This is a genomic window from Tsukamurella strandjordii, assembly GCF_039525985.1.
GTDB classification, from domain to species: domain Bacteria; phylum Actinomycetota; class Actinomycetes; order Mycobacteriales; family Mycobacteriaceae; genus Tsukamurella; species Tsukamurella strandjordii.
This window is the reverse complement of sequence record NZ_BAAAII010000017.1, coordinates 1-55,936: the sequence shown is the minus strand read 5'-3', so window position 1 is coordinate 55,936 and position 55,936 is coordinate 1. Positions and strand designations below refer to the sequence as shown.

The following is a 55,936-nucleotide window of genomic DNA, read 5'->3' as shown; positions in this document are numbered from 1 at the left end:
CCGGACGCCGGACCCGGACGCTGAGCACCGGACGGTGCCGCGATACCGCTGGTGACGGCCGCCACGAGCGCGCGGCGGAATTCTCGTGGAGAATAGATGGTCTGATTCTTTGCCGCCGCCTCCCTGCGAGGTCCGCATCCGAGGAGCACCGTGACGACGAACCCCGTCTCCAGCGTCGACTTGTTGGCCGAGGAGCAGGCGCACCTGGACCGCGTGTACGCGCGGATCGACGCGATGCGGGACACGGCGCAGCGCCGCCGCACCGACAACCTGCAGGAGGTGGGCGAGAACCCGCAGGAGATCTCGGAGCGGGATTCGTACCACCAGCTCTACAGCGATGACATCGCCAAGTACGACTCGGCGGAGAACAACCTGTACTTCGGCCGGCTCGACATGGTCGAGACCGACAACCCCGCCGACGGGGTGCGGCGCATCGGCCGCATCGGGGTCCTCGACGACGACGAGGACCTGTCCACCCTGCTGCTCGATTGGCGCGCTCCCCTGGCCCGGCCCTTCTACCTCGCCACCCCGGCGCAGCCGGAGGGCGTACGGGTGCGCCGGCACGTGCGCACCCGGGGCCGCGAGCTGCGGGGCGTGGTGGACGAGCGCCTCACCCTCACCGGGGACGACGGTGCCGGCGAGAGCCTGGGCTCGAACGTCGCGGGCGAGTCCGCTCTGGTGGAGGCGCTGAACCGGGCCCGCACCGGACAGATGACCGACATCGTGGAGACGATCCAGCGCGAACAGGACACCATCATCCGGTCGGAGCACCGCGGTGTGCTGGTGGTGCAGGGTGGCCCGGGCACGGGCAAGACGGCGGTGGCGCTGCACCGCGCCGCGTACCTGCTGTACACGTACCGGCAGAACCTGTCCCGGACGGGCGTGCTCATCGTCGGGCCCAACGAGACCTTCCTCAACTACATCAGCCAGGTGCTCCCCAGCCTCGGCGAGACGGGCGTGCTGCTGAGCACGATCGGCGACCTGTACCCCGGCGTGATCGCCACACTCGACGATTCGGCCGCCGCGGCGCGCCTCAAGGGCTCGACCGACATGGTCGAGGTGATGAAGCAGGCCGTGCGCGGCTGGCAGACGGTGCCCGACGAGCCGATCGTGCTGAAGTTCGACGGTTACCCGCTGACCCTGGACAGGAAGATCGCCACCAAGGCACGGGGCCGGGCGCGCTCGTCGCGGCGACCGCACAACACGGCGCGGGCGATCTTCCGGCAGTCCGCGTTGGACGCGCTCGCGGCGCAGCACGCCGCGACGATCGGCTCGTCGGTGGTCGACAACACGATGCTGCTCTCGCGCACCGACATCTCGGACATCCGCGACGAGCTCGCGCAGGACCCGGAGGTGCTGGGCGCGCTGGACTCGCTGTGGCCGGCGCTCACCCCGCAGCGGGTGCTGGTGGAGTTGTGGCGCGACGCGGATCGGCTCGCGGAGGCGGCGCCGGATCTCACGGACGCGGAGCGGGAGGTGCTGTTCCGGGAGGCCGTGACGGGCGCGAACGGCGCCCCCGCGTTCTCCCCGGCGGATGCGCCGCTGCTCGACGAGATCGCGGAGTTCCTGGGCGACGACGACACCGATGCCGACGAGGCGGAGCGGCGGTGGCGGCAACGCCTGGAGGAGGCGCAGGAGGCGCTGGACATCCTGACCGGCTCGGCCCCACAGGATCTGGACGATGAGTTCGACGCCGAGATCCTGATGGCTTACGACCTGATCGATGCCGAGCAGCTGGCGGAGCGGCAGACGGTGCGCGAGTTCAACACCACCGCCGATCGCGCCCGGGACGACCGGACCTGGACCTTCGGCCACGTGATCGTCGATGAGGCGCAGGAGCTCTCGGCGATGGCCTGGCGGATGCTGATGCGGCGCAGCCCGAATCGGTGGATGACGCTGGTGGGTGATACCGCGCAGACCGGCGACGCCGCGGGGTCGATCAGCTGGAACGCCGCGCTCGATCCGTATGTGCCGGGCCGGTTCCAGCTCTCGGAGCTCACGGTGAACTACCGCACGCCGAAGGAGATCATGGATCTCGCCGCGGACGTGCTGGCGGCGATCGACCCGAGTCTCGCGCCGCCGACCTCGGTGCGGTCGGGTGCGGAGCCGCCGCGGCTGGTGCGGTTCGACGGTGACCGTGCGGCCCTCGTCGAGGCGGTCCGGTCCGCGCTGCCCGACGATCCGGATCGGCTGACCGCGGTGCTCGCGCCGCAGGAGCTGGTGGCACCGCTGCGCCGGCTGACCTCGAAGTCGGTGCGGGTGATGGGGGTCCGCGATTCGAAGGGCCTGGAGTTCGACCACGTGATCGTGGTGGAGCCCGGACTGATCGTGGGTGAGCCCGCGGAGGTGGAGTTCGATCGCGGCCTGCGGGACCTGTATGTGGCACTGACGCGAGCGACCCAGACGTTGACCGTGGTCACGTCCGGGTCGCTGCCGCGCTCGCTCCGCGCGTTGGAGTCCGCCTAGCGGCGGAGATCGCCTACGTGGTGTGGACGATGAGGATGTCCACCGAGGTCTTGCGGGCGGCGTCGGAGGGCACCGATCCCAGCAGGCGGCCGGTGAGCGAGTTCATGCCCTTGTTGCCGACCACCAGGAGCGAGGGCTCCGGCTGCGACTTCACCAGATCGAGGAGCGCCTCCACGGGCTGGCCCTTGATGGCGCGCTTCTCGACGTTCTTGGCTCCGGCCTGCAGCGCGCGCCCCTCGGCGGTGCGCAGCATGTCGTTGACCGGGTTGGCACCCTGCAGCTGGTACGCCTCGTCCCGCAGGACGTCGGCGGCGGCCGGGTCCGCGGCCTCGCTCGGGAGGTACGCGCACGCGATCACCAGCTTGACGTTGTCGCCGGCGATCGACGCGGCGCGGTCGACCGCGCGCAGCGACGACTCCGAACCGTCGGTGCCGACCACCACGGTGCTGTAGCCACTCATCGAGTCCCTCATTTCTCTAGGGCGTGCTTCCTGCCGTTTCTCGGCATAACTTCCTCGACACAATAGCCGTATATCGACCGGGAACAGGCGGGTTGCGGCACGGAACACACACCGGGTGTGATCGCAAAGCGGATCACTTCAGCCCGGCGGCGTCCATTCCTCGAAGTTCCTTCTTGAGATCGGCGATCTCGTCACGGATCCGCCCCGCGAGTTCGAATTGCAGTTCGCGTGCCGCGTTCATCATCTGATCGGTGAGTTCCGAGATGAGGTCGGCCAATTCGGCCCGCGGCATCGACTTCACGTCTTCGCCCTCGTACATGCCGGCGCTCACGGCGGACGCCGATCGAAGCTCGCCCTGGGCGCGACGCCCGCGGCTGGCGTTGCGGCCGGACCCGCCGATGGCGGCCTCGGTGTCGTCGGCCTCCGTGTACACCTGATCGAGGATGTCGGCGATCTTCTTGCGCAGCGGCTGCGGATCGACGCCCATCTTCGTGTTGTAGGCGATCTGCTTCTCGCGACGGCGATCAGTCTCCTCGATGGCGTTGCGCATCGAATCGGTGATCTTGTCGGCGTACATGTGCACCTCGCCCGAGACGTTACGGGCGGCACGACCGATGGTCTGGATGAGCGAGGTGGTGGATCGGAGGAAGCCCTCCTTATCGGCGTCGAGGATGGCGACCAGCGACACCTCGGGCAGGTCGAGGCCCTCGCGGAGCAGGTTGATGCCCACCAGCACGTCGTATTCGCCGAGCCGCAGCTGCCGCAGCAGTTCCACGCGGCGCAGGGTGTCGATGTCGCTGTGCAGGTAGCGCACGCGGATGCCGGCCTCGAGCAGGTAGTCGGTGAGATCCTCCGCCATCTTCTTGGTGAGGGTGGTCACCAGGACGCGTTCGTCCTTCTCAGTGCGTTCGCGGATCTCGTGCATGAGGTCGTCGATCTGGCCCTTGGTGGGCTTGATCACCACCTGCGGATCGACCAGGCCGGTGGGCCGGATCACCTGCTCGACGAATTCGCCGCCGGCCTGGCCCAATTCGTAGGAGCCGGGTGTGGCGGACAGGTACACCGTCTGCCCCACGCGCTCGGTGAACTCCTCCCAGGTGAGGGGGCGGTTGTCCACCGCCGACGGGAGGCGGAATCCGAAGTCCACCAGGTTCCGCTTGCGCGACTGGTCGCCCTCGAACATGGCACCGATCTGGGGCACGGTCACGTGCGACTCGTCGATCACCAGGAGGAAGTCCTCCGGGAAGTAGTCGAGCAGGGTGGCGGGCGCGGAACCGGCTTCGCGGCCGTCGATGTGCCGGCTGTAGTTCTCGATGCCGGAGCAGAAGCCCACCTGCCGCATCATCTCCACGTCGTACTGGGTGCGCATCCGCAGCCGTTGGGCCTCGAGCAGCTTCCCCTGCCGCTCGAACTCCGCCAACCGTTCCTCGAGTTCGGCCTCGATGCCCTCGATCGCCCGGCCCATCCGCTCGGGTCCGGCCACGTAGTGGGTGGCCGGGAAGATCCGCAGGTTCTCGACCTGCCGCACCACATCGCCGGTGAGCGGGTGCAGGTAGTAGAGCGCCTCCACCTCATCGCCGAAGAACTCGATGCGGATGGCGAGTTCCTCGTACGAGGGGATGATCTCGACGGTATCGCCCCGCACGCGGAAGCTGCCCCGGGTGAAGGCCATGTCGTTGCGGGTGTACTGCACGTCCACCAGCAGCCGTAGCAGCGCGTCCCGATCGACCTCCATCCCCACGTCGAGCTGCACCGACCGATCGAGGTAGCTCTGCGGGGTGCCGAGGCCGTAGATGCACGAGACGGAGGCCACCACCACCACATCGCGACGGGACAGCAGCGACGAAGTGGCCGAGTGCCGCAGCCGCTCCACATCGTCGTTGATCGAGCTGTCCTTCTCGATGTACGTATCGGTCTGCGCGATGTACGCCTCGGGCTGGTAGTAGTCGTAGTACGAGACGAAGTACTCGACGGCGTTGTGCGGCAACATGGCCCGCAGCTCGTTGGCGAGCTGCGCGGCCAGGGTCTTGTTCGGCGCCATGATCAGCGTGGGCCGCTGGACCTTCTCGATCAACCAGGCCGTGGTGGCCGATTTACCGGTACCGGTGGCACCGAGCAGCACCACGTCCCGTTCGCCGCGGCCCAGCCGCTGTTCCAAGTTGGCGATGGCCGTCGGCTGATCGCCCGCGGGCTCGTACTCGCTGACCACCTGGAACTCCGCCGAAGCGCGTTCGACCTCGCCGATCGGGCGGTGCTCGGAGTGCGCCACCACCGGTTGTTCTGCCGCGAATGCCATGGGTCCAGCGTAAGCCGACCCACCGACAAGTTTCCTAGTCGCGTCGGGCCACGATCACGTCCCGGGTGATCACCCGGTCCACGCGGTGCTGCAGGTCGTCGTAGCCGGGTCCGCCCTGCACCGTCAGTCCGGCTCCGGTGAGGGCCGCCGCCACCTGCTCGCGGGGTGCCACGCGCACGTTCCAGGCCAGGCCGAGGGCGCCACCGCGCCGCAGGGTGGCGACCCAGCCGGGCAGGGCCGCATCGAGGAGTTCGAGCGGATTGCGCACCAGGCCACGGGGCCCGCGGCTGCCGTGCTGCACGCCGTACGGCAGGTCGCCCACCAGCACGTCGATCGTTCCGGGGCGCACCAGTTCGGGGGTGCGCAGCGTATCGGCGGCGTAGAAGGTGAGCGCCTGCTTCTCCCCCGCCAGGTAGTCGGCCTTCTCGGCGGCGAAGCTCGCTTCGTACTTCTTCGCGATCACGGTCTTCTCGCGCCGCACCGGGGTGGTCGCAGCGGTGTGCTTGTACCGGTGGTCCTTGAGCCAGGTGGTGAAGAACGAGGTGTACAGCTCGAAGTCCTTGGTGTCCACGTCCACGCCCACGGCGTCGAGCCCGTACATCACGGCCTGGCTCAGCGTGGTGCCCCGACCGCACACCGGGTCCAGGACGCGCAGGGTCCCGTCCAACAGGCCCGCCGGTCGCGCCGTCGAGGCGGCGGACACGTTGAGCACCAGCCGCGTGAACTGCTCGTTGGTCTTGCCCTGGTACTTGAGGATGGTCAGCAGGTCGGTGGGGTACTTCTCGGGCGAGGGCACCGCGATGGGGCGCAATAGGTCACCGTCACGTTCGAACAGGGCGTAAAAGGCGGAAGCGAGCCCCACGAAGGCCAGGTCCTGTGCCGTGAGCGGTTCGGCGTCGAAGGCGAGGTACTCGACCCCGGCAACGGTCTCGGTCTCGACGGCGCCCACCGAGCCCGCCATCGCGGCACGGCTGAGCACGGTGAGCTCGGCCCGCACCATCGCGGCCGTCGACTCCGCATAGACACGGTTCGCTGCGGGCGCGGGCAGAAGCAGGTAACGAGGCACGGCGGGCATCGTATCGTGAGCAGCATGGACGCCCACGAATCCTTCGAGCTGTCCGTCGACGGCGCCGCCGCCAACGCCGTGGTGGCGCACGGCTGGATCGACCTCGACATCGTCGATGCCGCCGAGGACGCCCTTCCCGCGCTGATCGGCGAGGTCCGAGCGCGGGCCACGGGTCTCGACGGTGCGCTGGTCCGCACGTCCGACGATGCGCTCGCGGCGATGCTCCGGCGCAACGGCTTCCGGCCCTCGGGTGCGATCCCGGGGCGGCCCCGCGGTGCCACGGAGACCACGCTGGTGCTGCGGCTGAGCGGCGATGCGACCACGGACGACGGCGGCGTCCACCCGCCCAAGCGGGAGACCTTCGATCCGGCGGCGATGACGAACACCGACCCGAAGGGCATCGTCCGCGCCGTCGACGAATACCGCGAGGAGCCCTTCGGCCTGTACCTCCACCGGCAGTCCGATCACCCGAAGTTCCACGCGATCGAGTCGTGGCTACTCCCTGATCTCGACCTGAGGGCGTCGATCTTCCATTTCACTCCCGGACACGAACGCGACCAACGCGTGTACCTGGACGTGGCCGGAGTGCGGCGCGACGGCGGGCTCTGGCACACCGAGGACTGGTACCTCGACATCCTGGAGCACCCCGGTGCCCTCGCCGAGCTGATCGATGTGGACGAGCTGGTGGCCGCAGCCACCGCCGAGCTGATCAGCCCGCAGGTCGCCGAGCGGGCGCTGCTCGCCGCGACCCGCGCCGTGGCCGGGATCGCGGCGCACGGGTACAGCGCGGACGCCTGGCTCGCCGTGGAGGGCGCCCCGATCAGCTGGCGGTAGTCGCGCTCACGCGGTGCCGATCCCGGGTATCCGGGACTCGATCCCGTCGAGCAGCACCTCCAGGCTCAGCTCGAAGCCGGCGTCGGGATCGCCGGGCGCGCTGTAATACTCGCCCACGGTGGTCCCCACCCGTCCCGCGAGCGGGAACCGGTCGGCAGGCAGGACCGCCGCCAGCTCGGGTCCGACCACGTCCCACCACTGCGCGTCGGTCATCGGTCGTGCCGCGGCTCCGCGCGCGCCGGAGCTCCGGGCGGCGCCCGCCGCGAAGCTCTCCAGCAGCACGATCAGCCAGTCGCGTTCGATGTCGTCGATCGGCAGGTCCTCCACGAGCGAGAGCTGCGCCTCGTACTGCGTGAGCCGGCCCGGCCCGAGCACATCGCGCCACGACGGGGCGTCGAGCAGCCACGGGTGCGCGAGGTACTCACCGCGTCGCGCCCGGACGGCGTCGGCGAGGGAGTCACGGATCGTGGGGCGGCGTACCGGCGGATCCTGGGTCGCGGCGATCGCGTCGACCATCAGAGCGACGAGCACGTCACGGGTGGGCACATAGGTGTACAGGCTCATCGGCCCGACGCCGAGACGCCCGCCGAGAGCGCGCATGGTGACGGCGGACAGGCCTTCCGCGTCGGCCAGCTCGATCGCGGCGCGAACCACCTCGTCGACCGTGAACCGCTGCTTGGGACCGCGCCGAGGCGTCCCGGGTCCGGTCGTCTCGCCCCGCCACAGCAGTCTGACCAGCGTGCGAGCCTCGTCCTCCGGAGTCACGTGCACCCTTTCTCCGTACTGTGTACACTCATTCGTGTTACTCCGTACAACGTACATCATTAGGATAGAAGGACCTCCCCTGAGCCTCGAAGTCACCTATCTGCCCGACCTCCATCAGTTCGCGATCTGGTCCTCACACCACCTCGACGACCCCCTGCGCCGCACACCCATCACCCTGGCCGTACCCGCCGACGGCGCCCTCGGCGTCCGTGAGGTCCGCTGCGATCTCGTCGACGTCACCGCACTGCCCGAGGCGGAGCGCCCCTCCGCCTCGCACGCCGCGTGGGCGGCGCGCACCGTCGACCCCGGTGCCGATGCTCCGCTCCCCCTCGCCGCACACGCCGAACCCGATCCGACGGGCACCGCGCTCACCTCCGCGGACTATGCCCAGCTCGCCTTCACCGACGCGTCGGAGACCACCGCCTCGCTGTCCGCGACGATCGAGGCGACCGTCCGGCCCTACCAGTCGGCCGGCGTCGCCTGGCTGGCCCGCACGGTGCGCGATCACGGCGGCGCCCTGCTCGGCGACGAGATGGGGCTCGGGAAGACGCTGCAGGCGATCGCGGCACTCACCCGGCTCGGCGCGGGGCCGCACCTCGTGGTGTGCCCCACCAGCCTGGTCACCAACTGGCGCCGGGAGATCACTCGATTCGCACCGGATCTGCTCGATCAAGTCACGATCGTCTCGTACGCCCGCCTGCGGCTGTCCACCGCCAAATTAGCTGAGACGTCGTGGAACGCAGTGGTGTTCGACGAGGCGCACACCCTCAAGAACCCGCGCACTCAGGTATCGCGCGCGGCACGTGGAATCGATGCGCGCGCCCGGATCGCGCTAACCGGCACGCCGATCGAGAACTCCGTCGACGACCTGTGGGCGATCCTGCGCGTCGTGACGCCCACGATGTTCCCGGTCAAGGCGGTCTTCCGGCGGCGGTTCACGAAGGCCGCCGAGGCCGGTGACGACGGTGCGCTGCGCCGCCTCCGCGCGGCGGTGGCGCCGGTTCTGCTGGCGCGCACCAAGGAACGCGCCGCTGGCGCGCTCCCTCCCAAGATCGACAACCCTGTGTTCTGCGACCTCAGCGAGGAGCAGGCCCGACTGTACGACGCGGCCCTCAGGCGGGCCGTCGACGAGGGATTCGGCACGGGTCTCGAGCGCCACGGACGGCTGCTCGCCCTCCTCACCACGCTCAAGCAGATCTGCAACCATCCCGATCTGGTGTCCGGAGCGGCCACTCCGGCACCAGAACGACACCCGGCGCCGCCCGAACGCGGCCGCTCCGGAAAGCTCGACGTGGCGCTGGACATCCTGGAGGCGAATATCGCGGGACACCGTCCCACGCTGATGTTCACCCAGTACCGGCAGACCGGCGAGCTCCTGGCGCGCGCGGCGTCGTCACTGGTCGATGAGCCGGTCCCGTTCTTCCACGGCGGCCTCTCGATCGGCGAGCGGTCGGCGATCGCCGATCGATTCCAGTCCGGCTCGGGACCGGTCATTCTGGTGATGAGCCTCAAGGCCGGCGGCACCGGTCTCACGTTGACCAGGGCATGCGATGTGGTGCACTTCGACAGGTGGTGGAACCCGGCGGTCGAGGCCCAGGCGACGGACCGCGTTCACCGAATCGGCCAGGACCGGCCGGTCACCGTCACCACCCTCACCACCGCGATGACGCTGGAGGAACACATCGACGAGATGCACCGGCGCAAAGCGCTGCTCGGCGTGCACGCCAACGGGGAATCGATCATCTCCGGGCTCGCGGCTCTCGACGACTCCGGCCTGCTCGATGTGCTGCGACGCCACCGGGAGAATGCATGACAACACCGGCATTCGGCTTCACCGCATGGGGATCGGACCTGGTGCGGATCGCCGAGCCCGTCCGCGCGAGTTCCCCCAACACGCTCGCCCCGGGGGCTCGGCGGATCGCGCGCGCGGGGTGCGTCGCCCTCCAGGTCGAGGACGGCCGGGTGACCGCGCACATCCATCGCGGCGCGTCGGCGTCGGTAGCGCACCTGGAGTTCACGGCCGCGGCGCCCGCCGTCGTCGCCGCATTGCGCGAGGCGATGGGACCGCGCGCCGAGCCTGACGATGCGGCGCACGCCGCCGTCGTCGCCCGGGGACTGCGGCCGGCACCGGTCCTCGCCGCCGCGGATTGCAGCTGCCGGGCCCGCACCACGATGTGCGTCCACGTGCTCGCAGCGCTCTATGCACTGGCCGAACGCGTCGACCACGAGCCGACCACCGTGCTGGCGATTCTGGGATTCACCACGCCCCGGTCGGCTTCGGGCTCCGCCGGAGCCGATCGGCCGGTCGCGCGCTGGACCCCGCTCGCGGCAGTGGATGTCCGGGACTACTTCGCGGCGAGCACCTAGCCCACGCCCTGGGTAACGGCCTCGGTGACGGTCACGGTGACCGCGCGGCCGGGGTCGGCCCCGCGGTAGCGGCCCGGATCGACCTGCGCGAATCCAGCATCGCCGAGGCGGGCGATCACAGCCTCCTCGGTGACGCCGTCGGCGAGCTCCACCTGCGCGTGCGAGCCCTCCGCGGTCACGGACCTGGCGTCGCCGGCCAATGCCACCCACAGCCGCCCGGCGAGGCGCTCGCCGTAATCGGGATCGTCGAGCTCTGGAGCGTCCTCCGCCGGACGATGCATGTTGACGTTCGCCGCGAAGGGCACGATCCGCTTGACCCACAGTTCGCGGACGGCCGCGCGGGTCTCGTCCTCGGTGCCCGTGTTCTCCAGCCAGACGTCGGCGACGGCGCGGCGTTGCTCGTCGGTGGCCTGCGCGGCGATCCGGGCGCGGGCGTCCTCCTCGGCCATGCCGCGCGATCCGACGAGCCGCCGCACCCGCTCCTCGGCGTCCACCCAGACGATGATCACCAGGTGGAACATGGGCGCGGCGTGGTTCTCCACGAGTAACGGGATGTCCTGCACGATCACGGCATCCGGTCCGGCCTCGGCGATCAGCTCCTGCGAGCGGGCACCCACCAGCGGGTGGGTGATGGCGTTGAGCCGGGCCCGGGATTCGTCGTCGGAGAACGCGATCGCGGCGAGTGCCGGGCGGTTCAGGCTGCCGTCCTCGGCGAGGATCTGCTCACCGAACGCCTCGACCAGGGCGGCGAGCCCGGGCGTACCGGGCTCGACCACCTCGCGGGCGATCCGGTCACCGTCCACGATCACCGCACCGAGGGACGCCAATTCCTTGGCCACCGTCGACTTGCCCGCACCGATTCCGCCCGTGAGCCCGATCCGCAACATGGACTCAGCCTAAATCACCCCTGCGCAGCGCCGGGCACTCCCGAGATCTCGTCGACCACGTGCGCCGTCGTACCGCGGCGCACCTCCTTGCCGGTGGGGATGTCGATCGCCACGATGGACCTGGTGGCGGGCTCGGTGACGTAGGCGGTGGAACCGAGCACGAAGACGGCGGGGCGGGGCTGCTGCCAGTCGGCGTCCTCGGTCCAGGGGGCGGTCACCTTCACCTCGCGGCTCACGGCGCCGGTCTCGGGATCGAGGATGCGGAGCACGCCGTCGGTGCCGAGTACGAGTGCCTCACCGAATTGACCGCGGGCCAGCGACCGGAAGCTGTAGGAGGCCGGTAGGTCCACCAGGCGCAGCGAGCCGGTGGCGGTGTCCAGCAGGCTCACCCGGGTGGGGCGCTCCGGCTTCGCGTCCTTGTCCACCTTGTAGTCGCCGAGAACCACTCGGTGCGCCTCCGTGGCGGCGACGTTGCCGATCCGCGCGTATCCCGGAGTGGGTGAAGCGATCTTGGTGATCGCGGCCTCGCGGACCGCGAGGATGCCGTCCTGGCACCCGAAGACGACCACGCCATCCGCGGCGGCACCTTCGCCGTGCACCCCCGGGCACTGGTCGTTCTGCGCGATCACGGTGCGCGCCTTGTCGAGTACGACGACGCCGGTGCGGGTCTTCTCGTCGCCGACGGTCACCAGTAGCGATCCGTCGGCCCGTTCCACCGCGACGCCGTGGTGCGGCTTCGGCGCGGTGTAGGTGGCGCGGGGCGCGGCGGGGTCGCCCACCTGCGCCGAGGGGATCGAGGTGGCGGTTCCCGCACCGTCGGAGAAGAGCACCGTGCGGCCGTCGTGGCGCACCACGTGGCCGGGCTCCGGGGCGTCGATGCGGATATCGGTCCGACGGGGCGCGGCGGAGTAGAAGTGCTGGTGGTCGCCGTGCGGGACGGACCAGGAACCGAGGTCGAGGAGGGTGAAACCCTGCTTCTCCGAGAGGAAGACGTGCCGGCCGTCGCCCGCGGGGTTCACCCGCAGGTAGCCGTCACCGCGGATGTCGCCGAGGGTCTCGAAGCTGGCGGCGTCGAGCACTTGGACGCCCCCGTCGTAGGTGTACGCGAGGCGCGCGGCGGGGCGACGCTCCTCCGTGGCTCCGGACGGGGCATCGGCATCGGAGGAGGCCGACGGTGCGGCCGAGGGGGTTTCGCCCGAGGAGCAGGCCGCGAGCAGCGCGGTGGTGAGCACGATCGGGGCCAGAAGTGTGCGGTTCATGGCGGCAATGGTCACGACTGATGAAAATGATTGTCAAATAGCGGTGCGGCGATGTACGCATGGAACGAAGGCCGCTCTGGAACAATCGCTGCATGCCGCTCGTCGCCGGGATCGACTCCTCCACCCAATCGTGCAAGGTCGTGGTCTGCGACGCCGAGTCCGGGGAGGAGCTCCGCCGGGGCAGTGCACCGCACCCGGACGGAACCGAGGTGGCGCCCGGGGCGTGGTGGGACGCCTTCCTCGTCGCGGCGCGCGCGGCGGGCGGGCTCGACGATGTCGCCGCGGTCTCGGTGGGGGCGCAACAACACGGCATGGTGTGCCTCGCCGGCGACGGCGCGGTGGTGCGGGATGCCCTGCTGTGGAACGACACCCGCTCGGCCGGGGCCGCGGCTGAGCTGATCGCCGATCTCGGCGGCGCGGATCGGTGGGCCGACGCGGTGGGCGTGGTGCCGGTGGCCGCGATCACCGCTGCGAAGCTGCGCTGGCTCGCCGATGCGGAGCCCGCACATGCGGACGCCACGGATGCGGTGTGCCTACCGCACGACTGGATGACGCATCGGCTCTCCGGCGACGCGAAGGCCCTGGTGACCGACCGCTCCGATGCCTCGGGAACGGGCTACTTCAGCGCCGCCACGGGCGAATACCGCACGGACCTCCTCGAACTCGCGTTCCGGGGCCGCCGCCCCCGGCTCCCTCGGGTGCTGGACCCGGCGGAGTCGATCCCGGCGGGCACCGGGGGTCCGCTCCGCGCGGGCACACTGCTCGGCGCGGGCGCGGGTGATAACGCGGGCGCCGCCCTCGGACTGGATGCCCGCCCGGGCGACTGCATCGTCTCGCTGGGGACATCCGGGGTGGTGAGTGCGGTGACGAGCTCCGCGCCGCGCGATCCTTCCGGGATCGTGGCGGGGTTCGCCGACGCCACGGGGCATCAGCTGCCGTTGGTGTGCACGCTCAACGGCGCGCCGGTGCTCGCCGCCACGGCGCGCATGCTCGACGTGGATTTCGACGATTTCGCCCGGCTCGCGCTCGCGGCGCCGCCCGGCGCGGAGGGGCTGGTCACGATCCCGTTCTTCGCGGGTGAGCGCTCCCCCAACCTGCCGAACGCCACCGGCGCCTTCCACGGTGTCACCGCGCGGAACCTCACGCCGCAGAACATGGCCCGCGCAGCGGTCGAGGGGCTGCTCTGCTCACTGGTCTACTGCCTGGATGCGATCGCCGCCCAGGGCACGCGGATCGAGCGGATCGTGGTGGTGGGCGGCGGCGGCAAATCGCCCGCGGTCCGCGCGATCGCGCCCGCGGTCTTCGGCCGCGATGTGGATTTCCTCGCCGATGGTGAGTACGTGGCCCGCGGCGCCGCCCGCCAGGCGGCATGGACCCTCACCCCCGGTGATCGACCACCGGCGTGGGCTCGGCCCGCCGCGCGGACGAGCGCGGCCGCGCCCACACCGGAGGTCTACGAGCGGTACCGGCAGGCCGTGGGGATGGTGCTGGACCGGCCCTGAGGGTTAGCGCGCCACCAGGTCCCGGAGCGCGGCCCGGGTGCCGTGTTCGCGGATGGCGTCGAGCGCGGCGACATAGGGCTCGGTGAATCCGGGGCGGTCCGCGAGATCACCGAACAGCTCGGTGTTCTCGACGAAGGCGAGCCGTTCGGTGCGGGAACGGACGGCCCGCTCGGCGAGTCCGCCCGCCAACCGATCGGAGATGTCGAGCGGCGCACCGTCGTCGGAGCGACCCTCGCTGCACCGCGTCCACGCGGCGACGACGGCTGCGGCGAGCGGCGCCTGCGCACCGGCGTCGAGCCGGGCGGCAATCACCGGGACCAGCCATTTGGGGATCCGGTCGGAGGCGTCCTGGCAGAGCCGGGCGACCGTATCCGCGATGGCCGGATTGGAGAACCGGTCCAGCAGCGTGTCGATGTACTCGTCGAGGTCGATCCCGGGGACCTCGCGCAGAGTGGGCCGCCCCTCCTCCTGCATGTAGCGCCGGAGCAGTTCACGGATGTCGGGGTCGACGGCGGCGTCGTGCACGTACTCGTAGCCGAGCAGGCGCGCGAAGTGCCCGAGCGCCTGATGCCCGGCGTTGAGCAGGCGCAGCTTCATCAGCTCGTAGGGCGCGACATCGTCCACCACCTGCACGCCGACGCGCTCGAGTGCGGGCCGGCCACTGGCGAAGGAGTCCTCCAGCACCCACTGGGTGAAGGGTTCGGCCACCACCGGCCACCGGTCGTCCACCCCGGACCGCTGCGCCACCTCGGCGCGCAGGTCCGGCGGGGTGGCGGGGGTGATCCGGTCGACCATGGAGTTCGGGAAGGCCACCTCGGCGTCCATCCACTGTGCCAGTTCGGGATCGGCGAGCCTGGCGAAGGCGAGGAAGGTGCGGCGGGCCACGTGCCCGTTGCCCTCGATGTTGTCGCACGACATCACGGTGAACGCCGGGAGCTGGCGGTCGCGGCGGCGGCGCAGCGCCTCGGCCACGTAGCCGAAGACGGTGCGCGGCACGGCTCCCGGCGCTAGATCAGCGGCCACGTCGGGGTTCTCGGCGTCGAACTCGCCGGTGGACGCGGAGAAGTTGTAGCCGCCCTCGGTCACCGTGAGCGAGACGATGCGCACGTGCGGCGATGCGAGGGTCTCGATCACGGCCTCGGGATCGTCCGGCGCATAGAGGTAGTGGACGATCGAGCCGATCACGGAGGTCTCGACGGTGCCGTCGGGGTGCTTGAGCGTCAGTGTGTAGAGCCCGTCCTGTGGGGCGAGGGCGTCGCGCATCGCCGCGTCGGCGGGACGCAGGCCCACGCCGCAGATGCCCCAGGCGGCGGCATCGGGGTCGAGTGCGAGCAGCCGGTCCAGGTACATCGCCTGGTGTGCGCGATGGAATCCGCCGACGCCGAAGTGCACGATTCCGGTGCGGATGCCGCCGCGGTGATACGCGGGTACTGCCGCCCCCGCGATCTCGGGCAGCGTCGTGTCGTTCAGTGCGATCCCGCTCATGCGGTGGCCTCCCTGGGCAGGTCGGTGGCGGTGCGGCCGGGGTACACGACGGCCTTGATGGTGCCGGGGGTGCGGTCGGCGTTGAGCGCTGCCTCGGCCTCGTCGAGCGGGAAGCGCGCGGTGACCATCGCATCGAGGTCGACGGCTCCACCCGCGGCCAGTGCGATGGCCGTGGGCCAGGTGTTCGCGTAGCGGAAGACGCCGGTGAGGATCAGCTCGCGAGCCTGGATCAGGGACACGGGCAGGTCCAACCGGTCGGCGCCCATGCCCACCAGCACGATCCGGCCGCCCGGCCGGACGGCGGGGATTCCTGCGTCGATGGCGGCGGGCGCGCCGGAGGCATCGATGAAGGCGTCGAAGCCCGTCCCCGCATCGTCGCCGGGTGTGAGGGCGGTGGTCGCGCCGAACGAGGTCGCCGCGCCGCGCCGCGCCGGATCGGGGTCGCTCACCACGATCCGGGCCGCGCCCGACGCCCGGGCGACCTGGGCGCACAGCAGGCCGATGGGGCCGGCGCCGGCGATGAGCACGCTGCCGCCGAGCCCGACGCCGGCCTTGCGCAGCGAGGCGATTGCGACCGACAGCGGTTCGAACAGCGCCGCTGCCTCGTCGGAGATCGTGTCCGGGACCGCGTGCGCGAAGGCCGATCCGATGGTGACGTACTCGGCCAGCGCACCGTCGATCGGCGGCGTGGCGTAGAACCGCATGCCGGGGCAGAGGTTGTATTCGCCGCGCAGCGTCTCCGGGCTGAAGGCCTCGGGCCGCTGCGGCTCGATCGACACGCGCTCGCCGATGCGCGCGGCGGACACGCCCTCGCCCACGGCCACGATCCGGCCGGACGCCTCGTGCCCCAGCACGATCGGCGCGGTCACCTCGAACTCCCCGATGCGACCGTGGCGCAGGTAGTGCGTGTCGGAACCGCACACGCCCACCGCCGCGACGGCGATCAGCACGTCGCCGGGATCCGGGATGGGAACGGCCCTGGTCTCGACGGTCATCCGGCCGCCGGGATGGAGCACGCTGGCGCGCATTTGGCTCGAAAGTGTTGCCTGGGTCACAGCGCCGATGTTAGCGTAGTGAGCATATTCACCGCTAGTGAGCATTTGCTCACGCGAGATGGAGGGTCCGTGACCACACCGCGCACTCCCGGCGAGCCGGGCCACGACCTGCGCCTCCTCGTCCGCGCCGCCACGATGTACCACCTGGAGGGCCTGACCCAGGCGCAGATCGCGGAGCGCCTCGGTGTCTCCCGCCCCACCGCGGGCCGGCTCGTGGCGCGCGCCCGGGCCCAGGGTCTCGTCACCGTGACCGTGGCCGCCCCCGCACACCTCGCGGCGTCGATCCATCCCGATCTGGAGCGCGAGCTCGAGGCTGCGTTCGGTCTCACCGAGGCATTGCTCATCGCCGAGGACGCCGACGGCACACCGTCGGGCGACGCCGCCCTCGGCCGTGCGGGCGCCTCCCTGCTGAGCCGCCGCCTGCAACCGGCCGACACCTTCGGTTTCACCTGGGGCCCCGAGCAGGTGGCCGTGGCGGATGCCCTCGGCGGCGGCTCCTCCTGCGCCCGCGTCGTGCAGATGGACGGGTCGATGACCTCGGTCGAGTACCACACCGGTGTCGACCACGCGCTCGGCCGATTCTCCGAACGGCTCGGCGCGCGACCACTGCGACTCGTGGCGCCCCTGTTCGCCGACCCGGGCACCGTCCGTGCCCTGCACCGGGATTCGATCGTCTCACAGGCGCTCGAAGCGGCGCGGACCGCCGAGGTGATGCTCTTCGGCGTCGGCTCCGTCTCCACCTCCACCACCCTGTTCGAGGGCGCCTACATCGACACCGAGGTCCTCGGCGAGCTGCGCGATCTCGGCGCCGTGGGCGAGATCGGTGGCCGCTTCTACGACGCCGCCGGCGCGCCGGTCGCATCGAGCCTGGTGGACCGCACGGTATCCGTTCCCCTGGAGGACATCCGGGCCTGCTCGACCTCGATCCTCATCTCCGGCGGCGACCATCGCCGCGAATCCATCCTGGGAGCCCTGCGCGGCGGTTTCGCGACCTCGGTCGTCACCGACCGTCCCACCGCGCAGTGGCTGCTCGACCGACAGAAGGGATGATCGTGCCCCGCACCCCCACCGGACGGCGCGCCACCGCCGCAACCGGGTTGATCGCCACCGCGGCACTCCTCGCGGGTTGCTCCGGCGCCGGCGTCTTCACCGACGGCGGAAGTTCCGCCGTCACCGTCGCCATGGTGTCGAACTCGCAGATGACCGACGCCGTCGGGCTGGCCCCCGAGTTCGAACGCGCCAACCCCGGCGTCAAGCTCAAGTTCATCACCCTCTCGGAGAACGAGGCCCGCGCCAAGATCACCGCCTCCGTCTCCACCGGCGGTGGCGAGTTCGACGTGGTGATGATCAGCAACTACGAGACTCGGATGTGGGCGCAGAACGGCTGGCTCACGAACCTGTCGGCGAAGATGGACCGCGACCCGTCGTACGAACCCGGCGATTTCATCCCCACGCTGCGCGAGGCCCTGTCGTACCGGGGGAACATGTACTCGGTGCCGTTCTACGGCGAGTCCTCCTTCCTCATGTACAACAAGCAGATGTTCGCCGCGGCGGGCATCACCCTGCCACCGGAGCCCACCTGGCCCGAGGTCGCCGCGGCAGCACGCGCGCTGCACTCGAAGAACGTCGCCGGCATCTGCCTGAGGGGTAAGCCCGGCTGGGGCGAGGTGCTCGCCCCGCTCAACACGGTGATCAACGCGTTCGGCGGCCGCTGGTTCGACGAGCAGTGGAACCCCCAGTTCGACTCCCCCGAAGTCCGCGAGGCCGTGAAGTTCTACGTGGACACGGTGCGGAACTACGGCGAGGCCGGCGCCGCATCGACGGGCTTCCAGGAGTGCGGAAACCTTCTGGCGCAGGGGCAGGCGGCGATGTGGTACGACTCCACCGCCGCGGTCTCGTCGCTGGAGAGCCCCGACACCTCGAAGATCGCCGGCAACGTGGGCTATCTGCCGGCGCCGAAGATGGCCAAGTCCGGCAACGGCTGGTTGTACACCTGGTCGCTCGGCATCCCGGCGAGCAGCAAGAGAGCCGACGACGCGTGGAAGTTCGTCTCCTGGATGACCTCCAAGCAGTACATCGCCGGCGTCGCCGACAAGCTCGGGCCCAGCCGCGTGCCACCGGGCAGCCGGCTGTCGACCTACGAGCTCCCGGCGTACAAGGAGCTGTCCGCGACCTTCGCGAAGCAGACCCTCGATTCGATGCTTGCCGCGGATCAGTCCCGGCCCACGGTGAAGCCGGTGCCGTACACCGGCATCCAGTTCCTCGCGATCCCCGAGTTCCAGGATCTGGGCACCCGCGTCAGCCAGCAGATCAGCGCCGCCATCGCGGGCCAGATCTCCGTGGACGACGCCCTCACGCAGGCACAGAAGTACGCCGAGGTGGTCGGCAAGAGCTACCGGACGGGAGACGGACGATGACCACGACCGCGACGGACACGCGGCCCGCCGAGCCCCTGCGCTCGAAGCGGGACCGGATCAGCCGCGCCGAGGCCTGGCGTCGACGCGGCCCCCTGCTCCCCGCCCTCATCTTCATGGTGGTGGTCACGCAGATCCCGTTCGTGGTGACGCTCTACTACTCGACCCAGTCCTGGAACCTGGTGCGCCCCGGTTCCCGGAAGTTCAACGGACTCAACAACTACGTCGAGGTGTTCCGGGACGGACAGTTCTGGACCGTCACCCTGAACACGATCCTGCTGATCGTGGGCACCGTCGTCCTGTCGGTGGTCCTGGGACTGGTGCTCGCACTCCTGCTGGACCGGAAGTTCTTGGGCCGCGGTGTGGTTCGCACGCTGCTCATCACACCGTTCCTGGTGACCCCGGTGGCGGCGGCCCTGCTGTGGAAAACCAGCCTGCTCTCCCCCACCAACGGACTGCTCGCCTGGGCCCTCGGGCCGCTGGGCATCCAAGTGGACTGGCTCAGCGAGTTCCCGCTGATGTCGGTGATCGCCGAACTGGTCTGGCAGTGGACGCCGTTCATGATGCTGCTGATCCTGGCCGGCCTGCAGTCGATGCCACGGGACGTGCAGGAGGCGGCGCGGGTGGACGGCGCCACCAATATCCGGCTGTTCCGCGAGCTGACCCTGCCGCACCTGCGGCGGTTCATCGAGCTGGGCGCCGTCCTGGGCGCGATCTACCTGGTGAACACCTTCGACGCGGTCTACATGATGACCTCCGGAGGACCGGGCGTGGCCAGCTCCAACCTGCCCTACTACATCTATCAGCGGGCCTTCCTGGGATTCGACATCGGGCAGGCCGCAGCGATGGGCGTGGTCACCGTGATCGGCACGATCGTGGTCTCCACCCTCGCGATCCGCTTGATCTTCAAGAGCTTCAGCGCCGGAGAGGAAGCCGCCTGATGTCCACCACCGCCGACACGACCGTTCTGCCCCGCCGGCGCCGCGATCCCAAGGGAGGTGCGCTCACAGGGCTCACCTGGATCATCGCGGTGGGCTTCTTCTTCCCGGTGCTGTGGATGGTGCTCACCGCGTTCAAACAGGAGAGCGACGCCGCCACCCGGCCGCCCACCGTCTTCTTCGTACCCACCCTGGACCAGTTCAAGGCCGTCTTCGACTCGGGAATCGGCGTCCCACTGCTCAATTCGGTGTTCGCCACGGTGATCTCGACGCTGCTCGTCCTGCTGCTCGGCATTCCCGCGGCGTTCGCCCTGTCGCTGCGCCCGGTGCGCAAGACCCAGGACGCGCTGTTCTTCTTCATCAGCACCAAGATGCTGCCGATCGTGGCCGCGATCATCCCGCTGTACGTGATCGTGGGCCGGATCGGCATGCTGGACAACATCTGGACGCTGGTCATCCTGTACACGGCGATGAACCTGCCGATCGCCGTGTGGATGATGCGCTCCTTCTTCCTCGAGGTCCCGAGCGAACTGCTCGAGGCCGCGAGCATGGACGGTGCCAGCCTGTGGACCTCGGTGCGGGAGGTGATCCTGCCGATCATCTCCCCGGGCATCGCCGCCACGGCCCTGATCTGCGTGATCTTCTCGTGGAACGAATTCTTCTTCGCGGTGAACCTCACCGCGGTCAACGCCCAGACGATGCCGGTGGCGCTCACCGGTTTCATGTCCGGGCAGGGCCTGTTCTGGGCCAAGCTCTCGGCGGCCTCCGTGCTCGCCGCCCTCCCCGTCGTGATCTGCGGATGGATCGCCCAGAACAAGCTGGTGCGCGGCCTGTCCTTCGGTGCGATCAAGTAGAAGAACTAGGAGTTATCGATGGCTTCCATCAGCTACGACAAGGCCTGCTGCGTATACCCCGGCGCCGAGACCCTCGCCGTGGACTCGCTCGACCTCGACATCGCCGACGGCGAGTTCGTAGTGCTCGTCGGCCCGTCGGGATCCGGCAAGTCCACCGCGCTGCGCATGCTGGCCGGCCTGGAGGAGATCGACTCCGGCAGCATCTCGATCGGCGGCGCGAACATGGTGGGCGTGGCGCCGAAGGATCGGGACATCGCGATGGTCTTCCAGAACTACGCGCTGTACCCGAACAAAACGGTCGGCGAGAACATGGGTTTCGCGCTGAAGATGCGGGGCGTGCCCGTCGACGAGCGCAAGCGGAAGGTGGCCGAGGCGGCCAAGCTCCTCGACCTCACGGAGTACCTCGATCGCAAGCCCGCGCGGTTGTCGGGTGGCCAGCGCCAGCGCGTGGCGATGGGCCGCGCGATCGTCCGGGAGCCGCAGGTCTTCTGCATGGATGAGCCGCTGAGCAACCTCGATGCCAAGCTGCGTGTGCAGACCCGCACCCAGATCGCCGAGCTGCAGCGCCGCCTGGGCACCACCACCGTGTACGTCACCCACGACCAGGTCGAGGCGATGACGATGGGCGATCGGGTGGCGGTCCTCAAATTCGGCAAGCTGCAGCAGTTCGCCTCCCCCGCCGAGCTCTACGATCGGCCCACCAACGCCTTCGTCGCCGGTTTCATCGGATCCCCTGCGATGAACCTGTTCACCGCGCCCGTGCGCGAGGGCGCGATCACGGTGGCCGGCGGCACCGTCGACCTCGATGCGCAGGCGCAGTCCGCACTGCGCGCCGCGGGACTCGACCGGGTCACGGTGGGGATCCGGCCCGAGAGCCTGGCGCTCAGCGGTCCCGATACCGGCGTCGCCGGGCGCGTGGCGATCCTCGAGGACCTGGGCAGCGATACCTACCTCTACGCCCGGGTCGAGGACCCCGATGTCACCTCCGTCGACGGCTCACCCGTCACCCTGGTGGCGCGGTGTCCGCGGCGGACCGTCGCGCGGATCGGCGACGGCGTGCGCCTGGTGCAGCACGACGATGCCGTGCACCTGTTCCACCCGGACACCGGCGAGCGCCTCAACTAGGCCCGAAACGGGGAACGCCCCGCATCCAGTGGATGCGGGGCGTTCCTCGTCTGCTGCGTATCAGGCGTTGCCCGACAGCTTCTCGCGGAGAGCGGCGAGCTGAGCATCGCTCGCCAGCGAACCACCGGCGCTGGGCGCAGCCTCGGCGCGATCGTCCGAGGACGACTCGCTCGAGTAGTTCGCACCACCGGCGGCGGGGCCACCCGCGGCGGCCTCGGCGGCCTCGTCGGCGGCGAACTTCTCCATCTGCGCGGTGTGCATCTTGTGGCGACGCTCCGCCTCGGCGTAGCGACCCTCCCACTCCTCGCGCTGCTTGTCGAAGCCCTCGAGCCACTCGTTGGTCTCGGGATCGAAGCCCTCGGGGAAGATGTACTCGCCGTTCTCGTCGTAGCTGTCGGCCATGCCGTACTTCGACGGGTCGAACTCCTCGGTGTAGTCCTCGTTGGCCTGCTTGAGGCTCAGCGAGATACGACGACGCTCGAGGTCGATGTCGATGACCTTGACCATCGCATCGTCGCCGACCGAGACGACCTGGTCCGGGACCTCGACGTGGCGCTCGGCCAGCTCCGAGATGTGGACGAGGCCCTCGATGCCCTCCTCGACGCGCACGAACGCGCCGAACGGGACGAGCTTGGTGACCTTGCCGGGCACGATCTGGCCGATGGCGTGGGTCCGGGCGAACTGACGCCACGGGTCCTCCTGGGTCGCCTTGAGCGACAGCGAGACGCGCTCGCGGTCCAGGTCGACGTCGAGGACCTCGACGGTGACCTCGTCGCCCACGGTGACCACCTCGGAGGGGTGATCGATGTGCTTCCAGGACAGCTCGGAGACGTGCACCAGGCCGTCGACGCCGCCCAGGTCCACGAAGGCACCGAAGTTGACGATGGAGGACACGACGCCCTTGCGGACCTGGCCCTTCTGCAGCTGGTGCAGGAACTCGCTGCGGACCTCGGACTGGGTCTGCTCGAGCCACGCACGGCGCGACAGGACCACGTTGTTGCGGTTCTTGTCGAGCTCGATGATCTTGGCCTCGATCTCCTTGCCGATGTACGGCTGGAGGTCGCGCACGCGGCGCATCTCGACCAGGGAGGCCGGGAGGAAGCCGCGGAGGCCGATGTCCAGGATCAGACCACCCTTGACCACCTCGATGACGGTGCCCTTGACGGCCTCGTCCTTCTCCTTGAGCTCCTCGATCGTGCCCCAGGCGCGCTCGTACTGCGCACGCTTCTTGGACAGGATCAGGCGGCCTTCCTTGTCCTCCTTGGTGAGGACGAGGGCCTCGACCGCGTCGCCGACGTTGACGACCTCGGAGGGGTCGACATCGTGCTTGATGCTGAGCTCGCGGGAGGGGATGACGCCTTCGGTCTTGTAACCGATGTCGAGGAGGACCTCGTCACGATCGACCTTGACGATGGTGCCCTCGACGATGTCGCCATCGTTGAAGTACTTGATCGTCGCGTCGATTGCGGCGAGGAAGTCCTCCGCGGTGCCGATGTCGTTGACGGCGACCTGCGGGGACGTAACAGTGGAGGTGGGCATTGGGTAAGTTGCTCCGGACAGGGTGCTCGTAGTTGGTTCGAAATCGCGCGTACATGGGCACGCGCGTGCTATACCCTACGCCACCCGGTGCTAGCTGGGCAAACCGCCCTCGCGAGAGAGGCTCACACCGGTGCACTACCGCCCCAAACCGGACATGCGGCACGACAGCGCCGGCTCCGAGGCCGCGAACCGGTCGTGGTGGGATTCCGACGCCGACGCGTACCACGCCGAACACGCCGCCTTCCTGGGCGTGGACACCGCCGAGGGCGATTTCGTGTGGTGCCCCGAGGGCCTGCGCGAATCCGATGTCCGACTGTTGGGCGAGGTGGCGGGCACCGTCGCCCTGGAGATCGGATGCGGCAGCGCCCCGTGCTCCCGCTGGCTCGCCGCGCAGGGCGCCTCGGTGATCGGTCTCGACATCTCGGCGGGCATGCTGCGCCGCGGGCTCCCCCACGTCCGCGGCGGCAATCCCCTGCTGGTGCAGGCGGGCGCCGAGCACCTCCCGGTGGCCGACGGGACCGTCGACCTCGTCTGCTCCGCCTTCGGCGGCATCCCGTTCGTGGCCGATTCCGCGGGAGTCATGGCCGAGGCGGCGCGGGTGCTGCGGCCGGGAGGCCGGTTCGTCTTCTCCGTCAATCATCCGATGCGATGGATGTTCCTCGACGACCCCGGGCCCGACGGCCTGGTGGCCACCCTCTCCTATTTCGACCGGTCGCCCTACGTGGAGACCGACGAGGCCGGCACCCCGACCTATGTCGAGCACCACCGGACGATGGGCGACCGGATCCGCGAGATCGTCGGGGCGGGCCTGCGCCTGATCGACGTGATCGAGCCCGAATGGCCCGAGGGCTTCACCCAGCAGTGGGGCCAGTGGAGCCCCCTGCGCGGCGCGATCTTCCCCGGCACCGCCGTCTTCGTCTGCGACCTCCCCGCCTGAATCCCGACTTAACAGCGTTAGCCCACACCGCGTCCTGGGTAAACACCTGCACCCAGTGCAAGCACACGCGGGAATGTCCGGATTCCAGGGAACTCACAGCGGATCGTGCGCCCGCGTTCACCACCGCCGGGTCTACTCGCTCCAGAGGGATCCGACGGTGATCTCGCTGAGGAGAACCAACGCATGAATCGCACCACCCATCGCATCCGCCGCGCGGCCACCGCGACCGCCGTCGTGGCCGCCGGCGCCGCCCTGCTCGTCCCCGCCACCGCGAGCGCCGCCCCTGTCTCACCGACGGCGCCGGTGCCCGGCACCCAGTGCAACGTCGGTCAGGTCGAACGCGCCACCGCGAAGGTGGCGCCCGAGTTCTGGCAGCACATCAGCGGCAACCCCAAGGCGAAGGAGCGTTTCGAGCAGGCACTCGTGCAGACGCCCGAGCAGCGCACGGCGGCGCGCGAGGCCGCGAAGAAGGACCGGCAGGCCAAGATCGACGAGTGGAAGAAGGCCAATCCGGGGAAGACGCCGCCACAGCACGGGGCCGGAAAGCCCGGCGGAAAGCACGACGGAACGCCCCGTACCAAGCCCTCCAAGGAACAGGTCGAGCAGAAGATCGCGCAGGTCAAGGCCACCTGCGCCACCAGCTGATACGCGGGTACAGGTTGGACGGTGCCGGGTTGTCCATCCCGGCACCGTCCTTTTCTCGTTCACTTCGAGCCGGTATCGTCGCCCGAGCGGTCGCCGCCACCTCACCGCAGACGAGGCGGCCGCAGAGAAGGAGACAGACATGATTCGGACGCGCATCGTCGCCGGTACCGCGGTGCTCGCGGCCGGCCTGGCCCTCGCCCCCGCCGTCGCCTCCGCCGCACCGAACGACAAGGTGCCGGGTACCAAGTGCACCGTCGCGCAGGTCGAGCGCGCGACGCAGATGATCGCCCCCGAGGCGATCGCCGTGATGAACGGCACCCCCGGCGGCCGCGAGAAGGCGAACAAGATCCTCGTGGCCAAGCCCGAGGAGCGGCAGAAGCTGATCGAGCAGCTCGCCGAGGAGAACCCCGCGGGCGCCGCCTACTACAAGGCGAACCGCGCCGATATCGACGCGAAGATCTCCAAGGTCATCGCGACCTGCCAGAACTACTGAGCCCCTCCACGGACCCGAAAGGCCCCACCCGCATGACCTTCCGTCGTTTCGCCGCCACCGCCGCCGTCCTCGGCGCCGTGTCGCTGGCCGGTGCCCCGTTCGCTGCCGCAGCGCCCGGCCCCGCTCCCAAGCCGGCCGACCCGAACCTGGCGCGTGCCGTGCCCGGCACCTCGTGCACCGTGGGGCAGCTGCGCACCGCGATCGATCGCTCCTCGCCGGGTCTCTCGGCCAAGCTGGACCAGGTGGCCGGTGGCTCCAAGCAGTTCGCCGACATCGCGACCTCCGATCCGAACACCCGGCAGATCCGGCTCGCCACCCTGGCGTTCACCGGCTCTTCCGCGGGATTCGGCATCTTCTCCGAGCAGCAGAACATTCAGCGCGCGCTCGGCGATGCGTACCGCACCTGCGCGTCCGTGAAGCCCGCTGCGGCCCCCGCGAAGGCGAAGTAACGACCGACGCTCAACGACGGCGCCGCACCCCGATGTGGGGGCGGCGCCGTCGTCGTTCACGCAGCTTCCGAGGGCACCCCGAATCGTCGACGACCGTCCACCCGGCGTTCCCCTGGACGCCACCACCGGAGTGGACCCTGATGCCCATGAAACTCGTTAGCCGCCGAAGCATTCTGGCCGCCGTCGCCGCCACCGCGATCGCCGCGCTCGCACCCGCCGTCGCCCAGGCCGATGCGAACGCCGTTCCCAACTACGAGGTCAAGCTCAACCTGAACGCCTCGGCGCTGGACGGTGGCGCACCCTCGGCGGCCGTGAAGTCGACCTTCGGCATCACGTCCGCGCCGAAGGGGCTGTCGTACGAGTACTTCGACACCGAGACCAAGAAGCTCTCCGGGGAGGGCTGGTCGGTGCGGCTGCGCCACGAGGCGGGCCAGAGCCTGGACCTGAACTACAAGAAGCGCTTCCCCGTGACCAATGGCGACGTGGATGCGGCGCTGACCACGGCGAATCAGGCGGGATTCGACTCCTCGGACACGAACTACGACGCCCAGGTCGACTGGACCTACGGTAAGCAGACGCTGAGCTTCGCCACCAAGAAGACCGCATCGGCGAGCGGGCTCTCGGGCACCGCGCTGCCGGACGCCTCGACGGCGCGCGATCTGGTCGTGGCGCAGATCCCCGGCAAGCTCGAGAACTGGACGTCGAAGAACTGGGGCAAGGACGCCCTTCAGGCCTCTCGCGTGCACGGCCCCGTCACCTCGCAGGAGTGGAAGGGCGCGTGGCAGGGCGTCAAGCCCGCGATCGAGGTGCTCCCCATGCCGGGCCAGACAGTGGTCGAGTTCAGCTTCAAGTCCGATACCCGGGCGGGCGCGCAGTCGCTGCGCCAGAAGGCGATCGACACGCTCAGCGCGAAGGGCTGGCTGCTGCCCGGCGATGTGCTCAAGACCGAGCTGATCCTGAGCACCTACTAGGCGGAGCCGCTATTCGCCGATCGCGACCAGGAGTGCGCTCTCGATCGCCGCGGCGGCATCCCGGTTGTCCTGTTCGGCGGAGCGCGAACCCACCCGACGGTCCGCCTCAGGCAGGAGTAGCACCGGCGGCACGTCCAGGGCGGCCGCGAGGCGGTACAGCGTGGACATGTGCGGATCGGAGAAGCGATCTCCGGAACTGACGTTCCGCTCGATGTTGGAGATCTGATTGCGATGCAGTCCCGCGCGCTCGGCGAGCTTCTCCTGCGATATCCCTCGCGCCTTACGGAGGGTCAGAAGACGGTAGGCAAGGGAGTCGCCGTAGGACTCCCACTCGATATCGGGTCCGCTCACGTCACACACCGTGTCCGACGGACGCGGCAATGTCTGCCCTACACGTTATGAACTTGTGCGATCGCAATTCGAACGGCATGTACGAATGCTTATATCAACACGAGTGCAGGTGCAACAGGTGCACCGCCTCCGCCAGGTCGTCCACTGTCTCCCGCGCGCCCGCGACCAGCAGATCAGCGGCGCCGAACTCCCCCGTTGTGACGCCCACGAAGTCGCATCCCGCCGCCCGCGCGGCCGCCGCATCCTCCACGTGATCGCCCAGGTAGGCACGCACATCGTCGTACCGCAGGAGCGCCTGCCCCTTGGCCGCACCGAAGTGGTCGCCCACCACCTCCGTCACGTCCAGGCCGGCATCCGCCACGGCACGCTCCGCGGCCGCCTGCTGCTTCGCTGACACCACCACAGATCGGCCGCCGGCGGCGCGGATCGCGGCGAGCAGCTCGTGCGCGCCGGGAAGAACCGGCACCGGCGTCTCGGTATCGGTGTCGTAGTGGTGCCGGTACCGGCGCATGAACGCCACCGCGTCGATATCGGGCACCACCTTCACCGCGACATCGCCCATCGGCTCCCCCATGTACGGCAGGAGCAGCTCGTCGCCGATCGAGTACCCCAGATCGGAGAACGACCGGCGGGCGGCGCTGAGGATGCGTGCCCGCGAGTCGATGAGCGTGAGGTCGAGATCGAATCCGATGGTGAACACGGCCTCCGACGCTACCCGCCGGGCCCGGGGGCCCGGCGGGGTCCCTCAGCCCCGGAAGAACTCGAGGGCGGGAGCGAGTTCGCGGCCCTGCGCGGCGCCCGCACGAGCCGCCGGTGGGCGGGTCGACGGGTCCATCACGTTGCCGCCGAACGCGGCGCGGGAGGCGTCATCGGGGCCGACGATCTCGACGGTACTGCCGGCGGCACGCAGCTCCTCCACTTGGGCGTGCAGGTTCGCCCGCCAGTGCGGGGGCGTCCGCGCGGCTCCCCCGAACGGCGCGAGCACCAGGACCCGGTCGAATCCCGCGGCGAGGTCTGCGTTCTCGGCATTGGCGCGGTAGCCGCCGTCGATGTAATGACGCGCACCGATGCGGTAGGCGAATCCACTGGAGCAGCTCGCCGCGACGGCGTCCACGAGCGCGACCTCGCCGTGCCGGTCGAAGACCACGGGCTCGCCGGTGACCGCGTCGACGGCCGTCAGGGCGATCGGCCGGTCCGGCCAGTGCGGGGACGGGAGCCGCGCGGCGACGGTGTCTCGCCACCGAGCCCGGACGGAATCGTCCGAGGAGGCCTCCAGGGCGAGGGCGGAAGCGCCCATCCTGCGTCGCATATCGGCGACGTCGGTCGCCTCCGCGATGAGCCGGCCCGTTCGGCGCATCTGATCGGCGACGGCGGAGGCGGTGGCCCGTGCCCCGCCCGCGGAGCGCGCGGGTATCGGTGCCGTGAGGATGTCCGCCAGGAGCCGGGGCGGCGGCGCCGCGGCGATCTGTGCGGCCGCCGTGGCACCGGCGGAGGTGCCGATCGTGAGGTCGGCGGCGGTCACGTCGAGGCCGGCCTCATGGAGACCGGCGATCACGCCGATGAGCCAGGCATTGCCGGCGGAGCCACCACCGCCGAGCACCAGCGCCCGGCCGCGAGCCGAACGAGAAGAAGTGGGAATCGTGTTCATGGGAACGGCCTTTCAGAGATTCTGATCGGGCGCCCCGGGCGACTAGGACAGTCGCGCGATCGTGCACTGCAGCGGCGCGCCCACTACGGGTACTGCGTTCATGGGGCTCACCTCCTGCGGTCGGATCACGATGGAACCGACGCTAGCACCGGTGCCGGCGCCCGCGCATCCCAGTTTCTCGCCGGCCACGCATGCGTGTCACCAGGGCACCCGGGCGGCCATCGCGAGCAGACGCTCCCGGCGGGTGGGATTGCCCTGCGCCACCCAGGCGATCCGCCCGTAGACATGGGCGCGGAAGTCGTCGTGGCCGTCGTGGTTCTGGCTGTCAGGGCCGAACCGCGCAGCATTGTGCAGCAGCGCGCGGAGGTCGTCGTATGCACGCCGCGGTGGTTGGGCACGGGCGTTGACCACGACCCCCGCCAGTTCCTGCCGGGTGCCCGAGCGCATGATCCGGGTCTTGCGCGGGTTCACCGAGAAACCCTCGGAGCGCACGATCTTCGGCACCACGGCGGCGATCAGCGACGGATCACGTGCACCGGAGAGGGCGAGGTCGTCGCCGTAGCGGGTGTAGTGAGCGCCCTGCGCGCGGGCCAGGCCCGCGACCCGGCCATCGAGCCGGCGCAGCGCCAGGTTCATCAGGGCGGGCGAGGTGGGTGCACCTTGCGGGAGATGTCGGGCGCGCAGCGTCGCCGCCTGCCAGGCGTCGAGCCCGCGGAGCTCGTCGCCCGCGGTCGCCGTGGTGCACAGCGCGGCGAGGATGCGCGCCACCGGCGCGGGGTATCCCAGCTGCCGGAAGACAGCGCGGACCCTGTTCTCGCCGACCGTGGTGAAGCAGTCCTTCAGATCCAGCCGCACCACCGCCGCCGAGCCCACGTGGGCTTCGACGTAGTGGAGGACCGAACCGCCGCGCACGAATCCGCGTGCCGCCGGGTGCGGTGCGGCGGGGTCGAGCACGTGTCGCAGAATCCGCCGTTGTGCCTCGCGCAGGCGGGGTTTGGGCGCCTCGATCACTCGCACTCCCCCGGCGGTCTTGGGCATGCGGCGAACGCGGTAGTGCCGCAACGGCGCCGCCGAATGCCGCAGCCACCGCCCGGTATCGGCGAACCAGTCGAGTTCGGACACCGTCAGATCGAGCATGGCTGCGACACCGTCCAGGTCCGCGAGCACCCGGCCGGGGACGGCGCCGCCGGCCTCAGGTTCGAGAGCGGAATCGACCCGATAGGCCTGCAGGAGGCGCCTGATCACAGCGGGGTGCGGCTTCGTCGGTGCGGCCTCGATGACGAACCGTGCGACCTCCTCGGCGAGCTCCGCGGGGAGCGCAGCGCCGAGGTCCGCGGCGAGTTCGATCCGGTTCCACTCGGCCGGGTCGATCCGACCGACGAGCAGCGCCGATTGCGCCTGCTGGGCACGCGTCAGAGGCCGGGACAGGTCGACCGACGGCACGTCAGCGCACCACCGGCCGGGGCGAGGATGCGAACGCCGCTCGGGTGACCAGAAACAATCGCCCACAGCGCCGCGAGGGGCGCGAAGCGCCCGGGCCGGCGTGGGACGCGAGGTGTAGCCGTGTGGTGCACCCAGCGGTTACCGCTGGGATGGATCGCGCGGATCCCGCCTCCCCCGAGCGACGTCGCATGCCTTCAGAGTGCCACAGGAATCAGTGCGCGGCGTCGTCCCAGCTCCGGCCGTATCCGACGGACACCTCGAGCGGGACGGACAGCTCGGCGGCGGTGCCCATGGTGCCGCGCACCAACTCTTCGAGCTGTTCCCGCTCACCCGCGGCCACTTCGAGCACGAGTTCGTCGTGCACCTGCAGCAGCATCCGCGACTTCAGGCCCGCACCGCGGATCGCCTTCTCCAGGTTGATCATCGCCACCTTGATGATGTCGGCGGCGCTGCCCTGGATCGGCGCGTTGAGGGCCATCCGCTCGGCCCCCTCGCGGCGCATGCGGTTGGTGGAGGTGAGATCGGGCAGGTACCGGCGACGCCCGTAGATGGTCTCGGTGTACTCGTTGCGGGTGGCCTCGGTGACCACGTCCTGCAGGTAGTCGCGCACGCCGCCGAACCGCGAGAAGTAGGCCTCCATCTGGTCTTTCGCCTCGTCGCGGGAAATCTTCAGCTGCGCTGCCAGGCCGAACGCCGAGAGGCCGTAGGCCAGACCGTAGGACATCGCCTTCACCCGGCGCCGCATGTCCGCGGTCACCTCGTCGATCGGGACACCGAAGGCCTTCGAGCCGACGAAGTTGTGCAGGTCCTCCCCGGTGTTGAAGGCTTCGATCAGTCCCTCGTCGCCGGAGAGGTGCGCCATGATCCGCATTTCGATCTGGCTGTAATCGGCCGTCATCAGCGTCTCGAAGCCCTCGCCCGCGACGAAGGCCTGCCGGATCCGGCGACCGGCCTCGGTGCGCACGGGGATGTTCTGCAGGTTCGGATCGGTCGAGGACAGCCGGCCGGTGGCCGCCACGGTCTGGTTGAACGTGGAGTGGATGCGGCCGTCCGACGCCACCGACTTGAGCAGTCCCTCCACGGTGACCTTGAGCCGCATCGCATCACGGTGTTCGAGCAGGGACTGCAGGAACGGGTGGGGTTCCTTCTCGTACAGGGCCTCCAGCGCCGCGGCGTCGGTGGTGTACCCGGTCTTGGTCTTCTTGGTCTTGGGCAGGCCGAGCTTGTCGAACAGGATCACCTGCAGCTGCTTCGGCGAGCCCAGGTTGATCTGCTCTCCGATCTCCTCGAAGGCGGCGGCCTCCGCGGCGCGGATCCGGTCGCTGAAGTCGCTGTGCAGCGACTCGAGGTGCTCGGTGTCGACGGCGATGCCCGTGGCCTCCATGACGTCGAGCACCCGCAGCAGCGGCAGCTCCATCTCCTCGAGCAGCGGCTTGGACTCGATCTTGTCGAGCTCCTCGTCGAGCGCGGCCGCGAGATCGACCACGGCCCGGGCACGCAGGATCTGCTGCTGCGCCTTCTCGGCCACCGAATCGTCGGGATCGTCGAGCAGGGAGAGCTGCGCATCGTCGCCTGCGGCCGACTCGACGCGCAGCTCACGGTGCAGGTACCGCACCGAGAGATCGTCGAGGTTGAAACTGCGCTGCCCGGGGCGCACCAGATACGCCGCGATCGCGGTGTCCGAGGTGAGGCCGCCGAGCTTCCAGCCGCGGCTCTCCAGGGCGTGCATGGCCCACTTCGCCTCGTGCACGGCCTTGGGCTGGGACTCGTCGGCGAGCCAGGCGCCGAGGGCCGCCTCGTCGTGCGGGGTGAGCGTTTCGAGCGCGATGTACCCGCCCTCGTCGTCCGGAGCGGCGATCACCACGGCCTCGGCGTCCCCGTCGAAGACCACCTCGGGGCCCACCACGCCCAGCCCGGACCGCTCGCCCGAGGCCGCGTGCTCGGCGAGCCACTCCGCCACCGTGCCGGGCGCGACGATGCCGCCCGAGATCTCGAAGCCCTCGTCCACCTCGGGCTCGGCGGAGGCGAGCTCAGTGAAGATCCGATCGCGCAGTACGCGGAATTCGAGGTCGTCGAATAGCTGGTGGATGGCCTCGCGGTTCCACGGTTGCAGGGCCAGGTCCTGCGGCTCGTAGGGCAGTGCCATGTCTTTGACCATCTCGGTGATCTGCCGGTTCAGCTGCACCGTGGCCAGGTTCTCCCGCAGGGAATCGCCCACCTTGCCCTTCACCTTGTCGACGTTCTCGACGAGGCCATCGAGGCTGCCGTACTCGCGGATCCACTTCGCGGCCGTCTTCTCACCGACGCCGGGGATGCCGGGCAGGTTGTCCGACGGGTCGCCGCGCAGCGCCGCGTAGTCCGGGTACTGCGCCGGCGTGAGGCCGTACTTCGCGTCCACCTCCTCGGGGGTGAAGCGGGTGAGGTCGGAGACGCCCTTGCGCGGGTAGAGAACCGTGACGTGCTCGTTGACCAACTGCAGGGCGTCACGGTCGCCGGTCACGATCAGCACGTCGAAGCCCTGCTCCTGGGCCCGCGTGGTCATGGTGGCGATGATGTCGTCGGCCTCGTAGCCCTCCTGCGCCATGGTGGGGATCCCCATGGCGCCGAGCACGTCTTTGACCACGTCGACCTGGCCGCGGAAATCGTCCGGTGCCGACGAGCGCTGCGCCTTGTACTCGGGGTACATCTCGGCGCGGAAGGTTTGGCGGGAGACGTCGAAGGCGGCGGCCACGTAACCGGGCGCCTCCTCCTTGAGGAGCTTGATCAGCATGGACGTGAAGCCGTACACCGCGTTGGTGGGCTGGCCCGATTTGGTGCGGAACCGGCCGCCGTCCAGCGGGAGGGCGAAGAACGCCCGGAAGGCCATCGAGTGCCCGTCGATGAGCAGCATCACCGGCCGCTCCCCCACCTCCGACGGAGTCGCGGGGGCGGTCGTCTGGGCCGGGTTCGCTGCAGTCACACCCGCAGTCTAGTGAGACCCACCGATAGATTTTCCGGGCGCAACCGTCTCACCGATCCGCCGCTCCAGATCGGCCACCTCGGCGGTGGCGCGATCGAGCTCGCCGGCCTTCGCGGTCTCGGGCAGTGCGGCGATCGTGACCAGCCGGTCGTCGAGTTCCTGAGCGGCGACGGTGAGCCGCACCTGCTCGTCGAGCTGGGCGGCGGTGAGGATTCCGGCGGGCTGGTCGAAGGCGCGCACGGCGTCGCGGATGCGGCGGTGCAGTCTTGCCTCGGGAACGTGCGAGCCCGACCAGGACAGCGGGGCGCGGCTCGGGAAGGGCATCGCGCCCTCCGCCTGCTGCTGCCGGCGGCTGTTGCGCACCAGCGCGACGGCGAACGCCGTCGTTCCGAGCACCGCCAGTACGACCAGCACCAACAGGACGATGATCACCGTCGACATCATGAACCTCCCTGACTCTGCATGTAGAGGTACACCCCGGCGGCGACCACGAGCAAGCCCACGAGCACCGCGAAGACGATCTTGACGGTGCTCCAGGGCCGCTCGCCCTGCACCTCGCCGGTGACGCCGTTGACGAAAACCTGGAAGGGCTTGTTGGCGAAGGTCACGGTGAGCAGCCATACGGGCATCAGCAGGTACACGAAGTCGATGGACTGGAAGACCGGATTCATGCGGTGGATCCGCTGCTCGTCGCCGCCGATGTCGCGGCGCACCGTGGTCTCCACGATGTCGTTGATCCGGGGCCGCGCCTGCGCCTCGAAGACCTGCGCCGCGTCACCGTCGTACGTGCGGGCCAGGTGCCCCGCTACGAATTCCGGTGTGTAGGGAACGGCACGATCGGCGGGCCAGGGTTCGAGGGCGCGCACCCGGCCGCCGTCGAGCCCGGTGTTGGCGGTCTCGGTGAGGTGCCGGATGCTGTTGTGCACGCGGCCCCGGGCGGGGTACCAGTCGGTGTAGGTCTCGACGTTGCCGTCCCGGTCGCGCCGGGTGCGACGCTCGCCGCGCGAGCCCGAGTAGTCGGTGCTGACCTCGGCGTCGTAGCTGTAGTACGACAGGTAGACGCTGGTGAACGATCCCAGTACTCGGTACTTCTTGAACTCGCGCGGGGCGAACCAGCGGCTGTTCACCCAGGCCTCGATGTTGGTGCGCGCCTGGGCATCACTGACTTGCAGCGGAAGGATCCCGTCGATCGGGAGCCGTGCCGGCGCAACCTGGATGTCGTTGCGCTGGATCGGCGTATTGCAGTACGGGCACCGGACCGCGGTGAGGGTTCCGCTGAACAGCGTGTGCCCACCGCAGTTCTGGCACACCACCTCGCGATCGACCACCTGCGGCGCCGCCGCCGATCGCGCCTGCGCGTACACCGCGTTCATCGTGGGCCCCAGCGGGTGCGCCACGATCCGCTTGGTCGGATCGAGCATCACCGGGAAGGTGCTGCCGCATCCGGGTGAGCGGAGCCCGCCGGTGGCGGGATCGAAGATCAGCGAATCCCCGCAGTTCGCGCACGGATAGGTGCGGGTCTGCTCGGTGACCTGGAACAGCGCGCGCTCCGGGGGTGCCCCCGGATCCGCTGCGGGCGGCACCTGCGGGGTGAGCGGCCGGATCGGTGGCGCCGGCCGCTGCTCGGGCAGCGGGGGCGGGACCGTCATCGTCCCGGCTGGGGCGGCAGCGGCGGCGGGGTGGCACCGAACAGCGGCCGCAGGGCCGGTACCTCACCGGCGGGCGTCCACCCCGCCATGTCCGCGGACCACACCAGGGTCTGCGGGGTGAGGTTCATGCCCCGCAGTTGGTCGACAGGGTACGGGCCGGTGGCCTGGCCGTTCTGCTCGACGTGGAACTGCGGGCCGCCGGGCAGCGGCGGCGGTGCCGCGGGGGCGCCCTGCGGCTGCGTGTTCTGCTGCTGCGGGTTCTGCGGTGCCTGCTGGTTCTGGAAGTTCTGGCTGAACTGCTGTCCCATCGCCATTCCCATGCCGGCCGACATGAAATCGCCGGCGGCGCCTCCACCCGGATTGGTGGCGGCACCCAGCATGGAGTCGGCGGCGCGGCCCTGCTGGAAACGCCCCATATCGCCGACGTTGCCGTAGTAGCCCTTCTCCTCGACACCGCGCGCGACACCGCGTGTCATGGCCTGGGTGATCTCGTCGGGCAGCGAGATGTTCATCTCGATCGCCTCGCAGGCGAGACCGTAGGGTCCCTGGATCCGGCTCTGCACGTACTCGCGCAGCTTCTCGGAGAGTTCCCGCTGGCGGCCCTGCAACTCGATCGCGCCCACGCCGGTCTCGAGCAGCATGTCCGAGAAGGCGGTGGCGATGGTGCGGCGCAGCAGTTCGGCGATCTCCTCGGAGTCGACGTTGGAGTCGGTGCCGATCACCTGGCGCAGGAACGTGGGCGAGTCGACGACGCGGACCACGCACAGGCCGTTGGCGCGTACCTGGACCATGCCGAAGTCGGGGTCCCGGATGGTGACGGGGTTCGGGGTGCCCCAGCGCAGATCGGTGATCGGCCGGTGGTTGACGAAGTAGACCTCGCTGCGGAACGGGCTCTTGAATCCGTGCGGCCAGCCCTGCAGCGTGGACATCACGGGCATGTTCTCCGAGACCAACGTGTAGCTGCCCGGGCCGTAGCGGTCGGCGAGCTGGCCGCGGTACACGAACAGCGCCTCCTGGCCCTCGCGCACGATGAGCTGCGCACCGTTCTTGATCTCGTTGTTGTAGCGCGGGAACCGCCACGCCATGATCGAGCGGTCGTCCTCGAGCCACTCGATGATGTCGACGAGTTCGCCCCGGACCTTGTCGAAGATCCCCATGCCTGTGCATCCCCTCGGTTGTGAGTATCGAATTCCACGATAGTCAGCCCGCTTGGCAACGGCTGAGGGCTCGCTGAGACGAGGGTTGCGATCATGCGGATCAGTGCACGGCGTGTCGTCCACTTCACCGCGCATTCAGTGCATCGAGGATTTACGCTGCACTCGGCCCCGCAGACCGGGCCTCCACCACACGAAAGGTGCTCCAACCATGGCAGGCAAGTTCGAGGTGTACGAGGACAGCTCCGGCAAGTTCCGCTTCCGTCTGAAGGCCGGCAACGGCGAGGTCGTGGCGTCGGGCCAGGCGTACGCCTCGCGCAAGGGCGCCCACGACGGTGCCGCCGCCGTCGTCCGTGCCGCCGAGGGCGCGAAGGTGGTCGACGTCGACAAGGAGTGATCGCACGGATCACTCGCATCGGGGAGGGCTTCGGCCCTCCCCGACGTGTTTCACCTGCACTTTCGCGTGATCTCGCCACAGGCCTTGACCTTGACACCGTGCGAAGGTCGATGCTCGGAGTCACCGAAGGAGGTGGCCGTCATGGCTGGAAATCACGTACTCGATCACCCGGACTCGTCGGCGCGACTGCGCGCGGCGCTCCTGGTCGGCAGCGCCGCCGATCCGGGCTCACTGACGGAGCTCGTGAACCGGTGCGCAGTGGAGCCGGACTTCTTCGTCCGGGACATGCTGACCTGGGCGCTCACGCGGCTCCCCGCCGCGGACACGGTGCCCTTCCTGGTGAGCGAGCTGGGGTCCGAGGTGGCCCAGGCGCGCAGCCAGGCGCTGCACACGTTGTCGAAGATCGGCGATCGCTCGGTGTGGCCCTCGGTCGCGCGACTGCTGACCGATCCCGACGACGAGGTGGCCCGGAGCGCCTGGCGCGCCGCCGCGGTCCTGGTGCCCGACGCCGAGCGGGCCCGCACTGCGGAGGTCCTGGCCGCGCAGTTCGGGCGCGGCGATGCCGACACCCGGCTCAGCCTGAGCCGGGCACTGCTCGCCCTGGGCGAGAGCGGGGAGACGGTGGCGCGGGCGGCGATCGAGTCGCGCGATCCGATCGTCTCCGAGCACGCCGCGGATACGATGCGGTTGCTCTCGGACCCGGATTCGGGCGCCTCGTCCGCCCTGCATTCCGCGCGGCGTGCGGCGGCGCTCGGCGCGGAACGGATGCGTGCCGCCGACGAGGGCCGAGAGCTGTGAGGAGGCGGCGGTGAGGATCGGCGAGGTGTCGCAGAGGTCCGGCGTCAGCGCGCGGATGTTGCGGCACTACGACGCGCTGGGCCTGGTCCGTCCGTCGGGGAGGTCGGTGTCGGGGTACCGCGAGTACGCCGACGCCGACCTCCGCCGCATCTTCCACGTGGAGAGCCTGCGCACACTGGGCCTCTCGCTCAAGGACATCGGGCGGGCGCTCGACGATCCGGCGTTCGCGCCGGCCGAGTTGGTGGATCGGCTGATCGCGCAGACGCAGGAGCAGATCGACGTGCAGACCACCCTGCTCGCGCGCCTGCGGCACGTCTACGCCGCGGGACCGGATGCCTGGGACGATGTGCTCGACGTGGTGGCGCTGCTCAATCGGCTGAAGGCACCGTCGCCCGGTATCCGGCAGCAGGCCGCGCTGGGTGCCGCGGGGACCGCGCCCGGCGAGGCACTGGCGGACGCGGTGCTGCGGGAGGAGAACCTCAACGTGGCCGGCGCCCTGCGCTGGGCGCTGCCCCGGGCCGACGGCGATGCGGTCCGGGTTCTGCTCGGCGGCCTCGAATCCGACGATCCGCGAGTCCGGCGCCGTGCCGTGGACACGCTGATCGAGCTCCCCGCCGACGATGCGCTGCGCGGCGCACTCTCGAACGCCGATCCGACGGTACGCGCGGTGGCCGCCATCGAACTCGGCCACCGCGGGGACCCGGCCGCCGTGGGCGAGCTCGTCTCGATGATCCTGCGCGGCGACGGCGATGTCCCCGCCGCCGAATCGCTGGACGCGATCGCGGCCGCCGGCGACGACGGCGCGATCGTCGGCGCCCTCACCGATTCCTACGCCGCCGCCGACTATCCGGTGCGGCAGCGGTTGGTGCAGGCACTGGCGGAGATCCGCGGTCCCGCCGCAGCGGCCGCGCTGGCGTCGCTGCGCGACGATCCCGATCCTCGGATCGCGCGCACGGCGGATTACATCATCGATCGTCGTGCCGCCGAGGCGGTCACGGACCCGTGAAGGTCCAGTGCGTACCCGCGGGCCCGTGCACGACGATGTCGTAGGCACCGTCGCGCAGGGGCACGGTGAGCTCCGTCGTCCCCTGAACATCGGCGTGCAGCGGCGCGGAATCCGGTGCGTGATAGGGGAACACCGTGAAGTGAGCGCTGCGCTTGCCGGTGTTGCGCAGGCGCACCCGCAGCCCGTCGGACCGGCGCCGCACGGTGACCTCGGTGCGGTACGGCACGGGGCGCGTCGGCCGGGTGCCGGGCTCCTGGCGGGGCCGCTGCCCCACGGCCGGCGCGTGCGGTTTCCACCGCGGGCGCAGGCTCCCGGTGGCAGCGGGCCGGTTCGAGGGTGGGAGCGACCGCGGGACCCGGAAGTCGAAGGCGCTGGTGAGATCGCCGGCAACGGTGCGCCGCCAGGGGGAGATGTGCGGCACCGAGATACCCAGCCACCGCTCCAGGAATCGCAGGGTGGAGGTGTGGTCGAAGGTCTCCGAGGAGACGAAACCGCCGATGGTCCACGGGGAGACGATCGTCATGGGCACGCGGTTGCCGAGGCCGAGCGGCAGATCGCCCACCCACTCGTCGGTGGCGCTGCGGGGCGGCCGGGGTGGCGGCACGTGGTCGAAGTAGCCGTCGTTCTCGTCGTAGAGCAGGAAGAGCGCGGTGTGCCGCCAGACCTCCGGGTTGCGGCCGAGGGCGTCGAGGATGCGGTAGACGAGGTTGGCGGACGCGCGGGGCGACGAGGCACTGGGGTGTTCCGACTCCCGTTCCGAGGCCACCACGTAGCTCACTGCGGGGAGTGTTCCGGCGGCGATGTCCGCGGCGATGCGATCGGTGAGTGTGCCGGTGGGGCCGCGGCGCAGGCCGCGGAAGAACAGGTCGCGATCGGGCTGCGGGAGCGTGCGGGCGCGGGCATCCACCTCGGCGGCGCGGCGGGCGGCCTCGTCGGCGGGCAGCGTGCGCAGCCCCTGATAGAAGTCGTCGATCTCGGTGCCGAAGTCGCGGAACACGGCCTGCGAGACCTGTTTGAAGCGGCGGAAGAACTCGATGTTGTTGTCGGTGAAGTTGTCCCACTCCTGGTACACCTGCCACTCGACGCCCGCGTCCTGAAGGATTTCGCCGATGCAGGGCCAGTCGTAGCCGGGGTGGCCGCGGTCGTAGGCGGTGTTCTCCACCGCGCGCGCACCGGTGAGCGGTTCGTATCCGGTGTATCCGGAGAAGAAGTAGTTCCGGTTCGGTGAGGTCGACGTGGGCACCGAGCAGAAGTAGTGATCGCACACCGTGAAGGCGTCGGCGAGCGCGTAGTGGAAGGGGATGTCCTGGCGGTCGTAGTAGGCCATCGTGGAATCGGTCTTCGCGGGGATCCAGCCGTCGTTCCAGCCGCCCGCCAGCGCCGCCTGGCCTCCCGTCCAGGTGTGGTCGAGGGCGTCGATGTTCTGCGCATCCATCTGCTGCCGTTCGGCGGCGCCGCGGACCGGGAAGGGCTGCACCGGCAGGCCCGTGCGCGTGGGCTGGTCGAAGACGCTGTGCCCGGTGCGCAGTCGCATCGCCGCGGGATCGTCGAAGCCCCGCACACCGCGCAACGTGCCGTAGTAGTGGTCGAAGGAGCGGTTCTCCTGCATCAGGAAGATCACGTGGCGCAGGTCGCTGAGGCCGCCCGCCGCCGCGGGCTCGGCCATGGCCGATTGCAGGGGCGTGGGGAGCAGGCCTGCGCCCACTCCCCCGGCGGCCAGTGCACCTTTGAGGAAGACGCGCCGATTCGTTGCGGGCTTCATCCCGACCACGCTGACGCATCCGGCTGAATCGCGGGTGGAAAGGGCGTGAACCCGCGTCGGCGAGTTCACGACCTTCCACCCGCGGCCGATCACGAGGTCGAGGGGCCCGCGACCGTCGGCGGAGCGAGGGGCGTGGATCGATCGCCGTAGCGCGCGGCGAAACCGTCGCACAGCGCCTCGATGCCCGACCGCAGCAGCGGCAGCGCTTCACACAGCTCGGGGCGCTCGATCGCGACCAGATCGCGCATCCGCGGAAGCTCCTCGATCAGCGGATCGTCGGCGAGGCCGGCGACGAAACCGACTCCGTCGAGCGAGGATCCGGGGGCCACGAGCACACGGCCGACCGCGCCGAGCCCGGCGCCCTGGACGTGATTCCACACGTGCAGGGCGAGTTCTGCGGAATCGTCGACCTTGCCGGTGAGGTGGTCGAGCGCCTCGACCAACCAGTCGAAGCAGGCCACCGACGACGGTGAGACGGCAGCCCGGGGAACGGCGTGCGCGAGCAACACCCACGGATGACGCAGGTACAGCCGCAGGTCGGTCTCGGCGGCGATGTGCACCCGACGGCGCCAATCCGGGTCTCCTAGGAGCTCTTCCGGATACAAGGCCCCCGCGCCCACCGCGGCCGCCATCTCCCGGATGAGCGTCTCCTTATCGGGCACGTGCCGGTAGAGCGACATGGCTCCCGTTCCGAGAGCCTCGGCGATCCGGCGCATCGAGACCTTCTCCAGACCGCCCTCGTCGGCGAGGCGCACCGCCTCGGCGACGATCGCCTCTCTGGTGAGCGCGCTCTCCGACACTGTCACTCCTCATCGCGTTGACCCTGCCCGAACGTTCTGCGTACAGTGTACCCATCCGTTCTGCGTACGCCGTACGCGTCGTCGTTGAGATCGTGTCAAGGAGTTCTCGTGTCCACCACCCCGCGCCGCGCCTGGGGCGGCCTCGCCGCGCTCCTGCTGCCGGTGTTCCTGGTCTCCATGGACGCCTCGGTCCTGTACCTGGCGATGCCGCACGTGACCGCGGCTCTGCATCCGAGTTCGGAACAGCAGCTGTGGATCCTGGACATCTACCCCTTCATGCTGGCCGGACTCCTGATCACCATGGGCAACCTGGGCGACCGGTGGGGCCGCCGCCGCCTGATGACCTGGGGCGCCGCACTGTTCGGCGTGGCCTCGGTGTTCGCGGCGTTCGCCCCCACCCCGGGCCTGCTCATCGCCGCTCGCGCGCTGATGGGCGTCGGCGGCGCCACACTGCTGCCCGCCAGCCTGGCACTCATCGCCAACATGTTCCGCAACCCGCGTGATCGCGGCGTCGCCGTCGGCATCTGGACGGCGGCCTTCTCCTTCGGCGTGGCCGTGGGACCGGTTCTGGGCGGCCTTCTCCTGCACCACTACTGGTGGGGATCGGTGTTCCTCATCAACGCACCGGTCTTCCTCGCCTTCCTGGTGGCGGGGCCGCTGCTGATCGACGAATCGCGCACCGATACCTCGGCGCCGTTCGACCTCGTCGGCGTCGCACTGTCGATGGCCGCGATCTTTCCGCTGGTGTACGCGGTGAAGGCCTCGGCGAGCCACGGCGTCACCGCCACCACGCTCGGCGTGGGCGCCTTCGGGCTCGTCATGCTGGTCGCGTTCATCACGCAACAGCGGCGCGCCGCGCACCCGCTGATCCCGTTCGACCTGTTCCGCAACAAGGTCTTCGCGATGGCGATCTGCGGCACGATCATCGCCATCTCCACGCTCAGTTCGATGTCCTACCTCACGGGCATCTACCTGCAGTCGGTGGTCGGACTGGATGTGCTGGCGGCGGCCTTCCTCGGGCTGCCCGCGGCCGCGACCGTGGCGTACTTCTCGATGCGCGCACCATGGATCCGTCAGTACCTGGGCCGGCAGTGGACCTTCACCGCGTCGCTGCTGTTCTCGGCCGCCGGCCAGTTCCTCCTGGTCGGGCTCGGCGTGGACGGCCCGACCTGGCTGTACGTGGTGGCCACCGTCGTGGCCGGCGTGGGCTACGGCACCCTGTTCACCTTCGTCTCGGAGACGGCCCTCGCGGCGGCGCCGCCGGAGCGGGCGGGCCAGGCGTCGTCGATGTCGGAGATGAGCTTCGAGCTGGGCACGGCGATGGGTCTCGCGATCCTCGGTTCGGTGGCCACCGCGGTCTTCACGCGGCACGACGGCATGTCGCGCACGCTCGGGGACACGCTCGCGCAGGCCGCGTCGATCGGCGGTGCCGACGGTGCCGCTCTCGCCGAGAGCGCGCGCTACGCGTGGGTCGACGCGGTGACCACCACCGTCGGGACGTCGGGTGTCCTGCTCATCGCGACGGCTGCCGCCGCGTGGGTTGTATTACGTGGAACGCGGGAAGTGATCACCGTCGCATGATCTTTGACGCTGTCAATTCACACGTTTACTATCGCGTTCATGACGGCGACTGAAGTGCTCCTCCCCGCCCCGTCTGACGCATGGTCGATGCTCGCGGCGTGGTCCGCGGTCGTCGCTGCGGTGTTCGAGCAGGAGGACCTTCGCCCCGAAGGACCGGGGGTGGCCCACTTCGCCGACGGTGGCGGATCCGAGTTCGACCTCGCCCTGCTGTCGGGCGGTCGGGCCAGCATCGTCGGCTTCGACCGCGAAGCCGGCGATACCGACCTGCGTGGCCGCGACGATCTGGTGGCCGCCGGTGCCCCGCGGTGGTGGTTCGCCGCACTCCCCGAGGGGGCGACAGCGCCGAACTTCGCCTACGGCTTCGACGGCACGTCGTGGTCGGCGGTGGGCCACAACCCGGACCTGATCACCAAGGCGCATTTCACGCCCGGTCCGGCGACCGATCCCGAGACCGCGGCGGGCGTACTCGCCGATGTCCTCTCGCAGGCCTACGAGGACAACCTGGACGGCGACTACCCCGCCGACGCCGAAGCGGTCGAGGCCCTGCTCGCAGCGGGTGAACACATCGACGAGGGCACCCTGCGCCGCGCACTCGGCGGCGACTACGGCGACATCGCCCTCGGTGTGGCGACGGCGGCCCGCTTCCGCCGCTAGCGCGGGTCGAGGCGGAACACGGGGATCACGCGGCCTCCGGCGGTCTCCTGGTACTTCGTGAAGCCCTCGGAGCGCTCCTCGAAGCGAGTCCATGCGGCGTCGCGCTCAGCACCGGTGAGCTCGCGGGCGGTGACCCGTGCGGACGAGATGCCGCCCTCGTCGTCCGGGTACTCGATCTCGATGTCCGGGTGCGCGACCAGGTTGTAGTACCACGACGGGTTCTTCGGCGAGCCGCCCGCGGATGCGGGGATCAGCCAACTGTCGCCGTCCCGGATACCGGCGAGCGGATTGATCCTCGGCTCCCCCGATTTGGCGCCCACGCTGTGCACGAGCACCAGAGCGCGGCCGAAGCCCATCGCCGAGACGGTGCCGTTGTTCGCGCGGAATTCCTCGATGATGTCCTTGTTGAAATCGCTCACGACACCATTGTGCTCCAGATCCGCAGTGGCCGCCGAGATCACGCCGAGACTCAGGAGAGGACTCAGGAGAGGACGTCGCGCTCCGTGGTCGGGGGTGCCACGGAGCGGCGCAAGGTCTCGCCTCGGAAGAACGCCGGGTGCGTCGCACGCCGGACGAGCATGAGTGCCGCGCCCAGCAGGAGCAGGCCGAACCCGATGTAGAAGACGATCCCGATGCCGAACAACGATGCGCCGCTGCCGTTCGCGGGGTCGAGGCTCTCCTGGACCGAGATCGCGAAAACGATCGCCAGGATGGTGCCGCCGACCGCGGGGAACAGGCACTTGTAGACGAAGTCGTGGGGGCTGCGCAGCAGTTCGCGGCGGAAGAACCAGACGCAGGCGAAGGCGGTGATCCCGTAGTACCAGCAGATCATGATGCCCAGCGCGGCGATGGTGTCGAGGAGCGCGCGGTCGGAGAGCATTTTGACCACCGTGTAGAAGACGGCGGTCACCACGCCGGACACCACGGTGGCGTAGGTCGGCACGAGGTAGCGCGGATGCACCGACGCCATCTTCTTGGGAAAGGCGCCGTAGGCACCCATCGCGAGCATCGTGCGCGCGGCGGGGAGGAAGGTGGTCTGCAGGCTGGCGATCGACGAGGCGAAGATCGCGAGGAACAGCATGGTTCCGCCGACATCGCCGAGGACCGGATTCGCGAGGGGACGGAAGACGTTCTCCGAGTTGTCCGGGTTGCCGAGCCCCAGCCCCTCCGTGCCGACGCCGGCGTACATCATGACCGCGACGGCCACCAGCAGGTACGTGATCAGGATCGATACCACCGACAGCAGGCCGGCCCGGCCGGGCACCTTGTTCGGGTCCTTGGACTCCTCGCCGAGCGTGAGACAGGTGTCCCAGCCCCAGAACGCGAAGATCGAGCCGGTGAGGCCGATCACGAACGCCGCGATGGTGATGCCGGTGAACGGGTTGAACCAGTCCATCGAGAACGACAGCCCCGTGGGCACGCCCGCCGAGCGGATGATCGCGGTGACGGCGAACACCACCAGAACCACCATCTGGAAGCCGACCAGCACGTACTGCACCGCAGTGCTGGTGGTGATTCCGCGACCCGCGATCGCGGTGGCGATCAGCAGGAAGGCCAGCGTGGTGGCGATGTTGATCGCCCTGTTCCCGGCGAGGTCGGCGAGCGCGTCGTTCCCGGTGACCTGGGCGAGGAAGAGGTAGAAGTAATCCACGGCGATCGCCGCCAGGTTCGAGAGCACGATGATGGTGGCCAGGACCATGCCCCAGCCGCACATCCAACCGATGTACGGGCCGAAAGCCTTGGTGGACCAGGTGAACGAGGCGCCGCAGTCCGGCACTCGCGAGTTGAGCTCGCGGTAGGCGTAGGCGGTGAGGAACATCGGAATGAACCCGGCGATGAAGATCGCGGGCATCTTCAGCCCCACCGCGGCCACGATGAGTCCGATGCTGGCGGTCAGCGTGTATCCGGGGGCGACTGTCGAAATGCCCAGCACCGCACCGGCGAACGTGCCTATGCGCCCGCGCGCGAGTCCCTTGTCGACGACGTCTGCGGACATCAGATCCCCTCCTTCGGAACCACGACCATCGGGACGTCGAGGCGACGGAGCATCTTGGCCGCCGTCGAGCCGAGGAACAGGCGGCGGGGCGCCGCGAGGCGGGACGATCCGACCATGATGATGTCTCCGCTCTCCCAGCCGACCTGCTCGACGGCGTCTTCCACGGTGGGTCCGACCGCGACGGAGACCGAGACGGGCACGCTTCCGGAGAGGCGCGCTCGCGCCTCGTCGAGCACGCGCTCGGCGTGGTCACGGGCCTGGTCCTGCGCGACCGGATCGGCCCGACGATGCCCGGGCATCAGGTCGAATGCCACGAGGGAGATCAGTCGCAGCGGGACCTCGGCGCGTGCGGCCGAGGCGATGGCCACATCGAGGAGCTCGTCGGCCCCCGCACGGGTGCCGACGGCGCAGGTGATGCGGCGAATCGTGGGAAGGGCGAGATCCGCGTAGCCGCGCGGTGCCACGAGGAGCCCCACCGACGATGAATGGATCAGGTCGTTGGCCACCGATCCGAGCGAATGCGAGCCGAGCAGGCCGCCGCCGGTGCCGCCGATCACGACGGCGTCCGCGCCCAGCCGCTCCGCCTCGGCGATGATCCCCTCCGCGGGAGAGTCACTCACTCGGACGTGCGTGCTGACAGCGACATCGGCGGGCACGGCCGCGACCGCGGCACGCAGCCACTCATCGGCCTGCGCGGTGAGCACCTGATCCACGAAGTCCCCGGGCGTGATGGGTGCCGCGGCGTCGGGCGGCACGATCATTCCCACCGCGAGGTCGGTTCGCATGCTGCGGGCCACCTGCACCCCGAGGGCCACGGCGTCCCGGCCGCCGTCGGTGGCGAGGTAGGCGACGAAGATCGTCATCGCCGCTCCCCCGGTCCGGCGGACGCGAGCACGGCTCGGTCGTCGGCGGTGAGCATCTCCCGCAGGCCACGGATCATGGCTTCGAGTCCCACGTCGAACGCCTGCTGTGCGCGGGCCGGCCCCTTCGGGGCGGCGGCCACCACCCGGCGCAACGATGCGGATGCGGGGTCGTCGGCGTCGAGGTGGAAGATCTCGTCGGGGGCGGCGGTGTCGATCGCGGCGCCCAGCATGAAGTCGTCGATCGCCACGATCACGGCGAGTACCCGGCCCTCCGGAAAGCCCGCACGCAGGAGTCCGGCGGCCGCCGATTGATAGTCGAGGACGGTGGCACCGGCCGCGATGGTCTCCGTGGCCAGGAGCCGTACCGCCGAGGGGTGGGCGGCGAACGCGGCGCGGTACCCCCGCGCCCAGGCCTCGACGGCCTCGTCCCAGGGCAGCGTGTCGAACCACGCCCCGTCGACGTCTTTCGTGACCGCTTCGCGGACGAGTTCGACGACGGCACCACGTCCGTCCACGTGGTGGTAGATCGATGACACCTGCACCCCGAGGCGGCGGGCCAGCGCCGGCATGGTGAAGCCGCCGTCGCGATCGATGAGTTCGAGCGCGGCCGCGCCGATCGATGCGCGATCGATCTGCGGTGTGCTGGGTCGTCCGACACGTCTGCTCACGTGCGCGAACTTACCCGAAGTCGACAACTATCGAAAGACATTCGATTTGAATCTTGTGGCCTCGAAGCCCCACGGCTACCCTAATCGAAAGCCTATCGATTTAGGCCCGCTCGCACGCGGGCTCCGACACCGAGGACGTGGTGTGGACATCGTCATCGCCCCAGCGATTCCCGACTCCCCCGCCCGGGTGCACGCCCCCACCCGGCCGCCGCTGCGCGTGGCACTCGTCCAGCACCGTTGGCACGACGACCCCGACCGCCTGGAGTGCGAGCTGACCGAAGCCATCGGTGCGGCGGCCGCGGCCGGCGCGCGCGTGGTCTTCCTGTCCGAGATCACGTTGATGCGGTATCCCGCTTTCGAGCGGGCGGGGGCCCGCCCGAGCGACCTGGCGGAGGACCTGCATCGCGGCCCCACCTTCCGGTTCGCCGCGGCTGCCGCCGCCGAGCACGGGGTAGTCGTACACGCGTCGCTGTACGAGAAGCATCCCGACGCGGAGCCCCTCGGCTACAACACCGCGATCCTGGTGGCACCCGATGGTGAGCTGCTGGCCCTGACCCGCAAGCTGCACATCCCGGTGACCGCCGGGTACTACGAGGACACCTACTTCCGTCCCGGTCCCGCCGGCGACCCGTACCCCGTGCACGCTCCGGAGCAGTTGGGCGGCGCCCGTTTCGGACTGCCGACCTGTTGGGACGAGTGGTTCCCGGAGGTCGCCCGCGGATACTCGCTGGCGGGCGCGGAGGTGATCGCGTATCCCACCGCCATCGGATCCGAACCCGATCACTCGGATTTCGACACGGCGCCACTGTGGCGGCAGGTGATCGTGGGCAACGGAATCGCGAACGGCACCTTCATGGTGGTCCCCAATCGCTGGGGTGACGAGGGGGCGATCACCTTCTACGGCAGCTCGTTCATCTCCGATCCCTACGGGCGCGTACTGGTGGAGGCGCCGCGGGACTCCTCGGCGGTGCTCGTGGCCGATCTCGATCTGGATCAGCGTCGCGACTGGCTCACCCTGTTCCCGTTCCTCGCCACCCGGCGTCCGGACACCTACGGCGCGCTCACCGAACCGGTCGAGGCCCGTCACCCGTTGGGAGGCATGCGATGACGTGGCGAATGCCCTCGGAGACCGCACCGCAGGAGCGCACCTGGATGGCCTTCCCCTCCGCCGGATACTCGCTCGGGGACACCGAGCAGGAACAGCACGAGGCCCGCACCACGTGGTCGGCGGTGGCGAACGCGATCGTGGGATTCCAGCCCGTCACGATGATCGTCGACCCGGGTGAACGGGCTGCGGCCGCCCGATATCTGTCGGCGGAGATCGAGGTGGTCGAACGTCCGCTCAACGACGCCTGGATGCGCGATATCGGGCCCACGTTCGTGGTGGACGACCACGGGACGGTGGGCGCCGTCGATTGGACGTTCAACGGATGGGGCGGACAGGAGTGGGCGCGGTGGGACCGCGACAGCCTGATCGGACAGTCGGTGGCCGAGCTCGCCGGCGTCGAACGCATCGATTCCGCGCTGGTCAACGAGGGCGGCGGAATCAACGTGGACGGCGAGGGCACCGTCCTGTTGACGGAGACCGTGCAGCTCGATCCGGGCCGCAATCCCGGACTGTCCAAGGCGGACGTCGAAGCCGAGCTCGCTCGCACGATCGGCGCGACACACTTCGTGTGGCTCCCCTTCGGCCTGGCCCGCGATTCGTCCACGTTCGGCACGCGCGGCCATGTGGACATCGTGGCCACGATCCCGTCGCCCGCAGTGGTGCTGCTGCACGATCAGCGCGACCCGAGCCACCCCGATCACGAGCGATGCGCGGTGTTGCGTGAGGTCTTCGCATCGACGACGGACGCCGCCGGGCGCGCGTGGGATGTGCGATCGGTTCCTGCGCCGGCCGTGCTGCGCGATGACGAGGGCTTCGTCGACTACAGCTACATCAACCACGTCGTCATCAACGGCGCGGTGGTGGCCTGCTCGTACGACGATCCGAACGATGCAGCCGCGGTGGAGATCCTGGCGGATGCCTACCCGGGCCGGGAAGTGATCACCGTGGACGCACGTCCGCTCTTCGCTCGCGGCGGCGGCATCCACTGCATCACGCAGCAGCAACCCGCACGCTGATCCGGCGGGGCGGTGCGCCGGATATCGTTGGTCCGGTGCAGCCCCCGAACGCCTGGCGCGGATCGCTCGCGCGCTGGGATCTGATCCCCGATGGTGCCGCCTTCTCCACGCCCGGCAGCGATCTGCTCCCCGTCCGGTATCGGGGCGCACCCGCGATGCTCAAACGGGCCCGCACGCCCGAGGAGCGGGCCGGGGCCGCGGTGCTGCGGTGGTGGGACGGCGACGGTGCGGCGCGCGTCTTCGCCCAGCACGACGACACCGTGCTCATGGAGCGCGCCACCGGACCGTCGGACCTGATGGCCATGGCCGAGGGCGGGCACGACGACGAGGCGAGCCGCATCCTGTGCGCGACGATCGACCATCTGCACCGTCCGCGAGCGGGCCGGCCCGACGCCGAGCTCGTCGGGCTGCGCGAGTGGTTCGCATCGCTGCACGCGGTCCGGGCCGACGGTCCGCGGTTCGCCCGCTCGTGGTCGGTGGCCGATGACCTCCTGCGCACCTCGCGCGACGAGGTGGTCCTGCACGGCGATGTGCATCACGACAACGTGCTCGATTTCGGCGAGCGCGGCTGGCTCGCGATCGACCCGAAGAACGTGATCGGCGAGCGCGGCTACGACTACGCGAATCTGCTCACCAATCCGGATCTGGCCACCGCTTCCGATCCGGAGCGATTCCACCGGCAGCTCGGCGTGATCGTCGCGGCCTCGGGCCTGGACCGCGATCGCCTGCTGCGGTGGGTCGTCGCCTTCGCCGGCCTATCGGCGGCGTGGTTCCTGGAGGACGAGGAGCTCGACCGGGCCGACCACGACTTCGCCGTCGCCGATCTCGCCTGGACGGCGCTGACCGATCCCGCTGCGAGGTCCAGCTAGCCGCTTCGGAGGCTTCCACCGTGATGGAGCGGGGCCGCCTCAGCCCGCCGGGATCGGCAGCGGCGCGGGCGCGGTGCCGGCTCCGAAGGGGCTGCCGCCGAGCTTCTCCCGGCCGTGCGGGGTGAACCAGTTCGCCAGGTCGGGCCCCTTGGGGACGATGCCGGTGGGGTTGATGTCCCGGTGCACCTCGTAGTAGTGGCGCTTGATGTGGTCGAAGTGGGTGGAGTCGCCGAAACCGGGCGTCTGGAACAGATCCCGCGCGTACGCCCACAGCACGGGCATCTCGCTGAGCTTCTCGCGGTTGCACTTGAAGTGACCGTGGTACACCGGATCGAACCGGGCCAGCGTGGTGAACAGCCGGACATCGGCCTCGGTGATGGTGTCCCCCACCAGGTACCGCTGCTTCGCCAGTCGCTCGCTCAGCCAGTCGAGCCGGTTGAACAACTGGTCGTAGGCGGCGTCGTAGGACTCCTGTGAGCCGGCGAAGCCGCAGCGGTACACGCCGTTGTTCACGTCGCGGTACACCAGCTTGTTCACCTCGTCGATGTCCGAGCGCAGGTCCTCCGGGTAGAGCTTCGGTGCGCCGGGCCGGTGGAAGTCTGCCCATTCGGACGAGAAGTCCAGCGTGATCTGCGGGAAGTCGTTGGTGACCACCGCACCCGACGGGACATCGACGATCGCCGGGACCGTGATGCCCTTGGGGTAATCGGGCACGCGCCGGAAGTAGGCGTCCTGCAGGCGCGGGATCTGCAGGACGGGGTCGACGCCGCCGGGATCGAGGTCGAAGGTCCACGAGCGCTTGTCGTGGGTGGGGCCACAGATTCCCAGCGAGATCGCGTCCTCGAGGCCCAGCAGGCGCCGCACGATGATCGTGCGGGTGGCCCAGGGGCAGGCGTACGAGGCGACGAGGCGGTAGCGGCCCGCCTCCACGGGGTAGCCGTCGCGGCCGTCGCGGGTGATGCGGGTTTCGATGTACCGGGTGTCACGCTCGTAGGGCTGATCCGCGGTGATGTAGGCGCCTTGATCGTCCTGCTGCTGCGCTGCGTCGCTCATGGCTTCCAGCGTAGGCCCGCGCGGGCTCGCGTGCGGGGTGCCGTAACGGCCGGCTGGAGCAGGGCGATAATCACAGGAGCAGTCGTCGATGAAGACCGCGTCGATGTTCGCCCCGACGAAGGGAGTCCAACGCATGCGCACGTCACTGATCGCCCTCGGCGCCGCCGTCGCCTCCGTGGCCGCTCTCGCCGGTGTGAGCGCCGGTTCCGCTGCGGCCGCACCCGTCTCCTGCCCCGAGCTTCCGCAGGACGTGATCGACGGTGCGCTGCGCACCGTCGACCCGCCGCTTCCGGGGAAACCTGGCAGGTCGAGGCGATGGGCGGCTCCGTCGACTGCACGCTCAACTGGGTCGCGCTCGGCATTCACGGCACCGTGAGCTCACCGCGGCAGGTCCTGCTGTTCGACCATCGGAAGTTCGCCGGTACGCCCACGAAGAAGGCGAACGCCTATACCTCGGTGGTCGGCAGTTCGGGCCCCGGGCAGATCACGGTGCGGTTCAAGTGGCTCGCACCGTCCGATCCCAACGCGGCACCGTCGGGCCGGGCGGACGTGCGGTTCCAGCTGATGCCGCAGTCCCCGCCTCGCCCGCTCGACCCGATCCCGGCGCCGGTCGCCGACTGACCGACCACGGGTGATCAGCCCTGCGTCGCGGCCCAGGCCTCGACGCGGGCCGCGCTCTCCTCGTCGCTGAGGTCCTCGACGCGGGTCATGATCGACCAGCGCACGCCGAACGGATCCCGGATGCTGGCGTAGCGGTCGCCGGAGACGAAGTTCGCGAGGGGTTCCCGGATCGTGGCGCCGGCAGCCTCGGCGCGCGCAACCACCTCATCGGCGTTGCCGCAGTACAGGCCCAGCGAGTAGCAGTCGGCGTCGCCCTCGGGTGCGGGCACGAGTCCGTACTGCGGGTTCGGCTCGCCCAGTTGTAGACGGCCGGAACCGAAATCGAGATCGGCGTGCACCACCGTTCCGTCGAGTTCGGTGACGGCGATGGTGCGGGCGCCGAAGACCTCGCGATAGAAGTCGATCGCGGCCTTGGCGTTCGGTACGGCGATGAACGGCGTCAGCGAGGTGACGCCGTGCGGGATGCCGTGGGTGGTGTGGGCGCCGTGTGCGGCGGTGATGTTCTCGGTCATGGGAACGACGGTACGAGCGGGCCGTCGCCGCGGGATTGAAGATTCGCGACAGCCTAGGATCGGGGTGTGAGCGATCCGGCGGTGAACCGACGAGGCGTGCTGTACCCGGCGGCACTGCCCACGTTCGAGCGCAGCGCACCGTCGCCCGATATCGCGGAACTGGTTCGCTGGTTCTGGATCTCGCAGTGGGACATCGCGCCCGGCCGGGTATCCCGGCAGGAACTGCTCCCCTTTCCCGCTCTCAACCTGGTGGTCGAGACATCGGGGGTGGGCCTCTCGGGTGCGGCGACCGCGCGTGGCCACCGCGATCTCACCGGCCGCGGGTTCGCGGTGGGTGCGCTGCTGCGTCCCGCGGCCACCGCGGCGGTCACCGACGATCCGCGGGCGATCCTGGACGCCTACTACCCCGTCGATCTCCCCGCGCTGCACGAGCAGATCGCCGCGGCCATGGGCCGCGCGGATATCGACGCCGCCTGCGCGGCGTACGAATCCTGGTTTCGCACGCTCGCTCCCGATGTGTCCGATGAGGGCCGGCTCGCGAACCGCCTCGTGGCGCTGATCGAAGAGGACGAGAGCCTGCTGACCGTCGACGAGGTCGCGGCGGCGACGGGCACATCGGCACGCACCGTGCAGCGCCTCGCCCGCCGGTACGTGGGCCTCACCCCGCTCGCGATGATCCACCGGCGTCGCCTGCAGCACGCGGCGGAACTGCTGCGCACCGAGCCCGATGTGCCGATGGCGGACATCGCAGCGGATCTGGGCTACGCCGACCAGGCGCATCTGATCCGGGACTTCCGCAAGGTGCTGGGATTCACCCCGGGCGGGTACCGGCGCGACGCGCAGCGATAGCCGATCAGCGCGGCTTGTTGACCTCGTCCGCCACGCTGTCGGCGGCCTCGCGCACCCCGTCGAGGTTCTGGCGGGCCATCTTGACGCCCTCCGAGGCGGCGGTGGTGGCGATGTTCGTGGCGCTGGCGGCGATCTTGCCGACCCCGCCCGCGACATCGCCCTTGAGTGCCTGCGCGGCACCGTCGACGATCTCGCCGGACTTGGCGACTGAATTCGTGGCCACGTTCACCGCGGCGTCGATGTTGTCCTTGATCCGCTTGCCGATCATGAGGCCTCCTCGCTGGTGCTGCCCAGCGTAGCGCCGGCAGCGCTCAGTCGGGCGCGAGTGCGCGAGCCCGGTCGGTGACCGCGGGCGCGACCCACCGGCTCAGGTACGCCCGGAGATCTCCGGCGGTGCGGGGCGGCTCGCCGGGAGAGATGAAGAAGGACTGCATGATCCGCAGTTGGAACTCGACCAGCTCGCGGAGCGCCGCCTCGTCGTAGCCGTACGCGGGCCAGTCGACGTCGAAGCGCTGGATCATGGTCATGCCGAAGGCCATGGCCTGGCCGGACGCGATCTCCTCGGTGTGCGAGTGCGCGCCCGAGAGCATGAGCCGCAGATGCGGTGCGCGAGGCACCTGGTCGAGCGTGAAGACGATGCCCTCGACCACCGCCTCGGCCGGATCGGTGACACCGCGCAGGTGTGCGGCGAGCCGGTCCAGGAATCCGCCGACGGACTGCACGGCGGCGGCCTGGAGCAGTGCGTCGACGGTCGGGAAATAGCGGTACACGGTCTGGCGGATCACGCCGAGCGATTCGGCCACCTCGGCGATCGAGGTGGTGCCGCGGGTGCCGATCAACTCGACAGCGGTGGCGACGATGCGCGACGTGGCCTCGCCGTCGTCCACCGGAGGTGTCCCGTTCCATCCCCTGCGTGCCATCGCACCAGGTTACAGGTTCGCGCGTTATCACCATACAGAACGTGTTCTATGTGTATGGTTCCGGCATGACCGAGCTGCACCCCCGCAAGATGGACTTCCACTTCGACGAGGCGCCCGTACCTTTTCTGTGGAATCCGGAGAACCCCGGTTTCTCGTCGATGATGAACGCGGTCTCGTTCCTGGCCGTGGGCTTCGAGAAGATGATCGTGAAGCTGATCCTCCAGCTGCGCAAGGAGTTCAAGGATCCCGAGGTCGCCGCGGAGGCCACCGCCTTCATGCAGCAGGAGGGTCACCACTCCACCGCGCACCGTCGGCATGTGCAGGCACTGATCGCGCAGTACCCGGGCTTGGAGAACACGCTCGATGCCGTGATCGGCGAATTCGATCTGCTCACCGAGGCCACATCGACCGAGTACCGGATGGCGTACACGGCCGATCTGGAGGCCACGTTCACGCCCGTGTTCAAGCTGATGCTGGACAACGAGGAGAACCTCTTCCGCCCGGGTGACGACCGGGTGGCCTCGATGTTCCTGTGGCACTTCGTGGAGGAGGTGGAGCACCGCAGCTCGGCGCTGATCATCTACAACGCGATGGTGGGCAGCGAGCTGTACCGGATGCGGATGGCGCCGTCGATCTTCGCGCACGTGCTCAAGGTGATCCGTATCGCCTGCGCCGGTTTCAATCAGCATGTGCCGCTGAGGGACCGGCAGGTGGATGCACTCTCGATGTTCGCCCGATACCGGCTCAAGCAGAAGCTGCTGGTGGGGCTCGCGCCGCACCTGACGAAGGGCTCGATGCCACGCGCCTTCGACGTGCTGCCGCGGGGTGAGCAGTTGGTCGCCATGAAGGGCATCGTCCGGAGCCAGACGCCGGGGCACGATCCGGCGCACGAGGATCTTCCGGTGCTGGCCGGCGAGTGGCTGAAGCGGTACGACGCGGGCTACGACTGCACGCGCTGGTACTCGTCGGCCACCGCGGAGGTGTGAGCCGTGGACATGTGCACGCCCACCTTCGACGGCCTGGCGCGGCGCATGGGTTTCACCTGCGCCGATACCGGTGGCGTGGTGTCCTTCCGCAGCCCGTTCGCGCTGGAGAACTGGACGCTGCCCGTGCTGGAGGTCACGATCATCCTCGGCTCGGCACTCGCACTGGTCTACGCGTGGCGACGGTGGCGGCGTGCGGGCGACGCCACCAATCTCGCGGTGTGGTTCGGCGCCACCGCGTACCTGTTCGTGATCGAGCCGCCGCTGTACTTCCCCGGCGCCTTCGGCATCGACGGTTACGTGGACACGATGTTCGCGCACAACCTGTTCACGGTCGAGTTCCTCTGGGGCAGACTGCCGCTGTACATCGTGGCGATCTACCCGCTGATGGCCACGATGGCCTTCGAGCTGGTCCGACGGCTCGGGGTGTTCCGCCGGTACGGAACCGTAGTGGGCGCGTGCGCCGTCGGCTTCGTGCACCACGCCTTCTACGAGATCTTCGATCACCTCGGCCCCCAGCTGCGCTGGTGGGAGTGGTCGCTCGACAATCCGATCAACCAGCCGATGTTCGCCTCCGTGCCGATCGGGTCGGTGGTGGTGTTCGCCACGCTCTGGCCGATGTCGCTCGCCCTGTGCGTGCAGTACATGGTGGGCCTGCACGTGGACGACGGTGCGCGGTTCACCGGCCCGCAGCTGGCCGGGCGCACCGTGGTGATCGGGCTCGCGGCCTCCGTGGGCACCTTCCTCCTCCCCCTGCCCGCCACCGTGATCGGCCTGGCCGGCGACACCGTGCGCGGCACGGTCTACATGCTGGAGCTGCTGCTGATGTCCGTGGTGGGTGCGGTGGCGATGTGGCGGAGTTGGTCCGCTGCGCGGGCCGGCGACACGTCCGCCCTCGGACCGCGCAACCCGCTGGTGCAGTGGTACGCGACGGCGTACCTCGCAGTGTTCGCCGTGCTGTGGCTCACCGCGCTGCCCGCGTACTTCGGTGCGACCGGCGGGTGGACCGTGAACGGCGATCCGATCGGCAGCCTGCCGTATGCGTTGCTCTGCTTCGCGATCGGTGGCGCCAGTATCGCGGCGGCGTGGACCGTCCGGTTCAAGGACCGATCGGTTCGTGACGAGTCCACAACTGCCCGTGGAGAACTTCTCACCTGACGACAGGGACCTGCACGGGCACGGTCGGTTCTGATGGAGGCATGGCTGACATTCGGAGTTTCACCACGCTCGGCGGGCAGTTCCCCAGCGTCGTCGTGACCGCGATCGAGCTGACCACCTCCCTCGGTACTGATACCGAGTCGACGTGGTCTGCCCTCCTCGCGGGTCAGAGCGGCATTCGCGAGTTGAAGGGTGATTTCATCGGCGTCGACATCGCCGATCTCCCCGTGCGGATCGGTGGCCAGTTGCTCGAGGATCCGACCTCCGAGGTGCCCGAGCGTCCCGACCGTCAGTACGCCGGTGACGTGAGC

56 protein-coding genes (1 of these 56 cut by a window edge) are annotated in these 55,936 nt (G+C 69.7%); 29 read left to right on the top strand and 27 right to left on the bottom strand.

The features are described from left to right. On the top strand, positions 1-24 hold the 3' portion of the coding sequence (locus tag ABD108_RS21885; protein WP_343931382.1) for an FAD-dependent monooxygenase. The gene continues 1,149 nt to the left of window position 1, outside the view; the window shows 24 of its 1,173 coding nt (coding positions 1,150-1,173); its start codon lies off the left edge, out of view; its stop codon occupies positions 22-24. Between the two features lie 210 nt (positions 25-234). Continuing rightward, positions 235-2,466, top strand: coding sequence for a HelD family protein (locus tag ABD108_RS21880; RefSeq protein WP_255585701.1), 2,232 nt, complete (start codon positions 235-237; stop codon positions 2,464-2,466). A 13-nt stretch (positions 2,467-2,479) separates the two neighbouring features. Here the strand turns inward: ABD108_RS21880 and ABD108_RS21875 are convergent, their stop codons facing one another. The 3 genes from ABD108_RS21875 to ABD108_RS21865 all read right to left on the bottom strand — a co-directional run bounded on the left by ABD108_RS21875 (position 2,480) and on the right by ABD108_RS21865 (position 6,297). Continuing rightward, positions 2,480-2,926, bottom strand: coding sequence for a universal stress protein (locus ABD108_RS21875; RefSeq protein WP_220655596.1), 447 nt, complete (start codon positions 2,924-2,926; stop codon positions 2,480-2,482). Between the two features lie 133 nt (positions 2,927-3,059). Then, on the bottom strand, positions 3,060-5,222 hold the full coding sequence (gene uvrB, locus ABD108_RS21870) for an excinuclease ABC subunit UvrB (protein WP_220655597.1): 2,163 nt from the start codon (positions 5,220-5,222) through the stop codon (positions 3,060-3,062). Positions 5,223-5,256: 34 nt separating this feature from the next. Further along, positions 5,257-6,297 (bottom strand): TRM11 family SAM-dependent methyltransferase, encoded by a 1,041-nt coding sequence (locus tag ABD108_RS21865; RefSeq protein ID WP_343931381.1) that lies wholly within the window; start codon positions 6,295-6,297, stop codon positions 5,257-5,259. Positions 6,298-6,312: 15 nt separating this feature from the next. Between ABD108_RS21865 and ABD108_RS22165 the strand changes: the two genes are divergently transcribed. Further along, positions 6,313-7,122 (top strand): ribonuclease FAU-1 family protein, encoded by an 810-nt coding sequence (locus ABD108_RS22165; protein ID WP_425579811.1) that lies wholly within the window; start codon positions 6,313-6,315, stop codon positions 7,120-7,122. Positions 7,123-7,128: 6 nt separating this feature from the next. Here ABD108_RS22165 and ABD108_RS21855 read toward each other — a convergent pair whose 3' ends face one another. After that, on the bottom strand, positions 7,129-7,887 hold the full coding sequence (locus ABD108_RS21855; protein ID WP_343931403.1) for a TetR/AcrR family transcriptional regulator: 759 nt from the start codon (positions 7,885-7,887) through the stop codon (positions 7,129-7,131). A gap of 34 nt (positions 7,888-7,921) precedes the next feature. Between ABD108_RS21855 and ABD108_RS21850 the strand changes: the two genes are divergently transcribed. Together ABD108_RS21850 and ABD108_RS21845 are read left to right on the top strand one after the other, a co-directional pair. After that, entirely contained in the window at positions 7,922-9,700 is a 1,779-nt protein-coding gene (locus ABD108_RS21850; protein WP_343931380.1) for a DEAD/DEAH box helicase, read from the top strand. Further along, positions 9,697-10,254 (top strand): SWIM zinc finger family protein, encoded by a 558-nt coding sequence (locus tag ABD108_RS21845; RefSeq protein ID WP_343931379.1) that lies wholly within the window; start codon positions 9,697-9,699, stop codon positions 10,252-10,254. Before ABD108_RS21850 ends, ABD108_RS21845 begins: the two co-directional genes overlap by 4 nt. Here the strand turns inward: ABD108_RS21845 and coaE are convergent. Then, positions 10,251-11,141, bottom strand: coding sequence for a dephospho-CoA kinase (gene coaE, locus ABD108_RS21840; RefSeq protein WP_343931378.1), 891 nt, complete (start codon positions 11,139-11,141; stop codon positions 10,251-10,253). The genes ABD108_RS21845 and coaE overlap by 4 nt on opposite strands. A gap of 14 nt (positions 11,142-11,155) precedes the next feature. After that, positions 11,156-12,400: a hypothetical protein gene (locus ABD108_RS21835; RefSeq protein ID WP_343931377.1), complete on the bottom strand. Its 1,245-nt coding sequence runs from the start codon at positions 12,398-12,400 to the stop codon at positions 11,156-11,158. A gap of 92 nt (positions 12,401-12,492) precedes the next feature. On the opposite strand from ABD108_RS21835, the gene ABD108_RS21830 reads away from it, so the two are divergent. Beyond that, entirely contained in the window at positions 12,493-13,902 is a 1,410-nt protein-coding gene (locus ABD108_RS21830; RefSeq protein ID WP_343931376.1) for a xylulokinase, read from the top strand. Between the two features lie 3 nt (positions 13,903-13,905). Here the strand turns inward: ABD108_RS21830 and ABD108_RS21825 are convergent, their stop codons facing one another. Together ABD108_RS21825 and ABD108_RS21820 are read right to left on the bottom strand one after the other, a co-directional pair. Beyond that, positions 13,906-15,387: a mannitol dehydrogenase family protein gene (locus tag ABD108_RS21825; protein ID WP_343931375.1), complete on the bottom strand. Its 1,482-nt coding sequence runs from the start codon at positions 15,385-15,387 to the stop codon at positions 13,906-13,908. Further along, entirely contained in the window at positions 15,384-16,415 is a 1,032-nt protein-coding gene (locus ABD108_RS21820; RefSeq protein ID WP_343931374.1) for an NAD(P)-dependent alcohol dehydrogenase, read from the bottom strand. Before ABD108_RS21820 ends, ABD108_RS21825 begins: the two co-directional genes overlap by 4 nt. A 96-nt stretch (positions 16,416-16,511) precedes the next feature. On the opposite strand from ABD108_RS21820, the gene ABD108_RS21815 reads away from it, so the two are divergent. Genes ABD108_RS21815 through ABD108_RS21795 form a run of 5 tightly spaced genes read left to right on the top strand, consistent with a single transcriptional unit; the run spans position 16,512 to position 21,773 of the window. After that, the gene (locus tag ABD108_RS21815; RefSeq protein WP_305111981.1) at positions 16,512-17,492 is read left to right on the top strand and encodes a sugar-binding transcriptional regulator; all 981 of its coding nucleotides are present in this window, start codon (positions 16,512-16,514) and stop codon (positions 17,490-17,492) included. Next, positions 17,489-18,859, top strand: a complete 1,371-nt coding sequence (locus tag ABD108_RS21810) for an ABC transporter substrate-binding protein (RefSeq protein ID WP_425579810.1) — start codon at positions 17,489-17,491, stop codon at positions 18,857-18,859. Before ABD108_RS21815 ends, ABD108_RS21810 begins: the two co-directional genes overlap by 4 nt. Then, positions 18,856-19,797: a carbohydrate ABC transporter permease gene (locus ABD108_RS21805; RefSeq protein WP_220655608.1), complete on the top strand. Its 942-nt coding sequence runs from the start codon at positions 18,856-18,858 to the stop codon at positions 19,795-19,797. Before ABD108_RS21810 ends, ABD108_RS21805 begins: the two co-directional genes overlap by 4 nt. After that, the gene (locus ABD108_RS21800; RefSeq protein WP_343931372.1) at positions 19,797-20,648 is read left to right on the top strand and encodes a carbohydrate ABC transporter permease; all 852 of its coding nucleotides are present in this window, start codon (positions 19,797-19,799) and stop codon (positions 20,646-20,648) included. Before ABD108_RS21805 ends, ABD108_RS21800 begins: the two co-directional genes overlap by 1 nt. 18 nt (positions 20,649-20,666) lie before the next feature. Then, positions 20,667-21,773, top strand: a complete 1,107-nt coding sequence (locus ABD108_RS21795; protein WP_220655610.1) for an ABC transporter ATP-binding protein — start codon at positions 20,667-20,669, stop codon at positions 21,771-21,773. 60 nt (positions 21,774-21,833) lie between these two features. On the opposite strand, the gene rpsA is transcribed toward ABD108_RS21795, so the two are convergent. Continuing rightward, positions 21,834-23,312 carry a 30S ribosomal protein S1 gene (rpsA, locus tag ABD108_RS21790; RefSeq protein WP_220655611.1) on the bottom strand — a complete coding sequence of 493 codons (1,479 nt, stop codon included), beginning with the start codon at positions 23,310-23,312 and terminating at the stop codon, positions 21,834-21,836. 154 nt (positions 23,313-23,466) lie between these two features. Between rpsA and ABD108_RS21785 the strand changes: the two genes are divergently transcribed. From ABD108_RS21785 to ABD108_RS21765, 5 genes are all read left to right on the top strand, one after another. Beyond that, a complete protein-coding gene (locus ABD108_RS21785; RefSeq protein ID WP_220658387.1) occupies positions 23,467-24,249 on the top strand; it encodes a class I SAM-dependent methyltransferase in 783 nt (260 codons plus the stop codon). A 183-nt stretch (positions 24,250-24,432) separates the two neighbouring features. Beyond that, positions 24,433-24,894: a hypothetical protein gene (locus tag ABD108_RS21780; RefSeq protein ID WP_343931371.1), complete on the top strand. Its 462-nt coding sequence runs from the start codon at positions 24,433-24,435 to the stop codon at positions 24,892-24,894. Between the two features lie 139 nt (positions 24,895-25,033). Beyond that, a complete protein-coding gene (locus ABD108_RS21775; RefSeq protein ID WP_220655613.1) occupies positions 25,034-25,387 on the top strand; it encodes a hemophore-related protein in 354 nt (117 codons plus the stop codon). 32 nt (positions 25,388-25,419) lie between these two features. Beyond that, on the top strand, positions 25,420-25,836 hold the full coding sequence (locus ABD108_RS21770) for a hemophore-related protein (RefSeq protein WP_220655614.1): 417 nt from the start codon (positions 25,420-25,422) through the stop codon (positions 25,834-25,836). A gap of 146 nt (positions 25,837-25,982) precedes the next feature. Continuing rightward, positions 25,983-26,807, top strand: a complete 825-nt coding sequence (locus tag ABD108_RS21765; RefSeq protein WP_220655615.1) for a hypothetical protein — start codon at positions 25,983-25,985, stop codon at positions 26,805-26,807. Between the two features lie 9 nt (positions 26,808-26,816). Here the strand turns inward: ABD108_RS21765 and ABD108_RS21760 are convergent, their stop codons facing one another. From ABD108_RS21760 to ABD108_RS21725, 8 genes are all read right to left on the bottom strand, one after another. Then, a complete protein-coding gene (locus tag ABD108_RS21760) occupies positions 26,817-27,158 on the bottom strand; it encodes a helix-turn-helix domain-containing protein (protein WP_220655616.1) in 342 nt (113 codons plus the stop codon). Between the two features lie 94 nt (positions 27,159-27,252). Beyond that, entirely contained in the window at positions 27,253-27,858 is a 606-nt protein-coding gene (locus tag ABD108_RS21755; RefSeq protein WP_220655617.1) for an HAD family hydrolase, read from the bottom strand. 45 nt (positions 27,859-27,903) lie between these two features. Beyond that, positions 27,904-28,806 (bottom strand): patatin-like phospholipase family protein, encoded by a 903-nt coding sequence (locus ABD108_RS21750; protein WP_343931370.1) that lies wholly within the window; start codon positions 28,804-28,806, stop codon positions 27,904-27,906. Positions 28,807-29,004: 198 nt separating this feature from the next. Beyond that, positions 29,005-30,249 carry a reverse transcriptase family protein gene (locus ABD108_RS21745; RefSeq protein ID WP_343931369.1) on the bottom strand — a complete coding sequence of 415 codons (1,245 nt, stop codon included), beginning with the start codon at positions 30,247-30,249 and terminating at the stop codon, positions 29,005-29,007. A 211-nt stretch (positions 30,250-30,460) separates the two neighbouring features. After that, positions 30,461-33,208, bottom strand: coding sequence for a DNA polymerase I (polA, locus tag ABD108_RS21740; protein ID WP_220655620.1), 2,748 nt, complete (start codon positions 33,206-33,208; stop codon positions 30,461-30,463). A 9-nt stretch (positions 33,209-33,217) separates the two neighbouring features. Further along, positions 33,218-33,652, bottom strand: coding sequence for a hypothetical protein (locus tag ABD108_RS21735; protein WP_220655621.1), 435 nt, complete (start codon positions 33,650-33,652; stop codon positions 33,218-33,220). Continuing rightward, the gene (locus ABD108_RS21730; RefSeq protein WP_343931368.1) at positions 33,649-34,857 is read right to left on the bottom strand and encodes a TFIIB-type zinc ribbon-containing protein; all 1,209 of its coding nucleotides are present in this window, start codon (positions 34,855-34,857) and stop codon (positions 33,649-33,651) included. Before ABD108_RS21730 ends, ABD108_RS21735 begins: the two co-directional genes overlap by 4 nt. Beyond that, positions 34,854-36,014, bottom strand: a complete 1,161-nt coding sequence (locus ABD108_RS21725) for an SPFH domain-containing protein (protein ID WP_343931367.1) — start codon at positions 36,012-36,014, stop codon at positions 34,854-34,856. The genes ABD108_RS21730 and ABD108_RS21725 overlap by 4 nt, the downstream gene beginning before the upstream one ends. Before the next feature lie 208 nt (positions 36,015-36,222). Here ABD108_RS21725 and ABD108_RS21720 point away from each other — a divergent pair, with 208 nt between their 5' ends. From ABD108_RS21720 to ABD108_RS21710, 3 genes are all read left to right on the top strand, one after another. Beyond that, positions 36,223-36,408 (top strand): YegP family protein, encoded by a 186-nt coding sequence (locus ABD108_RS21720; protein ID WP_220655624.1) that lies wholly within the window; start codon positions 36,223-36,225, stop codon positions 36,406-36,408. Between the two features lie 141 nt (positions 36,409-36,549). Further along, complete coding sequence (locus ABD108_RS21715; protein WP_343931366.1) at positions 36,550-37,206, top strand: HEAT repeat domain-containing protein; 657 nt, start codon at positions 36,550-36,552, stop codon at positions 37,204-37,206. Between the two features lie 25 nt (positions 37,207-37,231). Further along, positions 37,232-38,212, top strand: coding sequence for a HEAT repeat domain-containing protein (locus ABD108_RS21710; protein ID WP_343931365.1), 981 nt, complete (start codon positions 37,232-37,234; stop codon positions 38,210-38,212). On the opposite strand, the gene ABD108_RS21705 is transcribed toward ABD108_RS21710, so the two are convergent. After that, positions 38,199-39,974, bottom strand: a complete 1,776-nt coding sequence (locus tag ABD108_RS21705; RefSeq protein WP_305111993.1) for a phosphocholine-specific phospholipase C — start codon at positions 39,972-39,974, stop codon at positions 38,199-38,201. The genes ABD108_RS21710 and ABD108_RS21705 overlap by 14 nt on opposite strands. Before the next feature lie 89 nt (positions 39,975-40,063). Then, entirely contained in the window at positions 40,064-40,774 is a 711-nt protein-coding gene (locus tag ABD108_RS21700; protein WP_343931364.1) for a TetR/AcrR family transcriptional regulator, read from the bottom strand. 108 nt (positions 40,775-40,882) lie between these two features. Between ABD108_RS21700 and ABD108_RS21695 the strand changes: the two genes are divergently transcribed. Together ABD108_RS21695 and ABD108_RS21690 are read left to right on the top strand one after the other, a co-directional pair. Beyond that, entirely contained in the window at positions 40,883-42,355 is a 1,473-nt protein-coding gene (locus ABD108_RS21695) for an MFS transporter (RefSeq protein ID WP_220655629.1), read from the top strand. 39 nt (positions 42,356-42,394) lie between these two features. Continuing rightward, the gene (locus ABD108_RS21690; protein ID WP_220655630.1) at positions 42,395-43,009 is read left to right on the top strand and encodes a hypothetical protein; all 615 of its coding nucleotides are present in this window, start codon (positions 42,395-42,397) and stop codon (positions 43,007-43,009) included. Here ABD108_RS21690 and ABD108_RS21685 read toward each other — a convergent pair. The 4 genes from ABD108_RS21685 to ABD108_RS21670 form a co-directional block, all read right to left on the bottom strand. Then, positions 43,006-43,428, bottom strand: a complete 423-nt coding sequence (locus ABD108_RS21685) for a nitroreductase/quinone reductase family protein (RefSeq protein WP_220655631.1) — start codon at positions 43,426-43,428, stop codon at positions 43,006-43,008. The two genes, ABD108_RS21690 and ABD108_RS21685, sit on opposite strands and share 4 nt — an antisense overlap. A 62-nt stretch (positions 43,429-43,490) precedes the next feature. Further along, positions 43,491-45,005 carry an APC family permease gene (locus ABD108_RS21680; RefSeq protein ID WP_343931363.1) on the bottom strand — a complete coding sequence of 505 codons (1,515 nt, stop codon included), beginning with the start codon at positions 45,003-45,005 and terminating at the stop codon, positions 43,491-43,493. Next, positions 45,005-45,868, bottom strand: a complete 864-nt coding sequence (locus tag ABD108_RS21675) for a universal stress protein (protein WP_343931362.1) — start codon at positions 45,866-45,868, stop codon at positions 45,005-45,007. The genes ABD108_RS21680 and ABD108_RS21675 overlap by 1 nt, the downstream gene beginning before the upstream one ends. Next, a complete protein-coding gene (locus ABD108_RS21670; protein WP_255585440.1) occupies positions 45,865-46,536 on the bottom strand; it encodes a TetR/AcrR family transcriptional regulator C-terminal domain-containing protein in 672 nt (223 codons plus the stop codon). Before ABD108_RS21670 ends, ABD108_RS21675 begins: the two co-directional genes overlap by 4 nt. Positions 46,537-46,678: 142 nt before the next feature. Between ABD108_RS21670 and ABD108_RS21665 the strand changes: the two genes are divergently transcribed. Genes ABD108_RS21665 through ABD108_RS21655 form a run of 3 tightly spaced genes read left to right on the top strand, consistent with a single transcriptional unit; the run spans position 46,679 to position 49,529 of the window. Beyond that, a complete protein-coding gene (locus tag ABD108_RS21665) occupies positions 46,679-47,644 on the top strand; it encodes a nitrilase-related carbon-nitrogen hydrolase (protein WP_344186118.1) in 966 nt (321 codons plus the stop codon). Further along, the gene (locus ABD108_RS21660) at positions 47,641-48,660 is read left to right on the top strand and encodes an agmatine deiminase family protein (protein WP_220655635.1); all 1,020 of its coding nucleotides are present in this window, start codon (positions 47,641-47,643) and stop codon (positions 48,658-48,660) included. Before ABD108_RS21665 ends, ABD108_RS21660 begins: the two co-directional genes overlap by 4 nt. A gap of 35 nt (positions 48,661-48,695) precedes the next feature. Continuing rightward, complete coding sequence (locus ABD108_RS21655; protein ID WP_343931361.1) at positions 48,696-49,529, top strand: aminoglycoside phosphotransferase family protein; 834 nt, start codon at positions 48,696-48,698, stop codon at positions 49,527-49,529. 39 nt (positions 49,530-49,568) lie between these two features. On the opposite strand, the gene ABD108_RS21650 is transcribed toward ABD108_RS21655, so the two are convergent. Then, positions 49,569-50,582, bottom strand: a complete 1,014-nt coding sequence (locus ABD108_RS21650; RefSeq protein ID WP_343931360.1) for a glutathione S-transferase family protein — start codon at positions 50,580-50,582, stop codon at positions 49,569-49,571. 315 nt (positions 50,583-50,897) lie between these two features. Between ABD108_RS21650 and ABD108_RS21645 the strand changes: the two genes are divergently transcribed. Then, positions 50,898-51,203, top strand: coding sequence for an LppP/LprE family lipoprotein (locus ABD108_RS21645; RefSeq protein ID WP_343931359.1), 306 nt, complete (start codon positions 50,898-50,900; stop codon positions 51,201-51,203). Positions 51,204-51,217: 14 nt separating this feature from the next. Here the strand turns inward: ABD108_RS21645 and ABD108_RS21640 are convergent, their stop codons facing one another. Beyond that, positions 51,218-51,715, bottom strand: coding sequence for a VOC family protein (locus ABD108_RS21640; RefSeq protein WP_343931358.1), 498 nt, complete (start codon positions 51,713-51,715; stop codon positions 51,218-51,220). A 66-nt stretch (positions 51,716-51,781) separates the two neighbouring features. On the opposite strand from ABD108_RS21640, the gene ABD108_RS21635 reads away from it, so the two are divergent. Next, complete coding sequence (locus tag ABD108_RS21635; RefSeq protein ID WP_343931357.1) at positions 51,782-52,564, top strand: AraC family transcriptional regulator; 783 nt, start codon at positions 51,782-51,784, stop codon at positions 52,562-52,564. Positions 52,565-52,568: 4 nt separating this feature from the next. On the opposite strand, the gene ABD108_RS21630 is transcribed toward ABD108_RS21635, so the two are convergent. Both ABD108_RS21630 and ABD108_RS21625 read right to left on the bottom strand, forming a co-directional pair. Continuing rightward, positions 52,569-52,832, bottom strand: a complete 264-nt coding sequence (locus tag ABD108_RS21630; protein WP_343931356.1) for an Rv1893 family protein — start codon at positions 52,830-52,832, stop codon at positions 52,569-52,571. Between the two features lie 43 nt (positions 52,833-52,875). Next, entirely contained in the window at positions 52,876-53,484 is a 609-nt protein-coding gene (locus ABD108_RS21625) for a TetR/AcrR family transcriptional regulator (RefSeq protein ID WP_343931355.1), read from the bottom strand. A 65-nt stretch (positions 53,485-53,549) separates the two neighbouring features. On the opposite strand from ABD108_RS21625, the gene ABD108_RS21620 reads away from it, so the two are divergent. From ABD108_RS21620 to ABD108_RS21610, 3 genes are all read left to right on the top strand, one after another. Continuing rightward, positions 53,550-54,470: a metal-dependent hydrolase gene (locus ABD108_RS21620; protein WP_305112002.1), complete on the top strand. Its 921-nt coding sequence runs from the start codon at positions 53,550-53,552 to the stop codon at positions 54,468-54,470. A gap of 9 nt (positions 54,471-54,479) precedes the next feature. Beyond that, positions 54,480-55,625 (top strand): DUF7802 domain-containing protein, encoded by a 1,146-nt coding sequence (locus tag ABD108_RS21615; RefSeq protein WP_343931401.1) that lies wholly within the window; start codon positions 54,480-54,482, stop codon positions 55,623-55,625. Between the two features lie 41 nt (positions 55,626-55,666). Next, positions 55,667-55,936, top strand: a 270-nt coding sequence (locus ABD108_RS21610; protein ID WP_343931354.1) for a beta-ketoacyl synthase N-terminal-like domain-containing protein, incomplete at its 3' end; no start/stop codon positions are given.

Coding starts and splice junctions, on each gene's coding strand:
- ABD108_RS21805 (WP_220655608.1), top strand. CDS start 18,856: ATGACCACGACCGCGACGGACACGCGGCCCGCCGAGCCCCTGCGCTCG.
- ABD108_RS21725 (WP_343931367.1), bottom strand. CDS start 36,014: ATGGGGATCTTCGACAAGGTCCGGGGCGAACTCGTCGACATCATCGAG.
- ABD108_RS21625 (WP_343931355.1), bottom strand. CDS start 53,484: ATGGCACGCAGGGGATGGAACGGGACACCTCCGGTGGACGACGGCGAG.
- ABD108_RS21680 (WP_343931363.1), bottom strand. CDS start 45,005: ATGTCCGCAGACGTCGTCGACAAGGGACTCGCGCGCGGGCGCATAGGC.
- ABD108_RS21820 (WP_343931374.1), bottom strand. CDS start 16,415: ATGCGCGCCAGCGTGCTCCATCCCGGCGGCCGGATGACCGTCGAGACC.
- ABD108_RS21875 (WP_220655596.1), bottom strand. CDS start 2,926: ATGAGTGGCTACAGCACCGTGGTGGTCGGCACCGACGGTTCGGAGTCG.
- ABD108_RS21830 (WP_343931376.1), top strand. CDS start 12,493: ATGCCGCTCGTCGCCGGGATCGACTCCTCCACCCAATCGTGCAAGGTC.
- ABD108_RS21715 (WP_343931366.1), top strand. CDS start 36,550: ATGGCTGGAAATCACGTACTCGATCACCCGGACTCGTCGGCGCGACTG.
- ABD108_RS21645 (WP_343931359.1), top strand. CDS start 50,898: ATGGGCGGCTCCGTCGACTGCACGCTCAACTGGGTCGCGCTCGGCATT.
- ABD108_RS21835 (WP_343931377.1), bottom strand. CDS start 12,400: ATGAACCGCACACTTCTGGCCCCGATCGTGCTCACCACCGCGCTGCTC.
- ABD108_RS21825 (WP_343931375.1), bottom strand. CDS start 15,387: ATGAGCGGGATCGCACTGAACGACACGACGCTGCCCGAGATCGCGGGG.
- ABD108_RS21845 (WP_343931379.1), top strand. CDS start 9,697: ATGACAACACCGGCATTCGGCTTCACCGCATGGGGATCGGACCTGGTG.
- rpsA (WP_220655611.1), bottom strand. CDS start 23,312: ATGCCCACCTCCACTGTTACGTCCCCGCAGGTCGCCGTCAACGACATC.
- ABD108_RS21810 (WP_425579810.1), top strand. CDS start 17,489: ATGATCGTGCCCCGCACCCCCACCGGACGGCGCGCCACCGCCGCAACC.
- ABD108_RS21880 (WP_255585701.1), top strand. CDS start 235: ATGCGGGACACGGCGCAGCGCCGCCGCACCGACAACCTGCAGGAGGTG.
- ABD108_RS21620 (WP_305112002.1), top strand. CDS start 53,550: ATGACCGAGCTGCACCCCCGCAAGATGGACTTCCACTTCGACGAGGCG.
- ABD108_RS21730 (WP_343931368.1), bottom strand. CDS start 34,857: ATGACGGTCCCGCCCCCGCTGCCCGAGCAGCGGCCGGCGCCACCGATC.
- ABD108_RS21780 (WP_343931371.1), top strand. CDS start 24,433: ATGAATCGCACCACCCATCGCATCCGCCGCGCGGCCACCGCGACCGCC.
- uvrB (WP_220655597.1), bottom strand. CDS start 5,222: ATGGCATTCGCGGCAGAACAACCGGTGGTGGCGCACTCCGAGCACCGC.
- ABD108_RS21705 (WP_305111993.1), bottom strand. CDS start 39,974: ATGAAGCCCGCAACGAATCGGCGCGTCTTCCTCAAAGGTGCACTGGCC.
- ABD108_RS21720 (WP_220655624.1), top strand. CDS start 36,223: ATGGCAGGCAAGTTCGAGGTGTACGAGGACAGCTCCGGCAAGTTCCGC.
- ABD108_RS21795 (WP_220655610.1), top strand. CDS start 20,667: ATGGCTTCCATCAGCTACGACAAGGCCTGCTGCGTATACCCCGGCGCC.
- ABD108_RS21630 (WP_343931356.1), bottom strand. CDS start 52,832: ATGATCGGCAAGCGGATCAAGGACAACATCGACGCCGCGGTGAACGTG.
- ABD108_RS21640 (WP_343931358.1), bottom strand. CDS start 51,715: ATGACCGAGAACATCACCGCCGCACACGGCGCCCACACCACCCACGGC.
- ABD108_RS21690 (WP_220655630.1), top strand. CDS start 42,395: ATGACGGCGACTGAAGTGCTCCTCCCCGCCCCGTCTGACGCATGGTCG.
- ABD108_RS21775 (WP_220655613.1), top strand. CDS start 25,034: ATGATTCGGACGCGCATCGTCGCCGGTACCGCGGTGCTCGCGGCCGGC.
- ABD108_RS22165 (WP_425579811.1), top strand. CDS start 6,313: ATGGACGCCCACGAATCCTTCGAGCTGTCCGTCGACGGCGCCGCCGCC.
- ABD108_RS21650 (WP_343931360.1), bottom strand. CDS start 50,582: ATGAGCGACGCAGCGCAGCAGCAGGACGATCAAGGCGCCTACATCACC.
- ABD108_RS21615 (WP_343931401.1), top strand. CDS start 54,480: ATGTGCACGCCCACCTTCGACGGCCTGGCGCGGCGCATGGGTTTCACC.
- ABD108_RS21750 (WP_343931370.1), bottom strand. CDS start 28,806: ATGAACACGATTCCCACTTCTTCTCGTTCGGCTCGCGGCCGGGCGCTG.
- ABD108_RS21675 (WP_343931362.1), bottom strand. CDS start 45,868: ATGACGATCTTCGTCGCCTACCTCGCCACCGACGGCGGCCGGGACGCC.
- ABD108_RS21735 (WP_220655621.1), bottom strand. CDS start 33,652: ATGATGTCGACGGTGATCATCGTCCTGTTGGTGCTGGTCGTACTGGCG.
- coaE (WP_343931378.1), bottom strand. CDS start 11,141: ATGTTGCGGATCGGGCTCACGGGCGGAATCGGTGCGGGCAAGTCGACG.
- ABD108_RS21865 (WP_343931381.1), bottom strand. CDS start 6,297: ATGCCCGCCGTGCCTCGTTACCTGCTTCTGCCCGCGCCCGCAGCGAAC.
- ABD108_RS21785 (WP_220658387.1), top strand. CDS start 23,467: ATGCGGCACGACAGCGCCGGCTCCGAGGCCGCGAACCGGTCGTGGTGG.
- ABD108_RS21770 (WP_220655614.1), top strand. CDS start 25,420: ATGACCTTCCGTCGTTTCGCCGCCACCGCCGCCGTCCTCGGCGCCGTG.
- ABD108_RS21765 (WP_220655615.1), top strand. CDS start 25,983: ATGAAACTCGTTAGCCGCCGAAGCATTCTGGCCGCCGTCGCCGCCACC.
- ABD108_RS21800 (WP_343931372.1), top strand. CDS start 19,797: ATGTCCACCACCGCCGACACGACCGTTCTGCCCCGCCGGCGCCGCGAT.
- ABD108_RS21660 (WP_220655635.1), top strand. CDS start 47,641: ATGACGTGGCGAATGCCCTCGGAGACCGCACCGCAGGAGCGCACCTGG.